Annotated in this window: 65 protein-coding genes and 2 pseudogenes (1 of these 67 only partly in view); 18 read left to right on the top strand and 49 right to left on the bottom strand. The window is 37.0% G+C overall.

Annotated elements, in window-relative coordinates; translation table 11 throughout:
* A protein-coding gene (gene acsA / locus COE49_RS02695; RefSeq protein WP_088232232.1) for an acetate--CoA ligase crosses the window boundary here: on the bottom strand, positions 1-1,436 show its 5' portion. The gene continues 283 nt to the left of window position 1, outside the view; the window shows 1,436 of its 1,719 coding nt (coding positions 1-1,436); it begins with the start codon at positions 1,434-1,436; the stop codon falls past the left edge of the window.
* A 176-nt stretch (positions 1,437-1,612) separates the two neighbouring features.
* Here acsA and acuA point away from each other — a divergent pair, with 176 nt between their 5' ends.
* From acuA to COE49_RS02675, 4 genes are all read left to right on the top strand, one after another.
* Complete coding sequence (gene acuA / locus COE49_RS02690) at positions 1,613-2,245, top strand: acetoin utilization protein acetyltransferase AcuA (RefSeq protein ID WP_016130338.1); 633 nt, start codon at positions 1,613-1,615, stop codon at positions 2,243-2,245.
* A 17-nt stretch (positions 2,246-2,262) separates the two neighbouring features.
* Positions 2,263-2,907 carry an acetoin utilization AcuB family protein gene (locus COE49_RS02685; protein WP_002123078.1) on the top strand — a complete coding sequence of 215 codons (645 nt, stop codon included), beginning with the start codon at positions 2,263-2,265 and terminating at the stop codon, positions 2,905-2,907.
* Positions 2,904-4,070: an acetoin utilization protein AcuC gene (gene acuC, locus COE49_RS02680; RefSeq protein WP_088232233.1), complete on the top strand. Its 1,167-nt coding sequence runs from the start codon at positions 2,904-2,906 to the stop codon at positions 4,068-4,070. Before COE49_RS02685 ends, acuC begins: the two co-directional genes overlap by 4 nt.
* A gap of 143 nt (positions 4,071-4,213) precedes the next feature.
* Positions 4,214-5,053, top strand: coding sequence for an alpha/beta fold hydrolase (locus tag COE49_RS02675; protein WP_098945693.1), 840 nt, complete (start codon positions 4,214-4,216; stop codon positions 5,051-5,053).
* Between the two features lie 66 nt (positions 5,054-5,119).
* On the opposite strand, the gene COE49_RS02670 is transcribed toward COE49_RS02675, so the two are convergent.
* The 3 genes from COE49_RS02670 to COE49_RS02660 form a co-directional block, all read right to left on the bottom strand.
* Entirely contained in the window at positions 5,120-5,347 is a 228-nt protein-coding gene (locus COE49_RS02670) for a hypothetical protein (RefSeq protein ID WP_240522874.1), read from the bottom strand.
* A 167-nt stretch (positions 5,348-5,514) separates the two neighbouring features.
* Positions 5,515-6,204 (bottom strand): response regulator transcription factor, encoded by a 690-nt coding sequence (locus COE49_RS02665; RefSeq protein WP_000821764.1) that lies wholly within the window; start codon positions 6,202-6,204, stop codon positions 5,515-5,517.
* Between the two features lies 1 nt (position 6,205).
* Positions 6,206-7,660, bottom strand: coding sequence for a sensor histidine kinase (locus COE49_RS02660; protein ID WP_088232236.1), 1,455 nt, complete (start codon positions 7,658-7,660; stop codon positions 6,206-6,208).
* Positions 7,661-7,809: 149 nt separating this feature from the next.
* Here COE49_RS02660 and COE49_RS02655 point away from each other — a divergent pair, with 149 nt between their 5' ends.
* From COE49_RS02655 to mscL, 3 genes are all read left to right on the top strand, one after another.
* The gene (locus COE49_RS02655) at positions 7,810-8,490 is read left to right on the top strand and encodes an ankyrin repeat domain-containing protein (RefSeq protein WP_088232237.1); all 681 of its coding nucleotides are present in this window, start codon (positions 7,810-7,812) and stop codon (positions 8,488-8,490) included.
* Positions 8,491-8,567: 77 nt separating this feature from the next.
* On the top strand, positions 8,568-9,494 hold the full coding sequence (locus tag COE49_RS02650) for a Gfo/Idh/MocA family protein (RefSeq protein ID WP_088232238.1): 927 nt from the start codon (positions 8,568-8,570) through the stop codon (positions 9,492-9,494).
* 128 nt (positions 9,495-9,622) lie between these two features.
* Positions 9,623-10,021, top strand: coding sequence for a large-conductance mechanosensitive channel protein MscL (gene mscL, locus COE49_RS02645; RefSeq protein WP_088232239.1), 399 nt, complete (start codon positions 9,623-9,625; stop codon positions 10,019-10,021).
* Between the two features lie 49 nt (positions 10,022-10,070).
* On the opposite strand, the gene COE49_RS02640 is transcribed toward mscL, so the two are convergent.
* The 7 genes and pseudogenes from COE49_RS02640 to COE49_RS02605 form a co-directional block, all read right to left on the bottom strand.
* Positions 10,071-10,343: a DUF3917 domain-containing protein gene (locus tag COE49_RS02640; RefSeq protein ID WP_088232240.1), complete on the bottom strand. Its 273-nt coding sequence runs from the start codon at positions 10,341-10,343 to the stop codon at positions 10,071-10,073.
* 232 nt (positions 10,344-10,575) lie between these two features.
* Positions 10,576-11,574, bottom strand: a complete 999-nt coding sequence (gene ccpA / locus COE49_RS02635; protein ID WP_088232241.1) for a catabolite control protein A — start codon at positions 11,572-11,574, stop codon at positions 10,576-10,578.
* Between the two features lie 556 nt (positions 11,575-12,130).
* Positions 12,131-12,344, bottom strand: a pseudogene (locus tag COE49_RS02625) (bifunctional 3-deoxy-7-phosphoheptulonate synthase/chorismate mutase); the annotation flags it as partial.
* Positions 12,345-12,408: 64 nt separating this feature from the next.
* Positions 12,409-12,891, bottom strand: coding sequence for a DUF2247 family protein (locus COE49_RS02620; protein WP_098356952.1), 483 nt, complete (start codon positions 12,889-12,891; stop codon positions 12,409-12,411).
* A gap of 200 nt (positions 12,892-13,091) precedes the next feature.
* Complete coding sequence (locus tag COE49_RS02615; protein WP_088232244.1) at positions 13,092-14,108, bottom strand: CamS family sex pheromone protein; 1,017 nt, start codon at positions 14,106-14,108, stop codon at positions 13,092-13,094.
* Between the two features lie 118 nt (positions 14,109-14,226).
* Entirely contained in the window at positions 14,227-14,553 is a 327-nt protein-coding gene (gene ytxJ / locus COE49_RS02610; protein WP_001057467.1) for a bacillithiol system redox-active protein YtxJ, read from the bottom strand.
* Entirely contained in the window at positions 14,553-15,065 is a 513-nt protein-coding gene (locus COE49_RS02605; RefSeq protein WP_001197718.1) for a DUF948 domain-containing protein, read from the bottom strand. The genes ytxJ and COE49_RS02605 overlap by 1 nt, the downstream gene beginning before the upstream one ends.
* A gap of 186 nt (positions 15,066-15,251) precedes the next feature.
* Between COE49_RS02605 and COE49_RS02600 the strand changes: the two genes are divergently transcribed.
* A complete protein-coding gene (locus COE49_RS02600) occupies positions 15,252-16,367 on the top strand; it encodes an aminopeptidase (protein ID WP_000654724.1) in 1,116 nt (371 codons plus the stop codon).
* 39 nt (positions 16,368-16,406) lie between these two features.
* On the opposite strand, the gene COE49_RS02595 is transcribed toward COE49_RS02600, so the two are convergent.
* From COE49_RS02595 to COE49_RS02525, 15 genes are all read right to left on the bottom strand, one after another.
* Positions 16,407-16,841 (bottom strand): hypothetical protein, encoded by a 435-nt coding sequence (locus tag COE49_RS02595; protein ID WP_098253201.1) that lies wholly within the window; start codon positions 16,839-16,841, stop codon positions 16,407-16,409.
* The gene (locus tag COE49_RS02590; protein WP_088232246.1) at positions 16,838-17,242 is read right to left on the bottom strand and encodes a PH domain-containing protein; all 405 of its coding nucleotides are present in this window, start codon (positions 17,240-17,242) and stop codon (positions 16,838-16,840) included. The genes COE49_RS02595 and COE49_RS02590 overlap by 4 nt, the downstream gene beginning before the upstream one ends.
* A gap of 101 nt (positions 17,243-17,343) precedes the next feature.
* Positions 17,344-17,898 carry a GNAT family N-acetyltransferase gene (locus tag COE49_RS02585; RefSeq protein ID WP_088232247.1) on the bottom strand — a complete coding sequence of 185 codons (555 nt, stop codon included), beginning with the start codon at positions 17,896-17,898 and terminating at the stop codon, positions 17,344-17,346.
* A gap of 55 nt (positions 17,899-17,953) precedes the next feature.
* Positions 17,954-18,859: a DMT family transporter gene (locus COE49_RS02580; protein ID WP_098945692.1), complete on the bottom strand. Its 906-nt coding sequence runs from the start codon at positions 18,857-18,859 to the stop codon at positions 17,954-17,956.
* The gene (locus tag COE49_RS02575) at positions 18,849-19,262 is read right to left on the bottom strand and encodes a MerR family transcriptional regulator (RefSeq protein WP_088232249.1); all 414 of its coding nucleotides are present in this window, start codon (positions 19,260-19,262) and stop codon (positions 18,849-18,851) included. The genes COE49_RS02580 and COE49_RS02575 overlap by 11 nt, the downstream gene beginning before the upstream one ends.
* Positions 19,263-19,382: 120 nt before the next feature.
* Complete coding sequence (gene murC, locus COE49_RS02570; protein WP_088232250.1) at positions 19,383-20,693, bottom strand: UDP-N-acetylmuramate--L-alanine ligase; 1,311 nt, start codon at positions 20,691-20,693, stop codon at positions 19,383-19,385.
* Between the two features lie 251 nt (positions 20,694-20,944).
* On the bottom strand, positions 20,945-22,063 hold the full coding sequence (locus COE49_RS02565) for a nicotinate phosphoribosyltransferase (RefSeq protein ID WP_088232251.1): 1,119 nt from the start codon (positions 22,061-22,063) through the stop codon (positions 20,945-20,947).
* Between the two features lie 61 nt (positions 22,064-22,124).
* A complete protein-coding gene (locus tag COE49_RS02560) occupies positions 22,125-25,865 on the bottom strand; it encodes a DNA translocase FtsK (protein WP_098945691.1) in 3,741 nt (1,246 codons plus the stop codon).
* A gap of 154 nt (positions 25,866-26,019) precedes the next feature.
* Positions 26,020-26,976: an N-acetylmuramoyl-L-alanine amidase gene (locus tag COE49_RS02555; protein ID WP_098841461.1), complete on the bottom strand. Its 957-nt coding sequence runs from the start codon at positions 26,974-26,976 to the stop codon at positions 26,020-26,022.
* Positions 26,977-27,016: 40 nt separating this feature from the next.
* Positions 27,017-27,361 (bottom strand): thiamine transporter, encoded by a 345-nt coding sequence (locus COE49_RS02550; protein ID WP_088232253.1) that lies wholly within the window; start codon positions 27,359-27,361, stop codon positions 27,017-27,019.
* A gap of 143 nt (positions 27,362-27,504) precedes the next feature.
* Positions 27,505-28,119: a YtpR family tRNA-binding protein gene (gene ytpR, locus COE49_RS02545; RefSeq protein WP_098252742.1), complete on the bottom strand. Its 615-nt coding sequence runs from the start codon at positions 28,117-28,119 to the stop codon at positions 27,505-27,507.
* A complete protein-coding gene (locus COE49_RS02540; RefSeq protein ID WP_098945690.1) occupies positions 28,116-28,928 on the bottom strand; it encodes a DUF1444 domain-containing protein in 813 nt (270 codons plus the stop codon). Before COE49_RS02540 ends, ytpR begins: the two co-directional genes overlap by 4 nt.
* 78 nt (positions 28,929-29,006) lie before the next feature.
* Positions 29,007-29,321: a thioredoxin family protein gene (locus COE49_RS02535; RefSeq protein WP_000838193.1), complete on the bottom strand. Its 315-nt coding sequence runs from the start codon at positions 29,319-29,321 to the stop codon at positions 29,007-29,009.
* 83 nt (positions 29,322-29,404) lie between these two features.
* Complete coding sequence (locus COE49_RS02530; protein WP_098945689.1) at positions 29,405-29,914, bottom strand: DUF84 family protein; 510 nt, start codon at positions 29,912-29,914, stop codon at positions 29,405-29,407.
* A 282-nt stretch (positions 29,915-30,196) separates the two neighbouring features.
* A complete protein-coding gene (locus COE49_RS02525) occupies positions 30,197-31,270 on the bottom strand; it encodes a M42 family metallopeptidase (RefSeq protein WP_098945688.1) in 1,074 nt (357 codons plus the stop codon).
* A 148-nt stretch (positions 31,271-31,418) separates the two neighbouring features.
* On the opposite strand from COE49_RS02525, the gene COE49_RS02520 reads away from it, so the two are divergent.
* A complete protein-coding gene (locus tag COE49_RS02520; RefSeq protein WP_000118537.1) occupies positions 31,419-31,730 on the top strand; it encodes a PepSY domain-containing protein in 312 nt (103 codons plus the stop codon).
* A gap of 238 nt (positions 31,731-31,968) precedes the next feature.
* Here the strand turns inward: COE49_RS02520 and COE49_RS02515 are convergent, their stop codons facing one another.
* Both COE49_RS02515 and trmB read right to left on the bottom strand, forming a co-directional pair.
* Positions 31,969-32,823: a YtnP family quorum-quenching lactonase gene (locus tag COE49_RS02515; protein ID WP_098252744.1), complete on the bottom strand. Its 855-nt coding sequence runs from the start codon at positions 32,821-32,823 to the stop codon at positions 31,969-31,971.
* 69 nt (positions 32,824-32,892) lie between these two features.
* The gene (gene trmB, locus COE49_RS02510) at positions 32,893-33,546 is read right to left on the bottom strand and encodes a tRNA (guanosine(46)-N7)-methyltransferase TrmB (protein WP_088232257.1); all 654 of its coding nucleotides are present in this window, start codon (positions 33,544-33,546) and stop codon (positions 32,893-32,895) included.
* A 232-nt stretch (positions 33,547-33,778) separates the two neighbouring features.
* On the opposite strand from trmB, the gene COE49_RS02505 reads away from it, so the two are divergent.
* Entirely contained in the window at positions 33,779-34,057 is a 279-nt protein-coding gene (locus COE49_RS02505) for a YtzH-like family protein (RefSeq protein WP_001122235.1), read from the top strand.
* Positions 34,058-34,060: 3 nt separating this feature from the next.
* Here COE49_RS02505 and COE49_RS02500 read toward each other — a convergent pair whose 3' ends face one another.
* From COE49_RS02500 to pepV, 4 genes are all read right to left on the bottom strand, one after another.
* Positions 34,061-34,858 (bottom strand): phosphotransferase family protein, encoded by a 798-nt coding sequence (locus COE49_RS02500; protein WP_088232258.1) that lies wholly within the window; start codon positions 34,856-34,858, stop codon positions 34,061-34,063.
* A 229-nt stretch (positions 34,859-35,087) separates the two neighbouring features.
* A complete protein-coding gene (pulA, locus tag COE49_RS02495) occupies positions 35,088-37,229 on the bottom strand; it encodes a type I pullulanase (RefSeq protein WP_088232259.1) in 2,142 nt (713 codons plus the stop codon).
* A gap of 226 nt (positions 37,230-37,455) precedes the next feature.
* Positions 37,456-38,001 (bottom strand): RNA 2',3'-cyclic phosphodiesterase, encoded by a 546-nt coding sequence (gene thpR, locus COE49_RS02490; protein WP_098945687.1) that lies wholly within the window; start codon positions 37,999-38,001, stop codon positions 37,456-37,458.
* A gap of 103 nt (positions 38,002-38,104) precedes the next feature.
* Positions 38,105-39,511 (bottom strand): dipeptidase PepV, encoded by a 1,407-nt coding sequence (gene pepV, locus COE49_RS02485; protein WP_098945686.1) that lies wholly within the window; start codon positions 39,509-39,511, stop codon positions 38,105-38,107.
* Between the two features lie 357 nt (positions 39,512-39,868).
* Here pepV and COE49_RS02480 point away from each other — a divergent pair, with 357 nt between their 5' ends.
* The gene (locus COE49_RS02480; protein WP_000805512.1) at positions 39,869-40,090 is read left to right on the top strand and encodes a DeoR family transcriptional regulator; all 222 of its coding nucleotides are present in this window, start codon (positions 39,869-39,871) and stop codon (positions 40,088-40,090) included.
* An 82-nt stretch (positions 40,091-40,172) separates the two neighbouring features.
* Here the strand turns inward: COE49_RS02480 and COE49_RS02475 are convergent, their stop codons facing one another.
* Complete coding sequence (locus COE49_RS02475) at positions 40,173-40,901, bottom strand: pseudouridine synthase (RefSeq protein WP_063537725.1); 729 nt, start codon at positions 40,899-40,901, stop codon at positions 40,173-40,175.
* A 41-nt stretch (positions 40,902-40,942) separates the two neighbouring features.
* Positions 40,943-42,595 (bottom strand): putative polysaccharide biosynthesis protein, encoded by a 1,653-nt coding sequence (locus COE49_RS02470; RefSeq protein WP_088232262.1) that lies wholly within the window; start codon positions 42,593-42,595, stop codon positions 40,943-40,945.
* 296 nt (positions 42,596-42,891) lie between these two features.
* Here COE49_RS02470 and COE49_RS02465 point away from each other — a divergent pair, with 296 nt between their 5' ends.
* Both COE49_RS02465 and COE49_RS02455 read left to right on the top strand, forming a co-directional pair.
* Positions 42,892-44,163, top strand: a complete 1,272-nt coding sequence (locus COE49_RS02465; RefSeq protein WP_098945685.1) for a BaiN/RdsA family NAD(P)/FAD-dependent oxidoreductase — start codon at positions 42,892-42,894, stop codon at positions 44,161-44,163.
* A 197-nt stretch (positions 44,164-44,360) separates the two neighbouring features.
* Positions 44,361-45,800, top strand: coding sequence for an MDR family MFS transporter (locus COE49_RS02455; protein ID WP_088232264.1), 1,440 nt, complete (start codon positions 44,361-44,363; stop codon positions 45,798-45,800).
* A gap of 43 nt (positions 45,801-45,843) precedes the next feature.
* Here COE49_RS02455 and COE49_RS02450 read toward each other — a convergent pair whose 3' ends face one another.
* Both COE49_RS02450 and COE49_RS02445 read right to left on the bottom strand, forming a co-directional pair.
* Positions 45,844-46,167 carry an ArsR/SmtB family transcription factor gene (locus COE49_RS02450; protein ID WP_088232265.1) on the bottom strand — a complete coding sequence of 108 codons (324 nt, stop codon included), beginning with the start codon at positions 46,165-46,167 and terminating at the stop codon, positions 45,844-45,846.
* Positions 46,168-46,599 (bottom strand): SRPBCC family protein, encoded by a 432-nt coding sequence (locus COE49_RS02445; RefSeq protein ID WP_088232266.1) that lies wholly within the window; start codon positions 46,597-46,599, stop codon positions 46,168-46,170.
* A 423-nt stretch (positions 46,600-47,022) separates the two neighbouring features.
* On the opposite strand from COE49_RS02445, the gene COE49_RS02435 reads away from it, so the two are divergent.
* Positions 47,023-47,250, top strand: coding sequence for a DUF3973 domain-containing protein (locus COE49_RS02435; RefSeq protein WP_098882969.1), 228 nt, complete (start codon positions 47,023-47,025; stop codon positions 47,248-47,250).
* Between the two features lie 27 nt (positions 47,251-47,277).
* Here the strand turns inward: COE49_RS02435 and COE49_RS02430 are convergent, their stop codons facing one another.
* Positions 47,278-47,460 carry a sporulation protein Cse60 gene (locus tag COE49_RS02430; RefSeq protein ID WP_000621751.1) on the bottom strand — a complete coding sequence of 61 codons (183 nt, stop codon included), beginning with the start codon at positions 47,458-47,460 and terminating at the stop codon, positions 47,278-47,280.
* 1 nt (position 47,461) lies between these two features.
* A complete protein-coding gene (locus COE49_RS02425; protein ID WP_088232268.1) occupies positions 47,462-47,698 on the bottom strand; it encodes a DUF2553 family protein in 237 nt (78 codons plus the stop codon).
* Positions 47,699-47,952: 254 nt separating this feature from the next.
* Here COE49_RS02425 and COE49_RS02420 point away from each other — a divergent pair, with 254 nt between their 5' ends.
* Positions 47,953-48,447: a CarD family transcriptional regulator gene (locus tag COE49_RS02420; RefSeq protein WP_098252746.1), complete on the top strand. Its 495-nt coding sequence runs from the start codon at positions 47,953-47,955 to the stop codon at positions 48,445-48,447.
* 101 nt (positions 48,448-48,548) lie between these two features.
* On the opposite strand, the gene COE49_RS02415 is transcribed toward COE49_RS02420, so the two are convergent.
* The 5 genes from COE49_RS02415 to COE49_RS02395 all read right to left on the bottom strand — a co-directional run bounded on the left by COE49_RS02415 (position 48,549) and on the right by COE49_RS02395 (position 51,536).
* Positions 48,549-48,971 carry a DUF3888 domain-containing protein gene (locus COE49_RS02415; protein ID WP_088232270.1) on the bottom strand — a complete coding sequence of 141 codons (423 nt, stop codon included), beginning with the start codon at positions 48,969-48,971 and terminating at the stop codon, positions 48,549-48,551.
* 93 nt (positions 48,972-49,064) lie between these two features.
* Positions 49,065-49,298: a molybdopterin converting factor subunit 1 gene (gene moaD / locus COE49_RS02410; protein WP_088232271.1), complete on the bottom strand. Its 234-nt coding sequence runs from the start codon at positions 49,296-49,298 to the stop codon at positions 49,065-49,067.
* A 2-nt stretch (positions 49,299-49,300) separates the two neighbouring features.
* On the bottom strand, positions 49,301-49,765 hold the full coding sequence (moaE, locus tag COE49_RS02405; protein WP_088232272.1) for a molybdopterin synthase catalytic subunit MoaE: 465 nt from the start codon (positions 49,763-49,765) through the stop codon (positions 49,301-49,303).
* Positions 49,762-50,283 (bottom strand): molybdopterin-guanine dinucleotide biosynthesis protein B, encoded by a 522-nt coding sequence (gene mobB, locus COE49_RS02400; protein WP_140417462.1) that lies wholly within the window; start codon positions 50,281-50,283, stop codon positions 49,762-49,764. The genes moaE and mobB overlap by 4 nt, the downstream gene beginning before the upstream one ends.
* Complete coding sequence (locus tag COE49_RS02395; protein ID WP_098357116.1) at positions 50,247-51,536, bottom strand: molybdopterin molybdotransferase MoeA; 1,290 nt, start codon at positions 51,534-51,536, stop codon at positions 50,247-50,249. The genes mobB and COE49_RS02395 overlap by 37 nt, the downstream gene beginning before the upstream one ends.
* 83 nt (positions 51,537-51,619) lie before the next feature.
* On the opposite strand from COE49_RS02395, the gene moaC reads away from it, so the two are divergent.
* Positions 51,620-52,105: a cyclic pyranopterin monophosphate synthase MoaC gene (gene moaC / locus COE49_RS02390; RefSeq protein WP_088232275.1), complete on the top strand. Its 486-nt coding sequence runs from the start codon at positions 51,620-51,622 to the stop codon at positions 52,103-52,105.
* Positions 52,106-52,142: 37 nt separating this feature from the next.
* Here the strand turns inward: moaC and COE49_RS02385 are convergent, their stop codons facing one another.
* From COE49_RS02385 to COE49_RS02360, 5 genes are all read right to left on the bottom strand, one after another.
* A complete protein-coding gene (locus COE49_RS02385) occupies positions 52,143-53,156 on the bottom strand; it encodes a molybdopterin-synthase adenylyltransferase MoeB (RefSeq protein WP_088232276.1) in 1,014 nt (337 codons plus the stop codon).
* A gap of 16 nt (positions 53,157-53,172) precedes the next feature.
* Positions 53,173-54,186 carry a GTP 3',8-cyclase MoaA gene (gene moaA, locus COE49_RS02380; RefSeq protein ID WP_088232277.1) on the bottom strand — a complete coding sequence of 338 codons (1,014 nt, stop codon included), beginning with the start codon at positions 54,184-54,186 and terminating at the stop codon, positions 53,173-53,175.
* A gap of 229 nt (positions 54,187-54,415) precedes the next feature.
* Positions 54,416-54,739: a hypothetical protein gene (locus COE49_RS02370; RefSeq protein WP_088232278.1), complete on the bottom strand. Its 324-nt coding sequence runs from the start codon at positions 54,737-54,739 to the stop codon at positions 54,416-54,418.
* A gap of 20 nt (positions 54,740-54,759) precedes the next feature.
* Complete coding sequence (locus COE49_RS02365) at positions 54,760-54,984, bottom strand: spore germination protein (RefSeq protein WP_000512461.1); 225 nt, start codon at positions 54,982-54,984, stop codon at positions 54,760-54,762.
* Positions 54,985-55,062: 78 nt separating this feature from the next.
* Positions 55,063-55,368 (bottom strand): rhodanese-like domain-containing protein, encoded by a 306-nt coding sequence (locus COE49_RS02360; RefSeq protein ID WP_000141255.1) that lies wholly within the window; start codon positions 55,366-55,368, stop codon positions 55,063-55,065.
* A 200-nt stretch (positions 55,369-55,568) separates the two neighbouring features.
* On the opposite strand from COE49_RS02360, the gene COE49_RS02355 reads away from it, so the two are divergent.
* Positions 55,569-55,751, top strand: coding sequence for a hypothetical protein (locus COE49_RS02355; protein ID WP_088232279.1), 183 nt, complete (start codon positions 55,569-55,571; stop codon positions 55,749-55,751).
* A gap of 49 nt (positions 55,752-55,800) precedes the next feature.
* Here COE49_RS02355 and COE49_RS02350 read toward each other — a convergent pair whose 3' ends face one another.
* Positions 55,801-56,925 (bottom strand): homoserine O-acetyltransferase family protein, encoded by a 1,125-nt coding sequence (locus COE49_RS02350; RefSeq protein ID WP_088232280.1) that lies wholly within the window; start codon positions 56,923-56,925, stop codon positions 55,801-55,803.
* A gap of 152 nt (positions 56,926-57,077) precedes the next feature.
* Here COE49_RS02350 and COE49_RS02345 point away from each other — a divergent pair.
* Positions 57,078-57,351, top strand: a pseudogene (locus COE49_RS02345) (spore germination protein); the annotation flags it as partial.

The following is a 57,351-nucleotide window of genomic DNA, read 5'->3' as shown; positions in this document are numbered from 1 at the left end:
TGCTCGATTAATTTGCTTTCTACTTCAAACGGACCAACGCGCTCACCTGACGTCATAATTACATCATCAATGCGCCCTTGGAACCAGAAGTATCCGTCTTCATCCATATAGGCAGAGTCACCTGATACGTACCAATCTCCCGGCATGAAGTAAGATTCATATTTTTGCTGGTTATTCCAGATTGCACGCATCATAGCTGGCCAACCTTTCGCAATCGCTAAGTTCCCCATTGTGTATGGAGGCACTTCATTTCCATCATTATCAACAATCGCTGCTTTCACACCTGGAATTGGTTTACCCATTGAACCTGGACGGATTTCCATACAAGGGTAGTTACAAATAACTTGTCCACCTGTTTCTGTCATCCACCACGTATCATGAATACGAAGTCCAAATGCGTTCATACCCCAGCGAATTACTTCTGGATTTAATGGCTCACCAACGCTTAATACGTGGCGTACTTGTGATAGATCATATTTTTTAATTGCATCTTGTCCAGCACCCATTAACATACGGAACGCTGTTGGTGCACTATACCAAACTGTTACACCGTAATCTTGCAGTGCTTCATACCACGCTTCTGGACTAAAGCGTCCACCTAAAACAACATTCGATGCTCCAACTAACCACGGTGCGAAAATACCGTAAGCCGTTCCAGTTACCCAGCCTGGATCAGCTGTGCACCAATATACATCGTCTTCTTTTAAATCTAATACCCACTTCGCCGTTTGATAGTGCTGCACCATTGCGTTTTGCGCATGAAGCACACCTTTTGGCTTACCAGTAGAACCAGACGTATAGTGAAGAATTAAACCGTCTTCACGGCCTAACCATTCGATATGTAATTCTTTTGAAGCTTGTTCAAATAAAGGATTGAACGCTACCGTTTTACCGCCTTCTTCTACATTATCTCCAACAAGGAAGACTGTTTTTAAAGCAGGTAAATCATTTAATGGTACGCGCTCTAGCAATTCAGGCGTTGTAATTAACACCTTTGCTTCGCTATCTTCTAAACGATCGCGAACTGCGCCTTCCATAAATGCTTCAAATAGTGGCCCAACAATTGCCCCTAATTTCACCGCACCTAAAAGTGCAAAATATAATTCTGGAGAACGCGGCATAAAAATAAAAACGCGATCGCCTTTTTCAACATCGCCATAATTTTTCAGGACGTTTCCTGCTTTATTAGAAAAATCCTTCATTTCCTTAAATGTATATTTCTCTTTTCGCGATCCATCTTGATAATAAAGGGCTACTTTATTTTTACGATCGGATTTCGCATGCTTATCAATTGCTTCATACGCCATATTTACTCGGCCTGTCTCATTCCAAGTAAAATTTTTATTAACCTCTTCCCAGTTAAAATTCGCGTATGCCTCTTCATAATTCGGCAAATTATTTTTCCCTTTAATGACTGGAAGCGTTTCTACTTTCATACTTTACATCCCCCTCCTATGTATTCTATTATCTATTATAATGACATTATTTAAAATTTTCAGTATATTTGTTGATTTTTAGACAAATTTTTAATGACAAAATTCGATTCACATCGCATATATTATAAAGTACGATATTAATAGATTCTCAAAACCTCAAGGTGGTGAGCAATACATTGATCCATAAAAAAATATATAATGCTAGAAATTTAAAAACAGCGAAAGGCACTTTAATTATTGAAGGTCCTGTCTCTACACATAACTTAGAAATGTATGAATTTCATCCAGATTTAGTTGCGTTCCGTCCTGCCGAGCAGCAATATAAAGCAATTGTCGAAATTTCTAAATTACCAGAAGCTCGTCTCATTATTGCTAGACATGACCAAATGATTGTTGGATATGTTACATACTTGTATCCTGATCCACTCGAGCGATGGTCAGAAGGAAAAATAGAAAACTTAATTGAGCTCGGGGCGATTGAAGTTGTCCCAGCCTTCCGCGGTTGTGCTGTTGGAAAAAACTTATTAGAAGTTTCAATGATGGACGATCATATGGAAGATTATATTATATTGACGACTGAATATTATTGGCACTGGGATTTAAAACAGACAGGCTTAAATGTTTGGGAATACCGAAAAGTAATGGAGAAGATGATGAATGCTGGTGGTTTACAATGGATGGCTACAGATGATCCTGAAATTTGTTCCCACCCTGCCAACTGTTTAATGGTCCGCATCGGTAAACGTGTTGATACGGATTCTATTCAAGCATTTGATCGTCTACGTTTTCACAATCGTTTTATGTATTAATAAAGGGGGCAACTGGAATGATTGTAGAAGAAATCATGAATCAAAATGTAGTGACACTACATCCAAACGATACAATCGAAACCGCAATCCGAACAATACGTACAAAAGGAATTCGGCACATTCCAATTGTCGATCAAAATAATCATGTCGTAGGCATTATTTCTGATCGGGATGTAAGAGATGCAAGTCCGTCTATTTTAGATGAACAAGTTTCACTCGATATGCTGAAGCAACCGCTTGAACTTATTATGAAACACCCTGTCATGACTTGTCATCCTCTCGATTTCGTTGAGGAAATTGCTACTTTATTTTTTGAAAATAAAATTGGCTGCCTTCCTGTGACAAAGGCCGGAAAGTTAGTTGGAATCATTTCTGAATCTACTGTATTGCATACGTTAGTGAAATTAACTGGAGCGCATCAACCAAGTTCACAAATTGAAATTCAAGTAAAAAATGAACCTGGTATTCTCGGAAAAGTTGTTGCTATTTTTAGCGATTTGCAAATAAATATCGTGAGCGTTCTCGTCTATCCAGCAAAAGATGAGAATGATAAAGTACTCGTTTTCCGCATTCAAACGATGAATCCTCTAAAAGTGATTGATGCACTTGAAGCAGAGGGGTACCGCGTATTATGGCCAAACATCATGGGGATGCAAGCATGAGTAGCGCGTTTATTTATTCGGATGACTTTCGGGGCTATTCGTTTAGCCCTGATCATCCTTTTAACCAACTGCGCGTCACTCTTACGTACGATTTATTACAAAAGGGCGGTTTTATCTCTCCCTCTCAAGTCATCTCCCCGCGAATGGCTACTGATGAAGAGATTGCCTACGTTCATACAGAGGAATACATAAATGCGGTAAAACTTGCTGGAGAAGGAAAGTTAGAAAAATCAATTGCAATGACATACGGACTCGGAACAGAAGATACACCGATGTTTCCAAATATGCACGAAGCAAGTGCATTACTCGTTGGCGGAACATTAACAGCTGTCGATGCTGTTCTTTCCGGGAAAGTAAAACATGCACTTAATTTAGGCGGAGGCTTACATCACGGCTTTCGCGGCAAAGCATCTGGCTTTTGCATTTACAACGATAGCTCCATTGCAATGAAATATATACAGAAAAAATACGGTTTACGTGTTTTATATATTGATACAGACGCTCATCACGGTGATGGTGTACAGTGGTCTTTTTATGACGATCCTAACGTATGTACCATTTCGTTACATGAAACTGGACGTTATTTATTCCCTGGAACTGGTGCTGTGAATGAACGTGGGCAAGGTAATGGGTATAGTTATTCTTTTAACGTTCCACTGGATGCTTTTACAGAAGATGAATCATTTTTAAATTCCTATCGAACTGTTGTAAAAGAAGTTGCCGCATACTTTAAACCGGATATTATTTTAACGCAAAACGGCGCTGATGCACATTATTACGACCCACTTACACACCTTTGTTCAACGATGAATATTTACCGTGAAATACCGAAGCTCGCTCGCGAAATCGCTAATGAATATTGCGACGGTCGCTGGATTGCTGTCGGCGGCGGTGGCTATGACCACTGGCGCGTCGTCCCGAGGGCTTGGGCACTTATTTGGCTCGAAATGAACAACATCCAAAACATCTCAGGTTATCTCCCTCCAGAATGGATTGACGCTTGGAAAGGACAAGCCGAAACAGAACTTCCCCTCACATGGGAAGATCCAGACAACATGTATAAACCTATCCCACGCAAACCAGAAATTGAAGAAAAGAATGCATTAACTGTAGCGAAATCCCTTGAAATAATTCGGAATAATATGACAAAATCTTTGTACTAAACGAAAAGGAGGCTCGTTTTTGAATAGCCTCCTTTTATTTATTGCCGGTTTCTGTCGGTAAGTCGATATATTTTGATAATCGCTGATATATTTTTATGCACTAATGGACTTGCCCAACTTTTACGAGAAAAGGTCGTGATATTATGTGGAAACAACAAATGATCCACACGAAACGTGGTACATTCGAACTCTTTACAAAAGGAACTGGCGAACCCCTTTGCATTACACATCACTATTCGCAATTTAATGAAACTGGCGATTACTTTGCGGATGTTTTCACTGCTACGCATCGTGTATTCCTCATTAATTTACGAGACGCTGGTAACTCAGCAAAAGCCAATTCAAAAAAAGAATTACGTATGATTGAAACGGCTCACGACTTAGAAGCAATACGAGATGCTTTACAACTCCCAACATGGCATTTCGCTGGCCACTCAACAGGCGGTATGCTTGGACTTTTATATGCGATTACATATCCAAATTCCTTACAATCTTTAGTCGTGGCTGGAGCTGCAGCAAGTAACTATACCGAAACACCATTTTGCATTTATAACCGAGAACATCCACAGTTTCATTATATGCAACAGCTCATCGAAAACTTAAAAAACCCTTATCTTACTAATGAAGAACGAAAGGAACTCTCTACTAAGAGGACAAGATTATCTTTGTATAAACCTGAAAACTACAACTCTTATTTTTGTAAACCAATCAAAAAAACAATGTCTGCTAGCCGGATGAACGTTTTTAATAAAGAGTATTCTTCATTTGATTTAAGAGACCATTTACCTTCCATCCAAACAAAGACACTTATTATATGCGGAAGACATGATGTACAGTGCCCGATTCAATATTCTATCGAGATACATAAGGGTATACGTAATTCTATCTTTGTGACATTTGAGGACAGTAACCATTATCCTTTTTTAGAAGAGGCTACTCTGTTTAGTTCTACTACTCAAACATTTTATAAATCGTTACACTAGTACCGTTACTATTAAGGAAAGCTCACAGTCTCTATAAGACTATGAGCTTTTTTCAAAAGAAATATTTCAACTAGTAACAATTAAAAGAAGTACACATAAAATCACTAAACCTAAATCAATAAATACTGCCTTTTTATCTCCTTCTTTTAAATTTATTATAAAACTAGAAATTATTTTAATTCCAAAAAAGACCATCATAAATAACCCACCGAAATGATCATTCTTAGGGTCTTCATCATAAAACATTTGTATTGCACCGATAATTAATAAAATAAGTACGATATTCGTTCCAATCTTTACAGCCTTGTTTGATTTATTATCTTTTCATGTATCCCCCAAAATGTAGCACGCCCTCTCATACTCCCCTATGTTTTACCTCTCTACATTTTAACATAAATTACCTATTCCCCCTTTTAGTCCAGATAACAATAAAAAAACCTGCCAATTACTCGGCAGGTACATTACACGTTAAAGCGATAACCAGCTCCCCATACTGTTTCAATATATTGCGGGTGGGCGGGATCTCTTTCAATTTTTTCACGTAGCTTTCTAATGTGAACAACGACAGTGGCTAAATCGCCAGCTGAGTCTAGTCCCCAAATACGTTCAAATAACTGTTCTTTATTTAATACTTGGTTTGGATGCGTTACAAAGAATGTTAATAAATCAAATTCCTTCGTTGTGAACGCGATTTCTTCATTGTTTATAAAAACTTTTCTCGCTCGCTGATCAATAGAAATTCCGTGAATGTATAACGTATCGCGTTGCTTACTCACATTTCCTGATAATCTTTCATAACGAGAAATATGCGCCTTTACCCTTGCGACTAATTCACTTGGGCTAAACGGTTTCGTTATATAATCATCCGCCCCTAAACCGAGTCCGCGAATTTTATCTATATCTTCCTTCTTTGCTGAAACAAGTAAAATCGGAATGTCTTTTATAGCACGTATTTGTTTACAAATTTCAAAACCATTCATTTTCGGAAGCATAATATCTAAAATAATTAGATCATAATCTTCCTGAAGAGCCATTTGTAAACCTATTTCTCCGGAATGTTCTACATCCACTTGAAAATCACTAATTTCTAAATAATCTCGCTGTAATTCTGCAATACTTATTTCATCTTCTACTAGTAAAATTCTCTTCATTCTACTCACCACATTCCTGTACTTTTTTCAATGAGAAGAAAATACTTGTACCTTCCCCAAGTTTACTTTCCGCCCAAATTTCTCCGCCATGCTCTTCAACAATTTGCTTTGCTATCGCTAAGCCAAGTCCACTTCCACCTGTACTAGAGTTTCGTGATTGCTCTGCACGATAAAAACGTTCAAAAATATAAGGAAGTGTATCAGATTCTATACCTGATCCATTGTCCATTACTTTCACAATCACTTTATTGTTATCACTTGATACCGTTACAGTAATTTTCTTTTCTTCTTTATCCATGTATTTCACACTATTATGAATTAAATTTGATATCACTCTATTTATCTTTTCGCAATCAGCCGTTACATATAGTGGTGATGCATGTAATTGTAAGTTAATTTCTATACCTTCTTTACTTAAATCCATCTGCATCTCTTCTATTAATTCTTGCATAAACATATTTAATTCAACCGTTTCAAACTGAAATGGAACTCGATTCAAATCGAGCTTCGAAAATAAAAATAGTTCGTCAATGAGTGTATCCATATGCCTTGCTTTCGTATGGATAGTCGTTAAGTACTTATCCATTTTTTCAGGTGTATTTGCTACCCCATCTTTTATTCCTTCTACATATCCGATAATAGATGTAATCGGTGTTTTTAAATCGTGAGAGATGTTTGAAATGAGTTCTTTTCGATTTTCTTCATACTGCGTTTGTACTTCAATCGATTCTTTTAACTTCTTCCTCATTTCCTCAAACCCTTGATTTAATTGTCCTATTTCATCGTGTGATGTAACTGGTATTTGAAAATCTAAATTTCCTTCCTTAATTTTCTCAGTCGCATCTTTCAATACAAAGATTGGTTTTATCACACTTCTGGAGACGAGGTAACTTAATAATCCAATAAGCAAAATGGCTAAAAGTAAGAGCGATATGAACAAAATCGGAAATAATTTCTGTGTGAGGTCTACAAATGAACTTTGCTTTTTTAATACAAATATACTACCTTCTTCTTTCTGCGGAAAATAAAAATCAAATTTTACATATCGATAAAATGTATCGCCTAGTTCCGTTGTACCACGACTATTAATATTTGCTGATTCAAATTTCGGAAGGGCTTCTGTTAAGGTTGAACTTTCAAATTCTTTCGAAGCATATGAAATGGAATCTCCCTTTCTTACAGCTATTTTCACACCTTCTTTTTCAATTGATGAAACGAACGATTCATCTAATAGTTGTGATTGATGTTGCTTTGCCGCTAATTTCAATTCAAGATACGCATTCTCTTCTTCTTGCGTAAGCGGCTTTTGAATATAGGAACTTTTATAAAAATTTTTCACTGACTCCAAGTCCCCTGTTATTGAAAAAACAATTAAAAACCCCGCGACTAATATGAGCGTAATAGAAACGAGAATAACGGCAATATAAGAAAATAAAAACCTTGTTTTAATAGACATATGTTAAATCCTCACTTTATTAAACCTTATTACTCATAAGCATAAAAATATATGTTCAAATACTCAAGCGATTTTATAGTAATTTTAGCGTCAGTTTATAAAAATTTAATGTTCTTATTTTAGAGTTGAAATTAGGAGGTTGAAATTCCATGTTCAAAAAAACATTAAGCATGATATGTTGCGTAATTTTTTTACAAGGTTGCTCGCAAGAACAAGAAGTTAAAAAGGAGATGACAAACATGGAGACAGCACTACTAACAGCTACTGAAAAGCAGGAAACGAATACTGTTATATCATTGCTCAAAAAAGGGGCCGACATAAATATAACGGACAATAAAGGACGTACCCCTCTTATGATTGCCACATACAAAAATGATGTAAAAACCGCCAAAGCTCTTATCAACGCTGGGGCTGACGTAAATGTTCAAGATGATATGAAAAATAACCCATTTCTATACGCCGGTGCAGAAGGTTATTTGGATATTTTAAAACTAACGATTGACGCTGGCGCCGATCCATCTCTTACGAATCGGTATGGCGGAACAGCTCTTATCCCAGCCTCGGAACATGGCTATATTGATGTTATAAAAGAACTCCTCACGCGAACAAATATTGATGTAAACCATGTAAATAATCTCGGGTGGACCGCCTTAATGGAAGCTATCATACTAAGTGACGGAGATGAAACGCAACAACAAGTCATTCGCCTTCTAATTAAACATGGTGCTGATGTAAATATTCCAGACAACGATGGTGTTACCCCGCTAGAGCACGCTCGGGCTCATAATTTTGAAGAGATAGAGAAGATTTTAATAGAAGGACAGAAGTAATCCTACTTTTTGCCTTCCTCCCCCGCCCTATGCTACATTTAACCCGTTATATCAATATTGATAAGGTGGGAATAAACATGAACAAACCTAAAATCGGGATGATTGGTCTTGGAAGTATTGCACAAAAAGCTTACCTCCCAACACTTACAAATGAAACAACTTGGAATTTTGTAGGGGCATTTACACCTAATGCAGAGAAAAGAAAACAAATTTGCCAGCAATATCGTATTCAAGATTTTCATTCTATGGAAACGTTAGCTTCAGAATGTGATGCAATCTTCGTTCATAGTTCAACTGCTACGCATTATGAAATCGTTTCTACACTTCTTGAAAAAGGAATCGATGTTTATGTAGATAAACCGTTAGCTGCCACTGTGGAACAATCTGAAAAACTAGTCGAAATGAGTGAAAAGTATAATCGAAAGTTAATGGTTGGATTTAATCGCCGTTTCGTTCCTATGTACGTCACTGCCAAAGAACAAGCTAATGATATTTCATGGATTCGAATTGAAAAGCACCGCACAAATAAAGTAGGGCCAAATACGTACGATTTTACTATGCTAGATGATTACTTACATATTGTAGATACTGCCCGCTGGTTAGCTAATGATAACCTTAACGTCGTTCATAATATGATGCAAATAAACGAAAAAAATGAACTCCTTTATGGACATCATACATACACAACCGCAAACGGGCTCTTACTCTCTACAGCCATGCATCGTCATGCAGGTACAAACTTAGAACAAATTGAACTGGTAACAACAGGAAAAATCATTCGTGTAAAAAATATGAATACATTTGAAATTGAGGCAGAAAACTCTGTTTCACAAAGCGGTTCTCCGTCATGGGAAACGACATTAAAGCAGCGCGGTTTTGAAGATGCTGTTCATCATTTTATTGAATGTGTACACGGAGATACAAAACCTGTTGTAGATGGATTAGAAGCATTAAAAACGCAGCAAATGCTACAATCTTTATTAAACGATGTAAACAAAAATTAAAACGGATACATTTTTCAGAATTTACTTTCATTCCCATTTCCTCTTTATTTCTCTCACAAATTTCTATAGAATATGTTGATAGGAATTATAAATTTTATAATAAATCGTGGAAAGGGTGGGATTAACACATGTGGAACGAGTTTAAAAAATTCGCGTTCAAAGGGAATGTAATCGATTTAGCTGTCGGGGTTGTAATCGGTGCTGCATTCGGTAAAATCGTTAGTTCTTTAGTAAAAGACATTATTACACCATTACTTGGTATGATATTAGGTGGCGTTGACTTTACAGATTTAAAAATTACATTCGGTAAATCATCTATTATGTATGGTAACTTCATCCAAACTATTTTTGATTTCTTAATTATTGCAGCTGCTATCTTTATGTTTGTTAAAGTTTTCAACAAACTAACATCTAGAAGAGAAGAAGAAAAAGAAGAAAAAATTCCAGAACCAACAAAAGAAGAAGTTCTTCTTGGCGAAATTCGCGACTTATTAAAACAACAAAACTCTTCTAAAGATAGAGCATAATTGAACGGACAAAAGGCATGCCCCTCTCGGGTCATGCCTTTTCTATATGTTATAACGTTTCCGAATTCATATGAATAAATAAAATAATACCAGCAACCATAAGCACCATAATACTACCTGCAAATAGTGTGATACCGATAAACATTAAGCTTGTGCTCATATCCACCGATACATTTTCAACAAAAATAGAGATTACATACGTGATAAGGGCAATTCCTGCAAGAATACTTCCTGGAACAAATCGCTTTAAGCCATTTTGTTTTAACGTCATATATGCAAAAATAGCAGTCATACAAAGCGTAATTATCCAAAGAACGATCATCTTTTCTCCCTCCTCACAAGCCTTTTCTTTCTATTATACATGACATTGCCCTATAATAGTTGAATTTGCATTTATGTGACATATAACAAGGAATACCCCCATCTATAGCGAATGTCTTATGAAGAGTTCCAAATACATTATCATTATCAAAGTCGCATATTTATAAATTTAAACATTCAGCACAAGGAAATACGAATAAAAGCTCACAGCAATCGCTGTGAGCTTTTTATACTTACTTCGTTGAATCTCTAAATTGGATACGGTGAGGTAAAATAACAGTGTGATCTTCCACTTTTTCTTTGTTCATATACTTTGTTAATAGACGCATTGCTACTGCACCGATATCATACATTGGTTGTACAACTGTTGAAAGCTGAGGACGTACCATTAATGCAAGGCGTGTATTATCGAAACCAAGTACTTCTACATCAGTTGGTACGTTTAATCCAGCGTCTTGTGCTGCGTGAATTACACCTAGTGCCATTTCGTCAGAAGATACGAAGATTGCTGTTGGTTTTTCATCAAGACTCCAAAGCTTTTCGAATGCTTCGATACCTGAATCATATGTGTAATCTCCATCGATTATAAGATTTTCATCATATGAAATACCTGCTTCTTCTAAAGCTTTTTTATAACCTTGTAATTTCTTTGCGCTTGCCGCTTTATCAATGAAAGGACCAGAGACGAAACCGATACGCGTATGGCCTTGCTCAATAAAGTGCTTCATTGCATCGTATGCTGCTTGTGTATAATCAATATTTACTGATGGTGTTTCATTTTGCTCATCAAATGACGCTGCTAATACAATTGGTACTGGAGACTTTTTAAATTCTTCAATGTGAATGTCTGTAATATCTTCACCCATGAAAACAATTCCGTCCACTTGTTTTCCAAGCATCGTATTTAATAAATGGAACTCTTTCTCTTTGTTTTGGTCAGAGTTACTTAAGATGATGTTATACTTGTACATTGTTGCGATATCTTCAATTCCACGCGCAAGTTCTGCATAAAACGTATTTGAGATATCAGGAATAATAACACCTACTGTAGTTGTCTTCTTACTTGCTAGTCCACGTGCTACCGCATTCGGGCGGTATCCTAAACGATCAATTGCTTCTAATACTTTCTTTCTTGTTGTAGGCTTTACATTTGGGTTACCGTTCACAACACGTGATACGGTAGCCATTGAAACGTTCGCTTCGCGCGCTACATCATAGATTGTTACGTTCATCTCATCGCACACTCCTTCTATTTTTGTTATCTATTTTTATGTATCGGTTACTTGAATGAAAAAAAGACATCAACTCTATTTGCAGATGCCACCAATCGTCCCGAGTTCTTCCTTTTACTAATGATACGATAAAAACGCAGGCTCATACAATATTTTCCCGCAAAAGTTTCGAAAAAATTCGCTTCTTTTCTCGTATTTTCGTATTTTTCATGAAAAAAAGGGCATTTTTTGTAAAAAATAGATATCTCATGAGCAGAAACCTTATTTTAAGCAGTACGATAGTAAATGAAATTTATATCAGCGATTTTTCGAATATATCGACCGTAACTCGAAATATATCAGCGATTTTTNNTATATCGGCGATTCGACATAGGATATCGATTTACCAACAAAAAACGACATGGATAGTCATTTGATGCGCTGGATCTGGAAGTACTTCACAACTGACAATAGAAGATCACGGCGTCCTGTAGAATGCCTTATATCGACAACGACAGGGGGAAATAGATTTCTTTCTTTAAAATTGGTACAACGGAAATATGAAGCGTATTATGCGACGCTCTTTCATTGCTTCAGCAACTTGATGTACTTGTTCATAACTTTTCACTGCGTATGGTCCCCTCGATAAAATAATGATTTCCATCACCATTCATTTCAACAATCCTGTCTTCTTGTAACTCTAAACCATATTGGAAAATTTGTTTAAAAATATGTTGTAACGTCTATGTTTTAAATGGCCCATTATTATTCTCTGCGATTAAATCCAGCATAACTCAACTTCCCGTTTCAGAAACTAATTGTAAGTCACTACCTATTGGTAGTGACTATATATATTTAATATTTAACTCTCTCTTCCTCTAATTTTAAAAATTTTTCAAACCTATTTACCAAAGCTTCTTTCGTAGTTGGAACTTCTTGAGGCATATAATTAACAAAACTCACCATATCTTCTGGGTATTGGTGATTTCCATAAAACTCTGCAATTTCATTTAATAACTCATTATCTTCTTTACATCTTTCTTTTATTTCAGATAAACAAATAAATCTTAATTTTCTTTTCTCCTCTACTAACACTGGGCTTTCTTCATCTAATTGAGGAAAATAATTAGTTTTTATTTCTAACATCACCTTACCTAAATTTTCATTAGAGACTCCCCATGTAAGTTCACTAACAAACCCGCTTTCATCACCAATTCCCATCAATTCTACCGCATAATCAGAAATAACGTCTTTACTAAAATAACTTCCTTGGACGCCTACAAAAATAGTTTTCCAATCATACTTAATATGTTTACTTTTTAAATCTTTTAAGTTCATATTATTTACCTCTTACTTTTTTGAATTTGATTTGGCTTACCCGTCATAACACCATTTCCAATGACTTCTTCTTAATCTTGAATCATCTTCCATGGCACCAAAATACGATATTCATACGAAATATAACAATAAATCACTACAAAAAAACTTCGTACATTCTCACTTGCAATAAAAAAAAGACAGTGTTTAAACTGTCTTTTTTATAAGAAGGAAACAAACGGTTTATCGCTGTTTTTCTCTTTTATAATAACGGCCTCGATTTTATTATCGGACTTTATCTGCAATTGTACTTTCGCATCTTTAGGTAATTTCTCTAACATACTTTGAGCAGCCATTTGAGTAAGAGCCATTAATTCTGTTTTACCGTTATATTTAATAACAATATCCATATTTAATGTATCCATTTTCTTTTGTTTATACAAAACTTTAGCATTGACTGGGATAAAATCTCCAGGAGAAAACTTTTTTATTGAATCAGCAAATTCATTTATTTTTGCATTATCTTCTCCATGTTCTTGTTTAAATTCATCAGAAGGATATGAATAAGCTTGTTCATCAATCATACTCCAGTTTCCCATATTCGTATCATTCTTTTGAACAGTAGCACTAGCAATGTACGTACCATTTTTTAAAGAAGTTGTATTTTCTTGTTTAAAGATAGCAAACGTAATTGGCGATTTGTTATATTTATCATTTTTGTTTATAGCTTCTATAAGTTGTTTAGCAACTTCAGTACCTTTAGAAATGGCTTCTTCATTAGATACGCTTGAAGACATAGCTAAACCAATCATAACACCAGATAAACTTAATTCGTTTGAATTCTGCTTTCCGAAATAGTCTTGTTCGATGATGTTCGTCAAAACTGGTGCTTCTACTTTCGCGACTAGTTCATCAATCACATTCTCCGGAATGTATTGATTTAATTGCAGCACATGATTTTCTGTATCAAATTGCCCTTTTGCAATATTCATTAAACCATTTTCATATTCTGCTAAATCTAATTTAGAATTTGTTTTTATATTAGCTGTATTAATGACTTTTTGTTCTTTTAAAGGAATAACAGTTCTATAATAATCTTTAGAAACAGCCGTTCTCGGAATCATACTTTTTTCTTTCGTATCTTTTTGTATAACTTCATCCTTCTTACTAATCGTATCATTACTACAAGCTCCCAGTAATAAACTTACGACCGCGAAGGATAATGCCATTTTCTTCATTACATAAAACCTACTTTCAACAATCTAGTTATTTAGTTTGAACTATTAACAGTTTACCATTAAATATATTTCAACAAAAACAAAAAAAAAGAAGCAAGCACCTTTAGCTTGCTTCTTTTTACTTAATATTCTCTTCTAAAGCGTCTTTTTTAATATTCCAATGAGACGTATTCCACACTACCATCCCATCTTTTATGTATAATACTTGTGGAGATTCATGTCTAATACTGTACTGTTCTGCGACACGATTCGAAACATCTCTCGCATCTTGTACGTATAAATAGTAAGCTGGTACTGCTCTTTCTTCACTGCAATACGCTTGAAACTCTGTGTATGCACCGTGACTAATTGGGCACGTCGTACTATGTTTAAAAAGCACATAAGGCTCGTTCTTTTCCACTAGTACTTCAAGCTCTTCAATTGTTTCCAGTTTTGTCATATTCATCACGATTCACCTCTCATACGAAGTCTAGAGCGCTTCTCTTTCTTTTCCGCTTTTTTCTCAAGTCTTTCTAATTTACGCTCTTCTTTTTCAACCTTTTTCTCTTGTCTTGTCGCACGATAATGATTGTATACTTCAATTGCTGCGCTGCTCCATTGTACAACTTGCGCTACTTTATCTGCATTATTTTCAATTTCGTCCGTAACAGACTCTGATACATTACGAAGTTTCGTATTTAAAGAATGGATTGTCGTTCCAATTCCATCTACACCTGCTACTACTTTATTTAATGACTGCGACTTCTGTTGAATATCATCAGCTAACGCATTTGTCTTATGTAATAATTGCTCTGTCTCTACGCTAATCCCTTGCATTTGTTTCTCTAGACCTTCTAACGTGCTTGCAACGTTTTCTAACGTCTTTTGAACCGATAACAACGTTCTGCATACGTACACTACTAATACAGCGAAAGCAACCGCGATAATAGCCGCACTTACATATAAAAGAACTTGCATTTCATCACTTCCTTTATCTTTTTCATACTTTCCCCTATTATACAATCATTTACCGTTTCATTCTAACCCCTATATTCCATTAGAATTTTCATACTTATTCGTTAACTTTAACATAAATGATTCAACAAATTCCACTAAGTAGGTTACAATAGGAGAGGATACATAATTAGTAGGGAGGCTTTACATATGAAAGATCCACGCATTGAAAAGTTAGCATACAATTTAATCAACTACTCTATTCGCTTACAAAAAGGCGAAAAAGTGTTAATTGAAAACTTTGGCTTACAAAAAGAACTTGTAACTGCACTTGTGAAAGAAGCATATGCAGCTGGTGGTTTCCCATTCGTTTCTTTAAAAGATCATCAAGTAGATCGCTCTTTATTAATGGGTGCTACTGAAGAACATTTCGAACAAATCGCTGCATATGAAGCAAGCGTAATGAAAGATATGGATGCGTATATCGGTCTTCGCTCTGGCGATAACATTAACGAACAAGCTGACGTTCCAAGTGAGCGAATGAAAGTTCACGGCCAAACAGTTGGTAAGAAAGTTCATAGAGACATCCGCGTTCCGAAAACGCGCTGGGTTGTTCTTCGTTACCCAAATGCTTCTATGGCACAGCTTGCTAAAATGAGCACAGAAGCTTTCGAAGACTTCTACTTTGAAGTTTGTAACTTAGACTACGGTAAAATGGATAAGGCAATGGATAGCCTTGTTGCATTAATGAATAAAACAGATAAAGTTCGCTTAACTGGTCCTGGAACTGATTTAACATTCTCTATTAAAGACATTCCAGCTATTAAATGCTCAGGTCATTTAAACATTCCAGACGGTGAAGTATACTCTGCACCAGTCCGTGATTCTGTTAACGGTACAGTTTCTTACAACACACCATCTCCTTACAACGGTTATACATTTGAAAATGTACAACTTAAGTTTGAGAACGGTCAAATTGTTGAAGCAACTGCAAACGATTCAGAGCGCATTAACAAAATCTTCGATACAGACGAAGGCGCACGCTACGTTGGTGAGTTCGCAATCGGCGTAAACCCATACATCTTACATCCAATGGGCGACATCCTATTCGATGAAAAAATCGATGGTAGCTTCCACTTCACACCTGGACAAGCTTACGAAGATGCATGGAACGGCAACAACTCGAACATTCATTGGGATTTAGTATGCATCCAACGCCCTGAATACGGCGGCGGCGAAATTTACTTCGACGACGTACTAATCCGTAAAGACGGACGTTTCGTTGTATCTGAATTAGAAGCTTTAAATCCTGAGAACTTAAAATAATAATAAAAACGCTCGGGGTTTTTCCCCAGCGTTTTTTTATTAATACTTTAACAACTCTTTCGCCACATCTTCTGGCACTTTAAAACTCATTTTCTTATTTTTCATTTCAACTTCAACATAAGGGACATCTTTATATACTGTCATCGTACCAATTTCATGTAACTCTGTTTTATCTTTACTCGACTCCAATAATTTCGGCGTATCCTCTTGATACATTTTAAATGTTTTCCCTTGCGGCGTATCTAACGGAGCCGATTGCATTTCCCACTTATCCATTTTCATGACTTCAAACAGTTTTTCAATTTCTTTCTTATCGGTAATTGTTTTTTTATCACTCGAATCAGTCAATGACTCAATTTCAATTTTTTGTGCTTTTTCTAAGCTAACATCAGACTTCTCTTTCTTTGCACTACACCCTATTAAAAGAATGGATGCCGTTAATAAAAGTACAAACAACGTACAGATTCTTTTCATTTCTTACCCACCATTTCTATTTTCACATGTGGATTCTCTTTTTCTACAAGCGATAAAAACCGCTCCATATGTTGCGGCATCGCGACCATATGTACTTTATACGTATTCGTGGTAATTTCAAGTGATTTCCCAACTTGACGAATGATTCTTATCTCTTTCAATACAATATCGTCATTTAAAACACCGTACTTTAATATACCATTTTCTACTTTATGCTTTTTAATAAATACTTCCCAAACGAGTGGTACATTTACAATAAAGCATAAACCCATTCCAATTAACGCTGACATCCATTGCTCTTTATTGGTGAAAAGCATGACAATTGGATACACAAACATAAAAGCTAACGTGAGACTCACGAAAATCACTGCTGATTTACTTCTTTGAATTGGAAAGTTCATACCTTCACCCCCACAACCAAATTATACCACTATTTCCATTTTAATTCATAAAAAAAGACCATTTGCAAATGGCCTTTTTAAATAATCTGTCATAAGATTCCTTACTTACCTTGAATATCCTTCCATTCTGAAGCCAGTAAACTATACACAGCAATATCTTGAAAATGATCATATATCCATTGTTCATCTCTTAAAATACCATCTAATTTAAACTCTAAACGCTCTGGAATCGCGCGGCTTTTCGCATTTTCAACACCGCATCTGATTTCAATTTTATTCAATTTTAAATTCTCAAATGCATAGTGAAGTACAGCCTTCACGCTACGCGTCATAATACCTTTCCCACCAGCATCTTCCGCAAGATAATACCCAAGACTCGTCGCTTTATTCCCCCAGCTCACTGGATGAATGCCTACCATCCCAACGAGCTTTCCTTTATAGCGTATACCACTTTCAAAACCGTCTCCCTCTGCAAATTTCTTTAACCACATCGGGAAAATTTCATCATAAGCATCCGCAGATTTCGTCCCATCTATCCAAGGAAGCCATCTTCGTAAATGATTACGGTTTTGATTTATTAATTGATACAATTCCTCTTTATGATGTTTTTCTAATAGTTGTAGTTCGATTTCGTCGTCTACTCGGAGTGTGAACATGGTTTTTAGCCCCTTTTAGTTTTCTTATTATTCTAACATCTACAAATAGAAAATGTTAAATATTCACACTTTTTTTCGATTTTATTTGTATAAAACCTGAAGAACACAATACTCCCGTAATAACTAATATCATTCCTACAGATTGTGCGGATGTTATATTTACTCCTTCTGTAAAAGAAATAATTATTGTAACAACAGGCACTAGATTAAAAAATAAAGATGTTCTCGCTGCACCAATTTGGGCAATTCCATTATTCCACCATAAGTAACCGAGCACACTCATTCCAATTGCCATAAAGAGAATCGCCCCCCAAGCTAATAGAGGAATTTCCAAAACTGGTACTATACTTTTTTGCGTAAAAGATATCATAATAAAGGCAAGGGCACCAATAGTCATTGTATATGTCGTAGTTTGTATTGAGCTACCAGTTTTAATAAACCTTCTGCTTAATACACCGTATAACGCCCAGCAAATATTCCCTAATAAAATATAAAAATCTCCTTTTGAAAATGATAAATTTTGTAGTGCGGTAAACGAGCCTTGTGTAAGCACAAAAACAACACCAAATAGTGCAAGTAACATTCCAATTACTTGGCGCTTCACTATCTTCTCTCGTAAAATGACACTTGCTAATAACGTCGTAATAAGTGGATTTGTCGCCATAATAAGCGCCCCATTAATAGCTTCTGTATGTTTCATTCCTAAAAAGAAAAAGTAGTTAAAACCGAATACACCAACTATACCAAGCAAAAGGTAATAGACCTTATTCTGCCTCCATATCTCAACCTCAAAACCTTTTCTTAGTTTTAAAAGACATAACATCACAAGTGCAGCAATTCCAAAGCGCCATGCCGCTATATGAATCGCTTCGAAATACTGCACCGCATATTTCGAAGCATTAAATGTCCCACCAGTAAATATTGCAAACCCTAATAACTGCGCATATACTTTATTTTTCATTGCCGGCCTCCAAGTCTTTTCCTTCTAGAAAACCGTAATAAATTTCTAGCTTCTCTTCTGTTATCTGGACAACTTTTTGCAATTGTTCTTGCTGTTCTTTTAACCTTTCTAAGTGAGTTGTTAAAATTGAAATTCTCTTCTTTACTTTCGCTGGCACTTCCTTTCTCTTCTGCCTAATTTCCTCTATAATGCATCCATCACTTGCAAACTCAGCCATCTCTTCTAATGACATTCCAGTTTGTTTTAACGAATATAAAAATTTTAATAGGCGCACATCACCTTCTGTATATTGGCGAATCCCGCTATTTCGCGTTGGTGGTGGTAATAATCCTAATTTCTCATAGTAACGCAAAGTATGAATACTCATCCCCGTTAATTCTGCCACTTCACCTATTTTATACATGTTTTCTCCCCCTTGTTTTTACATTTTCATCTTACAACCTAGAGTTAGCTCTAGGTCAATACGTAAATAAAAATCGAGCACAACAAAAAAGACGCACAGCCCAGCTATGCGTCTTTTCTATTACTTCTCTGCAACTTGAACTTCTTTTACGTAAGCTGCTTCGAATTTTTGGATGTCTCCTGCGCCCATGAAAATAAGAACGCCATTTTTATGTTTCTTTAATACATCTGTTGTTGTATCTGTAATTAGTTCTGCACCGTCAATACGCTTCTGCAGATCTTCGATTGTTAATTCACCTTTGTTTTCGCGCGCTGATCCGAAAATATCACATAAGTATACTTGGTCAGCTTTGCTTAGGCTTTCTGCGAACTCATCTAAGAACTTTTCTGTACGTGAGAATGTGTGTGGCTGGAATACAGCGACAATTTCACGCTCTGGATGTTTTTGACGAGCTGCTTCAATTGTTGCGTTAATTTCTGTCGGATGGTGTGCATAGTCATCGATAATAACTTGCTCTCCCATTGGCTTTTCATTAAAGCGACGTTTTACGCCTTCAAAAGTTGTTAATTGATGTTTAACTGCTTCTACATCAACATTTTCATAATGGCAAAGCGCGATTACTGCTAATGCATTTAATACGCTGTGATTGCCGTATCCAGTAATTTTGAACGTATCATAGTACGTATTACGAACGAATACATCGAATATTGTACCATCTGTTCTCTTTTGAATGTTACGTGCTTGGAAATCATTATCTTCTCCAAATCCATAGAAAATAACAGGTACTTTCGCTTGAATTTTTTGAAGTTCTTCATCATCACCACATGCAATAATGCCTTTTTTCACTTGCAATGCCATCTCTTGGAATGCACTGAAGACATCATTGATGTCTGAGAAATAATCTGGGTGATCGAAATCAATGTTTGTCATAATCGCATAGTCTGGATAGTAAGACAAGAAATGACGACGATACTCACAAGCTTCAAATACAAAATACTTACTATTTTCTACCCCATGCCCAGTTCCATCTCCAATAAGGTAAGATGTTGGGTGTGCGCCTTGCATTACATGTGCTAACAAACCTGTAGTTGATGTTTTTCCATGCGCACCAGTTACAGCAACACTTGTGTACTGATTCATAAGGTCACCTAAAAAGTGATGATAACGATGTACTGGGATATTTAATTCTTTTGCTGCTACGATTTCTTCATGCGTATCAGGAAACGCGTTTCCTGCGATAATCACTTGTCCTTCTTTAATATTATTTTTATCAAAAGGAAGGATGGAAATACCACGCTTTTCCAATGCTGTTTGTGTAAAGAAACGCTTTTCATAATCAGACCCTTGAACAGTATGCTTCATGTCATGAAGAATTTGTGCTAATGAACTCATTCCTGTTCCTTTAATTCCTACAAAATGGTAAACTGTCATCTTAAAGAACCTCCAACATTTCGAACTAATACAACGGCCTATCTATAAGACAGTATATGAATCTTTTCTTATTTTGGTAATCATCATACATTTCTGATAAAGCGAAGTTCTCTTTTATCTTCACTTATCAGGATAAACACGTACGTACTTCTTTTATGTCCATAACAAACTTATTATAGCAAAAAACCAGCTGTTATACTATGATAACAGAAAAACTGATAGGGTCAATCACCTATCAGTTTTTCTCTTTTTTACATATCTTCTCTTGTTTCCAATTGAACACGCTCTAGACGTGGATTAGGGCGGTATTTACGACCAGCCTTAGCTTCTGGTTTTCCATTTAATTCTACATTGTCGCCAGTGAAGCCAATATTCATTTTTAATAAGCTACTTCCTACGCCGTATATATCGACAGGAACATTTTGCGCTTCAAATTCACGAATACGCTTCTCGTCAAATCCACCAGTTACAACGATGTCTACATGTTGGAATCCTTCTTCATCAAGTGCCTTACGAAGTGCGAATACAAGCGATGGATTTACACCACGTGGATCGAATGTTCCAAGTACTTCTGGGTGACGAATGAAGTATTGGTCAATCATTGTACGAGACGTATCGACACGTACACCTTTTAATGTTGATCCAAATTCACGCGCTACGCGAAGTGCATCTGTAATGACATCATTGTTGTAATCAATTAATACAACTAATTCATCTTCTGGGAATTTCTTATGATATGCTTTTGCTGCTTCCACAACATCACCATTAAACATTTGAATTAATGCGTGAGGCATTGTCCCCATACCACTCTTGCCCCACCACTCATTCATTGCATGCGTCGCTTGTGCGCTCATACCTCCGATGTATGCTGCATAACCATCACCAGCTTGTTGCGTATAATGATCATCACGGTCTCCCATGAAAATAACTGGTTTTTCTTTATCTACACTACGTGCAGCTTGGACAACGTTATATACGTTTGTCGCAACCGATGTACGACGAGCTAAAATCCCATCGATGACACCTTCTAAAAATCCGAAGTTTTCATAAGGACCATGAATTGTTAAAACTGTTTCAAACGGACTAATGTTATCGCCATCCTTTAAAGAATGAATTTCTAATTCCTCAGGATTTTTGGCAAATGTTTGTAGCAATGCGATTACTTCATCTGCTCCGCAAAGTACTGCATTCTCTTTTTGGAAAAACTGCATCGTTACAACACTTTTCGGGCGAAATTCTTCAATGATTTCTCTAGTTTTTAAAAAGTAAACGGCAGAGAACCAACCTTCTCCAACACGCTCATCAAATTTAAATGTTTTATTCGTTAGTCGATTTATTTCACCTTTTAATTTTAATTCAATTTCTTTCATGTCGCTTTACTCCCTACTTTACTATCCAACATTTTCTATTAGTATACAGCAAAACCGTGTACTATACATTTGTTTCCTGCATAGCAGCAAATTCATCCTCAGAAATAAGAACATCTCTCGGCTTTGTTCCTCTTGCTTCAGAAATAATCCCTTGCGATTCCATCTCTTCAATGAGACGGGCCGCGCGATTATAACCGATGCGGAATTTTCTCTGTACAGAAGATGTGGACGCTCCCCCTTGTTCTACAACAAATTGACATGCTTCAAAGAACAATTCATCTTCCGACTCGGCCTGTTCTGTTTTCGCTAATAAATCCTCTTGCTTAAATAAGTAATTCGGCTTCATTTGCTTTTTCACATGATCAACTGTCTTTTCAATCTCATCATCCGATACATATACACCTTGTACACGAACTGGCTTAGATGTACCGTTCCCTAAAAATAGCATATCACCACGGCCAAGTAATTTCTCCGCGCCACCAATATCGATAATCGTACGCGAATCAACTTGAGATGATACAGTAAACGCAATACGCGTTGGAATGTTTGACTTAATTAAACCTGTAATAACATCTACAGATGGACGCTGCGTCGCAACTAATAAATGTATACCACAAGCACGTGCTTTTTGCGCAATACGACAAATCGCTTCCTCTACATCACCAGGTGCTACCATCATTAAGTCGGCTAACTCGTCAATGACAATAACGATATAAGGCAATGTCTCTCCCGGAATTTCTCGCTCACTTACAATTGTATTATAGCGGGTTAAATCACGAGCACCAGCGTGCGCAAATAATTCATAACGACGCTCCATTTCTTCAACTGCCCATTTTAATGCAGCTGTGGCTGCTTTTACATCCGTAATAACAGGTGCTACGAGATGCGGAACAGAATTGTATGGTGCAAGCTCAACCATCTTCGGATCGATTAACATTAACTTCACTTCATGTGGCTTCGCTTTATATAAAATACTCGTTAAAATCGCATTAATACACACACTTTTTCCTGAACCAGTTGCGCCAGCAATAAGTCCATGTGGCATTTTTCGAATATCCGTTACAATTGGATCACCTGAAATATCAAGTCCAAGCGCAACTGTAAGCGGTGATTCGCTCTTTGTAAACACAGGACTTCTTAAAATTTCACGAAGAAATACTGGCTTACTTTCTTTATTTGGAACTTCGATTCCAATCGCACTTTTCCCTGGAATCGGTGCTTCAATACGAATATCTTTCGCCGCTAAACTTAACTTAATATCATCACTTAAGTTTGTAATTTTATTTACTTTCACACCTGGGTCTGGCTGCACTTCAAAACGAGTTACCGCTGGACCTTGCGATACATTAATAACATGTGCTCCAACATGGAAATTATTAAACGTTGTATCTAACAATTCTTTCTGTTCATCCAACCATTCCGTATTATCTAACGCTGCTTGCTGTGGAATTGCCAACAATGTTAATGGCGGAATAGCGTATGTCGGTGGTGTTTGCAGTACATTTCGCATATCGTTCTCTCTTTGATTTACAACATACGCTTTCTCTTGTACTTCCGTACTTGAAATTGGCTCTTGTACTTGCTCTACAACTACTTGCTCTACAACTACTTGCTGCACTCGGCTTTCTTCCACTTGTGGTTCTACTACCACTTGTTGCACTGGCTTTTCTTCCACTCGTGGTTCTACTGCTACTTGCTGCACTCGGTGTTCTTCCACTTGTGCTTCTACTGCTACTTGTTGCACTCGGTGTTCTTCCACTCGTGGTTCTACTACCACTTGTTGCACTGGCTTTTCTTCCACTTGTGCTTCTACTGCCACTTGTTGCACTCGGTGTTCTTCCACTCGTGGTTCTACTACCACTTGTTGCACTGGCTTTTCTTCCACTTGTGATTCTACTGCCACTTGTTGCATTGGTTTCTCTTCCACTTGTTGTACATGCTTATTCTCTACTCGTTCATTCATAGAAGATTGCATTGTATTCGTTCTAGCCGCATGCCTTTCCATTAATCGCGCTCTGTCTTGTTTCAACATAACAACATTAAATGGTACATGACGCTTTTTCTCACGTTTCGGCTCTTCTTTTTGTACAACTGGTTGTTCTTCGGTAATTTGTGCCTCTTCTTCAACTGGTTGCGCTTCGGCGATTGGCGCTTCTTCCACAACTAGTTTGCTTTCCTCTGTTTCTGTAATTAAAACATTCGCAAAGCTTTGGACATCTTTCTTCGTTTGTTCATCAGCCTCAGCAACATGTATGAATTCGCTCTTTTGTTCCATTGCTTCATCTAACACCAGTTCTTGCTGAGATTCCTCAAGTTCTACAAATGCTTCTGTTTCTGCAATTGCTTCCACTTCTTCTGTTGCTTCTGTTTCCGCAATTACTTCTACTTCTTCTAGCTCTTCTGTTTCCGCAATTGCTTCCACTTCTTCTGTTGCTTCCGCTTCTGCAATTACTTCTACTTCTTCTAGCTCTTCTGCTTCTGCAATTACTTCTACTTCTTCTAGCTCTTCTGTTTCTGCAATTACTTCTACTTCTTCTTCTGGCTCTTCTGTTTCTACAATTACTTCTACTTCTTCTGCCTCTTCAGATTCTTCTGCCTCTACAATTACTTCCACTTCTTCAAACTCTTCTGTTTCCGTAATTACTTCTATCTCTTCAGATTCCTCTGTTTCCATAACTACTTCTACTTCTACTTCTACAAGCTGTTCCGTTTCTGCAATTACTTCTACTTTTGGCACTTCTGCAACTTCTTCTGGTATTTCCACTATGATTGTTTCTTCGAGTTTTTCTTCTGCTTTGACAATCACTGCTTCTTCTGGAGTTTTCTGTTCTACTTCAATAGTAGCTTCTTCTATTTCTGTATTACGCTTAATTTCTTCTGATAGTATTGTATCCTCGTGCTCTACTTTAGAATCTACTAATTTCTCTTGTAAAATATTTTCGTTTAGCACCACTACATCTTTTTCTTGCTTTGCATCTTCCATGCGCTCAGCTACCGTATTATGAAGTAATTCATCCGCTGAAACTTCCTGCGGTACACTAATTTCTTGAACCTCTTCTTTTTCTTCTACTAAAGGTACTTGGCGCTCAATTTCATAACCGTTTTTCTCTAACCATTGATCGACAACTGATTTTTCTTCCTTTTTACTCTGTTGCTCTTGCTGATTAACGCCTTCATGACTAGAAGAAATCTTTGCTTGTCCTTCTGAGAAATCAGATAATGTGTATCCCTTTTTCTCTAACCATGCATCAACAACTGCTTTGCCCTCTACAGATATTTCAAGATCTTCTCTTTCCTTTTCTTCCTCCTGCTTTTCTACCTTTTTCTCTACAGAAGGACGATTATATCCGTAAATTGGCGAAATCATTTCTGTTGGACGAAATGGTCTACGGTTACTTTCTTGCGATGGTACAGATGCTTTTTTTACGATAGGCTCTTGCACCGGTTCATATTGCACTTCCGGCTCTTCATATGTAGGAACTACCTTCTCCACATACGGTCGTCTGCTTCTTTCCACTTTGATTCCTCTTTGAATAGGCTGATTTTCATATATTACAGCTTGAACAGGTTGTTCTTTAAAATGCCCTGTTTCTATAACATCGTCTTCATCAAACCCATTATCTGGTACTAATGGAAAACGGCATTTACCTACATTCCTACTTGCCATTTGTGCTTCTCTTGCTTCAGTGTAGTGGTTTACACGAGGAATTTTCGGCTGACTTTCAGCTTGCTTTGGTACTTCTTTATTCATCGCTGTTTGTTCTTCCTCTTTGTTAAACAGCTTTTTCATCCAATCTAACATGCTTACCACTCTTTCTACTAAATAGTAACATCCTTTATTGTATCAGCATTCGGAAAAAAGTGCAGGTAAAATTAAGCATGTCATATTTATCCATAATATTCTAATTCATGAGTGTTTTCATATGAAAAAAAGCAACCTCGACGCGAGACTGCTTTTAAGCTTTACTCTTCCGATATTCATCTACACTATCCGTTACACTTTGCAATAAAGAATTTACATACTGCGGGTCAGATAATTTTTTATCTTCTTCATGGTTTGACATAAACCCAAGTTCTAATAGTACACCAGGTACTTTGGACCAATTAAATCCAGAAAGATCATCCCTGAACTTAATTCCATTTACTTTCACTTGCTGGTTCTCTCTCATTTTATTTACTATCGTTTGAGAGATTTGAAAACTTTCCGCATAGATTTCTTTCGTATACGGACTTCCTTCTGCAGGCGTCAATACAGCGAATCCACTTTGATTCGGATTTTCAGAACCATCTGCATGAAGACGTAAAAATAAATTCGCCTTATGATCATTCGCAAATGTCGCACGTTCTTTATTACTTATATCAACATCTTGTGACGTTCTCGTCATTAATACTTGCATTCCCTTTGCTTCAAGCTTTTCTTTTAATATAAAAGCCATCTCTAACACAAGGACAGACTCTCTCTTTTTTGTTGCAACACCTGTTGTTCCATCTGTCACTTTATATTTCTGAGTAGTTGCGCCTGGACCAATCGGCTCTAAATTTAAATTTGCTTTTTGTTGATGCCCTGGATCAATGACAACGAGAAATTTTTCTTGTTTTTCCTTACTCTCTATTTTTTGTTCATTATTTTGTACTGGTTGCTCAGGTGGCTGCACCGGCGTAGTTTCCTCTTTCTTTTTCTCGGCTGGTACTTCCTCCTGCTTAATTTCTACTTGCTCATTCGTTTGAACTTCTTGCGGTTCTTCTTTCTTTTCTTGTTCCTCTTGCTGCTTTTCTACCGGTGCGTCTTCCTTTTTCTCTTTACTTATTTCTTGTATAGAAGATGCTGTTTCTTGTTTCGGCTGTTCTTGTGAGCAACCTCCCATATATATGCCAATGCATGCAATCATGCCCATTGTTTTTATATACTTCATGCCTCTCTCCCATCACTTTGCACCGGACTCAAAGTTTTTCTTATAATTGTTTTATAACCTCATCCATATTTCCAATACAAATTGGCTGCCACGTTTCTGTACCACGCTCTGCCGTATACACTGGATACGCGTCGTCATCGGTATTCACGAAAACTGGGTCGCCCATATCCGTTTCATATCCAATAACAATCCATCCTTCTTGCCATCTTCCATTCTCTTCACTTATTAATGAACTTTTATGTTTATCATATCGGTAACCGATTTGTCCTTTTTCTAATTCATTTTCACTAAACACATATATTTCATAGGTACCTAATTCGATATCTTGCTGTTTTGAAGTTTCAATTCGTTTCAGAAGTTCTGCGATTTTTGGTTGTTGTTTCATACCTCTATCCCCTTCTTTTTTCTAAATTTTACCTAATTAATTTTTAAAATACAATATAGATTTTGATGAGAAACGTTACAATCTTAGGAATTCCGCATAAAAAAATAGCCCCATATATGCGAGGCTACTTTTTCTTACATCAATTAAAATTTAAACTCTTGTCCAACTTCAAAGCTATCTTCTAATACAAGAATACCTTTTTCTTGCGGAGCGTCTGGAAGCTCTAATTCACGTGCAGAGCAAATCATTCCAGAAGAAGGAACACCGCGAAGCTCAGCTGGCTTAATTAACATACCGCTTGGCATTACAGCGCCGATTTTTGCAACGACAACTTTTTGTCCTGCATCAACGTTTGGTGCACCACATACGATTTGTAATGTTTCTGTACCGATTTCTACTTTACAAATGTTTAACTTATCAGCATTTGGATGCTTCTCTTTTTCAGCTACATAACCTACAACGAATTTCGGAGAAAGATCTGCTTCTACTTTTTCTTCAAAGCCGTTCTTCGCTAAAATTCCGTTGATTTTCTCAACAAGTTCTTTCGTTAATGTAAGGTTACCTGTTTCTGTTACCTCTAAATAAGAAGATGCATTAAAGATGTTGAATCCTCCTGTTACGTTGCTTTCACGATCATAAACGCGAGCAACATCTCCTTTGCGATCAAAAGTACGGTTCTCCAAAGTAATATCTTGTAAGGCAACAATTAAAGTGTCACCAATTCCTTCAAGGTTGTAAAAAACGTTCACTTCGTTCATCCTTTCTCTTTTCCATCTGTCTTCTTCCGATTCTTCGCTAAAATAAAGATTGGCTCGAATTCTCCATCTTCATATACGAATGAAAGTGATGTAATCGGAACATGCCCTTCGGCAAAAAATTTCATTGTCATTTGTGCAATAATATCATAACCGATTTCGTTGACGATATCAGCAATAATTAATACATCTTGGTGAGGAACAGCAACAACCATGTCACCAGCAATCTTTTCACGCATCGATTGTAGTAACGATTCGTTTAAAATACGAGTCGCGTCATACCCATCATTTGTGTTTAAAAAGTAGAATGTATTCCCTGCTACTGTGTCCTGCTTAAATTCATAAACTAATGAGCGAGCATTGAATAATGCCATTTCACGTACTTGTTGTTCTGTAAGCTCTAACTTTTGTAATAAACGCTCATCAATGAGTCGATACGTTTTATTAGAATCTAGCGCGTAGTAAATACGTGTTTCTGCCGTATGATCCGTCATAATAAACGGATTTCCTTCTTCTGCTTGTTTCGGGAAAGAAGTAGAACGAATAACAGGTAAAATTTTCGCTCCGCTATTTTCTTCTTTATGCATCGCAATTAACGCTTCTTGTACGTAATATGCGACTTCGTCAATCGCTTTTTCTTTATTCACTTCCCATTTTGCCACAACTCCTGGAAGTGATACGTTAATGCCTTTTTTCGAGTCTTTCTGTTCAATACGCAGAACTTCTTTCTCACTATCATAATGAAAGTCCCATTCTGGGCGAGATAATTTCTTTATTAACTCATCTTTCATCTTTTTACTTGTCATCTTCATCTCTTTATCCTCCCTTCCAAAAAAATAACCTCCCCCGCGAAGGTAGAGGTTGTTTTACAATTCAATTGGCAAATTGCCTTATTTTAAACCTTCAATAAACTCTTCGATTTGTTCTTGTGTTTTACGATCTTTGTTTACATAGCGACCTGTTTCTTCACCTTTATTGTACGCTACAAAGCTCGGAATGCCAAATACGTCTAATTTCACGCATAGATCAATAAACTCATCACGATCTACATAGTAAAATGAGAAATCACTATATTTCTCTTCTACTTCTGGCATAAATGGGTCTACAAAGCGGCAGTCTGGGCACCATTCTGCTGAGAACATAAAGACTACATTCTCTTCATTTTTTAATTGTTGGAATTGCTCCATGCTTTCTAATGATTTCATCTATATTTCCTCCTCTAACGAGTGCTTTTTTTCATGTTATAATCTTTCCTTTATACTACCATACATCGTGCACGGTGCAAGGTTTATGCTTGCTTTTCGTCATACTTATATTGTCCAACTAACAACTTAACAACGTGTACAAATAATTCCGTGCGATTGACATAATCATCTGTAAAGATACCGATCGCACCTTCGTGGCTACGAATGTCTTTTCGTTGTACAAATTCTTCCATCACTTCGCTTAACTCTTTTCCTTCTTCAAGTGGCGTTAAAAAGTCATCTGGTAATTTAATACGAGCGCCTCCTGCAACAAATGTTTTACCATCACTTGTTGCTAGCGCACCCCAGTTACACATAAATAAACCGTGCGCCGTTTTCATTACACCGCCTTCCAGCCCAATACCAATTTGAGCTTCTCCTTCCTGGAGCGCTCGTTTCGCTCTATTTATCGCTCCTTGCATCGTCTCTTCATCTGAAAACGGCTGTGCTGCTACTCCTGAAGGAACAGAAAGGGCTGTAATTGTAGCCTCTCCCCAAACCTTCTCTACTGCTCCAACCTTCGTTTTATTCTTCGATCCAACTACTACTTTCATTTCATTCACCTCTATATAAATTCATCATTTTATTCTAATATCCGCTTCGAGTACGAATTAGGCACCAACCACTACCACATATCACCGTGTCATCTATTCAGCCTAAAAAAGAAGGTTTTTTCTAACAACATTACCGTCTTCGAAAGCAAAAACAGCCTTCCTCTCACTTCCTACCCGCGCTCTTAATACACCATTCGAGCACCCATTAAGCACTGACCGCTCCCATTCATGAATGGGTCATCTATTCAACCTAAAAAAAGAAGGGTTTTTCGCCCTTCCTCCTTACGCGTTATTCTTAATTGTTTCTAACGTCGTTTTGTCCGTCGCTCTTACAAGCTTCGTAATTAACTCTTTCGCTGCTGCATAATCATCAACATGTAAAATAGAAGCATGTGTATGAATGTAACGTGCGCAAACACCGATTACTGCTGACGGGATACCAGAATTACTTGTATGTACACGGCCCGCATCTGTACCACCTTGTGAAATAAAGTATTGGTACGGAATGTTGTGTGTTTCTGCTGTATCTAAAATGAATTCACGCATTCCTCTATGTGTTACCATTGTGCGGTCATAAATACGAAGAAGAGCACCTTTTCCTAATTGACCGAACTGCGTTTTATCACCAGATGCATCATTCGCTGGACTTGCATCAAGCGCATAGAAGATGTCTGGTTGAATCATATTTGCAGCAGTTTGTGCACCGCGAAGACCAACTTCTTCTTGTACAGTCGCGCCAGAGTATAATGTGTTTGGTAATGTTTCGTCTTTTAATTCTTTTAGTAATTCAATTGCAAGGCCACATCCGTAACGGTTGTCCCAAGCTTTCGCCATAATTTTCTTTTCGTTTGCCATCGGCGTAAACGGGCAGATTGGCACGATTTGTTGTCCTGGTTTTATACCAATTTCAATCGCATCTTCATAGCTATCTGCACCTATATCAATTAACATGTTTTTTATATCCATCGGTTTTGCACGTTGCGCGTCACTTAATAAATGAGGAGGGATAGAACCAACAACCCCAATAACAGGACCATTCTTCGTTATCACTTGTACGCGCTGCGCTAATAGAACTTGGCTCCACCAGCCGCCTAACGGTTGAAAACGAAGCATTCCGTTTTTCGTAATTTGCGTAATCATGAAACCTACTTCATCCATATGACCTGCTACAAGAACACGTGGGCCAGTTTCGTCCCCTTTTTTCAGACCAAATACGCTACCTAAACCGTCTTGTACAATTTCATCAGCATATTTGCTTAATTCTTGCTTCATAAAACGGCGTACATCATGTTCAAAACCTGACGCACCTTGTAATTCTGTTAACGTACGAAATAATTGTAATGTCTCTTTATTCACGAAGTCCCCTTCTTTCAAACCTTAGTAGAATACCTCTTTTATTGTAACGAAATTTTCGAAATGTTTCTAGTTTCTTCTTTTTTAGCTGTATTTGCTTTATAATTATTATTGGTACACTATTTTTATTTTATAGAATTGAGGTGAATATATGAGCTGGAAAGGTTTAGTAGCAGGTCTTGGCGTTGGATTCGCAGCTGGTTATTTCGTTGCAAACAAAGTACAAGAACAATCCCATATTTCTTCAGAAAAAGCATTGAAAATGGTGAAACAAGCATTAAGTCATAAAGGTGAAATTACTGGCTCTTGGGTACATATGGTTCCAGAGACATTTGAAAAATATGATGTCGCATACGAAGTTTATCGTGGCGGCCTTACAACGATGTTAGATGATATACAAGAACGATTTGAATTTTTAGTTGATGCTAAAACAGGTACTGTTTTAGAGGTTATAGCAGCATAAAAAGAGGTTTCCCATTTGGTGAACCTCTTTTTTTGGCAATTGTGGGTATTGATTAAAATTATATCAGCGATTTTTTGAATATATCGACTGCAACTCCAAATATATCGGCGATTTTTTTAAATATATCGACCGTAACTCAAATTATATCGGCGATTTTTTAAATATATCGACTTACCGACAAAAAACGACAATAATAAAGAGGCTGCTCCAGCAAATATTCTGGGACAACCTCCTCTTTTTAAGCCTCTATACTCGTTTTTCGCTCTATTTTTTCTACTATATGCCCTTCCTCATTCCACTTTACTGCACGATAATATGCGTCATGATAAAACGTAAACCACGCCTCTTTTTCAGCGCCATACTTCATCCACTTTTGCTTATTTTCAATCGATGTCATCGGATAATCATCATAAGCCATTACCCATAATACATTTTGATGTGCATGCGTCGGCAATAGGTCTGCTAAATGAAGCATTGTTTCCCCTTGGCTTTCTAAAGCAATAACGGCATGTCCATCACTATGACCACCTGTATGCGCCATTTTTATTTCATCTGTAATTTCTATTTCTTGCTGGAACGTAACGACTTGCTCTACAATTGGCTCCCAATTTTCTTTCCAATATGTATTACGTGATCTAATATTCGGGTTCCTCATTTCATTCCATTCTGTTTCACTCACATAAATTTTCGCATTCGGAAATGCAGGTATAAGTTGATCGCCTTCCCATTTTGTTAAGCCGGATGCATGATCAAAATGCATGTGCGTCATTAAAACATAGTGAATATCTTCAGGCTTCAATCCTAGTTTTTCTAATGATTCATAAACCGATGACTCTTCTGTTACACCTTGATTTCGCTTCATCTTCTCATTCAATTTACCATTGCCTATTCCAGAATCAATAAGCATATTACCGTCTTTCGTTTGCAAAAGTAACGGATCTGTTCGTAAATAAATATGATTTGTATCATTATGTTTATATTTGCGTGACCAAAGTACTTTCGGCACAACGCCAAACATTGCTCCCCCATCTAAATGTGTGTTCCCACCTTTTAGCCACGTCACTTTTATATCTCCAATTTGTAGTTGTTCCATTACATATCCCCCTTTTCGTTAATTTTAACATAAAATTCTGATTATTTTAGCCATAAAAAAACCTATGCATTACTGCATAGGCTCCGTACGATATTTTGCTTCTACACGGTAAATACGATGACCTTTACTAGAGAATTTCTCTTCGTACTCAGTCATAATGTTACCTTCAAAATCGCTATTATGAAGATCTAAGCTTAAGTACGTTAGTAACATGCCATACTCAGCCATACTCATAAGAGAATATTCAAATAAACCTTGGTTATCTGTTTTGAAATGAATCTCTCCGCCCTCTACTAACACTTCTTCATAATTGCGTAAAAATGTTTTATACGTTAAACGACGCTTCGTATGACGTTTCTTTGGCCATGGATCTGAGAAGTTTAAATAAACGCGATCAATTTCACCTTTTGCAAAGAAAACTGTTAAATCTTCAGCATCTTTATTAATTAACTTTAAGTTCGGTACTTCTTCTTCAATTAATTTATCAAGTGCATCTACAACAACACTTGTGAATTTTTCAATTCCAATATAATTAATATGAGGATTCGCTTTTGCCATATCATACATAAAGCGGCCACGACCTGTACCTACTTCAATATGAATTGGTTGGTCATTTCCAAATACTTCTTTCCAGCTACCAGCACGTTCCTCTGGGTTCCCAATTACGATATGTGAATATTCATTAATTCGATCCATTGCATACGGTTTATGTCTTAAACGCATAGATGTCTCCCTCTCTTTACAAAACTATTTTAAAGGAATAATTCCTTTTTTCTGTTTTAATCAATCTATCAAACAAAAAACCAAGTACGTACGAGCACTCGGTCCGTTTCTTTCAAGTATAAGATGTACCATTTTGATAAAAACTACATACAGCATTAAACATTCCATGACGAAGCAGCTTTTTCTCTTACATTTCTAGGAAGAGAAAAACAATCGAAAGGATGATCCGTTCATGCCAATTAATCAACAACATCAATTAGAAGTGTTAAAAGATATTTTGGTCAATCACCAAAGTGATTGCTGCGGGACAGTTTCTGAATGCGAGCAATTAGAGCGTCTCATTCAATCATTACTCGCAAATGATAATATAAGTAGTGACGCTAAAACAATGCTAAACGATGTATATTCTTATAGTCAATCGGGTAAATCTTCCTCTAATTTGGACAACCATATTTCCAATAATCAAGAACAACTTACTCAGTGGATTGCTGGAATGGACAATTTTTCTTAAATACTATTCTGAAGCAAGTAGTTGCTGTAAATATTGATGCCAATATTCAGCTTCTGCTTGCTGTTTTTTTGTTGTGTGCCATTGAATAGATAAAATCGTTTGGGCTATTACATACCATCTCATACGCCTAAGTAGCGATTCATCCATTTCAATATCATAATACCCGAGCCATTCACTCCATTCCTGGCGCGGAATGTACCAATACAATAACATACCAAGGTCTAAAGCTGGGTCAGCAATTACAGCTCCATCCCAATCAATTAAAAACAACTCATCTTCATCCGACAATAGCCAATTGTTATGATTTACATCACAATGGCATACAACGAATTCATTGTATTCAATATCTTTTAATGACGCCGTTAAATATTGAAGACCTTGCTGAATTGTTTCATCAACCCTTATATCTCCTCTTAAAACAAGTTGCAGTTGTTGTAATAACTCTTGTGCGTGAAGCGGCTGTTTCCCAAGCCTTTGAATCATCTGCACAAGTGCTTTAGAGGAGTGTATTTTTTTCAAAAGTTTCGCAACACGCTCTAGTTTCATATCCTCTGGCTCTAACTTCTGTCCCGGAAGCCATTTTTGAGCAGAAATTACATCACCGTTCGTTACCCTTCTTGTCCAAAGTAATTTTGGAACAATTCCTTCTGCTGACAATACCGCTAAAAAGGGCGATGTATTCCGCTTTAAAAATAACTTCTGTTGTCCATTTTGCGCAATATATGCATCGCCCGTTACTCCACCAGCCGGTATAAGACTCCACTCTTTTCCTAATAATTGTTCCAACCATTCCATATTCATTACCCGTTAACAAATCCTTATCTTTTATAGTTATGAAAAGAAAAACCGCAACATTTCTACACATGTTGTGGATTCATATATATTTTACTGTAAATGAAAAGAAATCTTGGCATATGCCAAAAACTCTCTATTTTATTTTACAAAACCAGTCATAGGATAACAACTTATCAAAATCGTCACCTTTGTCAATTCTACATTTATTACATTCGCATCGTCAAGTAGCGATTTGTCACATTATCGTCAATATATACGCGCTAATTGGAGCCAGCCTAAGTTCCTTTCCTCTAAATGAAGAAATTGGCTCTATTTTCGCTTGCTTTTCGTTCACTAACACATGCCACGTTTCTTCTTTTGGAAGTTGCACCGTGTTCACTTCCAAACCGCTATTGAATATAACTACAATCTCTTTCCAAGGTCCAAATGATTCTACATGCTGCAGGTGGTATGCAAGTACTTCTGTAGATGTTTGCAAAAAAGTCATGTGCTTTTTTATAAGGTTTGCGTTTTGTAAGCGAAATGCTCCATGCTCTTTCCGAATCGCAATTAATCCTTTTATATACGTAACGGTCTCCATCTCTTTCTCTTTTTGATCCCAATCTAATTGATTAATTTCATCATTTGCATTATAACTATTTTCATTTCCTTTCTTCGTACGATAAAACTCTTGCCCCGCATGTAAAAAAGGAATACCTTGTGAAAGAATAACCATGGCGCTTGCAAGAAGGTGACGCTTTTTCAAAACCTCTTCCGATTCTTCATTGCTGCGCAATAGTTTATCCCACATCGTCATATTGTCGTGACATTCTACATAGTTAATACTTTGCACCGGCTCTAGAAACAATCCTGTTTCTTTCATACTTAAAAGGCTACCAGACGCTATATACTGCAAATGATGACAGTCTACATGCCCACCAAATGCAAAGCCACGTTTATTTATATTGAACGTACTTCCTTTTATTCCATCACGAAATTGATCATTAAACTGCGCGATATGTGGCATTTCCCTTGCATTATTTAACGTTGCTTTTTCCTCAAGAGATAGTGGTGTTTGCAAATCCCAGCCTTCTCCTAATAAGAGTGCATCACGCTTTATGTTTCGCACTTCTTTTTCTACCTTGTTCATTGTCTCAACATCTAAAATTCCCATTAAATCAAATCGAAATCCGTCAACATTGTATTCAGTAAGCCAATATAAAATAGATTCTACAATGAATTTCCTCATCATTTTCCGCTCAGATGCTATATCATTTCCAACTCCCGTCCCATTAGAAGGCATACCATCTTCACCATGACGAAAGTAATATCCTGGGACAAGCTTTTCAAATGATGATAGCTCTCTTTCATAAACATGATTATATACAACATCTACAATCACCCTAATGCCGTTCTCATGAAATGTTTCAATCAGTTGTTTACACTCTACAATTCTGTTATATGGGTCCGAAGGGTTTGTCGCATAAAATCCCGTTGGCGTATTGTAATATAGTGGATTATAACCCCAATTATATGCGGCGGAAGCATTCGCCTCATTTACACCACCGAAACAATGTAAAGGCAATAGTTCAACATGTGTAACACCTAAATCTTTTATATGAGATAATCCCGTTAACGTCCCATTTCGTCCCGTTGTTCCCTCTTCCATCAGCCCTTTATATGTTCCTTTTTGACTCACTCCACTGTTCGGATGAATAGTTGCATCACGAATATGCAGTTCATACAATACGGCATCTGTCATGGAATGTAATAGCGGTAGTCCTTCTCGCTTTGTTACATGCGTTTTTTCCAAATCGATCACGACGCCGTATTTCCCATTTACAGTCACCGACTTTGCGTAAGGATCCACCGCTTCATTCCATATTAAATTAATACAAACAAGGAATGTATAGTGCGCTCCGCCTAAATCCCCTTGCAGTGCATGAGTCCAAACTCCGTTTTCTCCTCTGTGCATTTCATGATCGGTATACTCTTTATCACTTTTATAAATTCTTACTTTCGCAAGCCTTGCAGTTGGAGCCCATACTTTAAATGTTGTTACTTCTTTTTGATATACAGCACCTAGATCTGTACCTTCGTAATAATACTTTTCATCGAAAATCGCTGTTCGAATCACAGCGCCTATTTGTAAATCCGTTTCTTCGTTCCGTTCATCTCGTACTGTATAATATTTCCCCACATCTAGCGGCTCTTCTATAAAGCACTCATACTTCGTTGCATCTGGAAGCGCAATCGTATGAGCAATCGGTAAATCTTCCACATTGGTTCCTTCTTGCAAACGAAATGTCCGACTTGTTCCGTACGCATGTGGGAGCAAAATTGTAATTTTATTCATTTCATCTAAATAGGCATCAAATGGACGTTTTACTTTCAACATAAAAAAATCACCATCATTCTCAAAGTTAAAATAAAGTGAAACGTTAATCAGTGGGGGCTCTTCATCCCACACTGATTATTAGCCTCCACCAATCGGGCTTTTACGGACAGTTGCGGGATAAAACGAGCTGTAAACGATAAGGCTTTTCTTATCAGCAAAACTCTACACAGTAACTCCATTCTTCTCTATAGTATATTCACCTGCATAAAAAACGTTTTCATACATTCTATTTTTGTAGTTTTATTTCAGCAATTGATTTATACTTCGGCGTTTCTTTCACGTGAGATTCGTATAAAGTAATCGTATCCGCTTGAAATGATATTTCAGGCACTTCCTTTATATGTTCTAAATGAAACGTTTCTTCTCCTACCCATTTACGGGCAACAGTAATATGCGGACGATAGGGGCGTGTTTCTAACGAAAATCCATTTTCTTCACAAATAGCATGTACTCGCTTTTGTAACTGAAACAAATCTTGATTCTCACTTACCTTCATCCAAAAAATACGTGGTCTATCTTCCATGCCAAACGTTGAAAATCCTTGTAACGTGAACGATAGTTCTTTCATTTCTGTAAGTGCTTGTAAACCATTCTTTACCCCTGCTAACTGTTCCTCTGTCGCACTTCCTAAAAAGGAAAGGGTAATATGATAATCTTCCTTATGTACCCACGAGCGAAATGGTAATTCCTCTTTCCTTTCCTCTTTATAGTTAGATAGCACTTCTTTTATATGATTTGGTAAAGTGATTGCGACAAAATAATGCAGATCCATATACATCGTCTCCTTCCTTTTATTGTTGCTTTTCTTTCTTATCTCATTCAGATAAAAAGAAGCCGCCCTCTAAAGTAGAGAGCGGTCATTATTTACATATCCATTATTTCGCTAATTCATGAATTGCTTGAGCGTAAATTGCTGTTGCTTTTAATAAGTCTTCAATTTCAATGTACTCATCTTTTTGATGCGCAAGTTCTTCTTTTCCCGGGAACAACGGACCAAATGCAACACCCGCTTTCAATGAACGAGCGTAAGTACCGCCGCCGATTGCTAATAGTTCTGCTTTTTCACCTGTTTGTTCTTCATATACACGTTGCAGCGTACGAATTAATTCGTGGTCTTTATCAACGTGATGTGGGCGAGAGTTAGAATAATCATCTACTTCAAACCCATAAGTAGCAACATATTCTTTTAACTTCACAATTGTTTCTTCGAAGTTAGTCGTAACCGGGTAACGTACGTTTAACCCTAAATTACCACCATTTTCTTTCGTATACGAAAGGCGACCGACATTCACTGTTAACGGACCGCTAATTTCATCTTTATAAGCAATAGTAGCTTTTTCACCAAAAATATCACCAGTAAACGTTTCTGTTGCAAATGTAGCAAATGAATTTGCTTTTCCATCAAGAGAAACTGTAGTTAAAAAGTTTGCTAATAATAAACCTGCATTCTCTCCCTTTTCAGGAGTAGATCCGTGCGCTGAAATACCTTCTATTTGCAACGTCACTGTATTTCCTTCTATAGTTGATTTCCCTATTTTTTTAGCAGTTTGTAAATACTCTTCATATGCTACTGTAAGTGCATTTACATCTTCTCCTGTAACAATCGCTTCTGCAAAATCAGGAACCATATTTAAACGACGACCTGATTCAAATGAAACGAGCTCATATGCACCTTTTTTCTCTTCGCTACCATTTTGCACAACTTGTATATCAGAGATTCCTTTTTCCGCATTAATAATCGGAAAGTCTGCGTCTGGCGCAAAGCCAATTGTTGGCATTTCTTCATTTTTAAAGTAGTGATCTACACATTTCCAATTGCTTTCCTCATCTGTTCCTAAAATCATACGAACACGTTTTGAAAGCGGCAAATCTAATTCTTTCACAATCTTCATTGCATAATAAGCTGCCATCGTTGGGCCTTTATCATCAATTGCACCGCGTGCAAAAATCTTTCCGTCGCGAATATCCGCACTATATGCTGGAGTCGTCCATCCGTCTCCTTCTGGTACAACGTCAACGTGACAAAGAATACCTACTAATTCTTCTCCTTGCCCCATTTCCAAATGACCAGCATACCCTTCTAAATTTTTAGAAGCAAAACCTTCTGCTTCTCCTTTATGTAACATGAAAGATAGAGCTTTTTCTACACCTTCACCGAATGGTGCGCCCTCTTTCGCCGATTCTTCTTCCCATACACTTTTAATTTGCAAAAATTGTTGTGTATCACGAATTAAATCTTCTTTTCGTTTCATAACTTCTTCTGTCCAATTAATCGCTGACATCACGCATCCATCCTTCACTATATTATCTCTTTCATCATAGCAAACCGAAATCCCTTATGCCAGACACGAATATTTAATACCGAACAATTGTAATATTTCAGATATTTCTCATTAGTTTTTCTTTTATTTTCTTAAAAAAATTTGCAGGAATTTGGCGTTTTACGTAGAATTTTATGATTTAGTTGACTGACCATATATACAATGTCAACTACCAATATTTTTCTATATGAATATTTGTTAAACTTTTGTAAAATTTAAGTAGATTAAAGCATGAATTTTATCATGTAGAGTACAATGGTAGTAACGACCTTCTTTCCTGAATGGGGTCAAAAAAACTAGTAGAGGAGTGGTTTTCTCTTGAAACCTACAACTACTCGTATGCTAACACGCATTAAATCGATTTATATGTACATCAATGAAAACGGAACGGTAACGACGAAAGACCTTGTAGATGAGTTCGGGATCACACCACGAACGATACAACGTGATCTAAATGTGTTGCAGTTTAATGAACTCGTGTATAGCCCTTGCCGCGGTAAGTGGACAACAACAGGAAAGAAAGTGAGAATGACCTCATAATGAAAAAATAATTGTATGTAAATAAATACATACCCCTTTCTAACACATTAGAAAGGGGTCTTTTCTGCGCCTTAAAACGGCACTACTTTTCAGTATCTACTTGATATGTTTTTAACATTTCTACTTCTTCGTCAGTTAACTCTCGGTATTGTCCAAGTTCTAGTTCTTCATCTAATACTAACGGTCCCATTTCTGTTCTCTTTAAATAAACAACTTTTTTCCCTACCGCTTCAAACATACGCTTCACTTGATGGAACTTTCCTTCTGTAATGACAAGCTCGATTTCAGAAATATCATCGCTTTTTAATATTGTAAGTTCACCTGGCTTCGTTTCATAACCATCGTCTAAAATAACACCTTTAGCAAACTCTTTTACATCCTCTTCTGTTACTACACCAGCAACGTGTGCATAATATTTTTTTGGCACATGCTTTTTCGGAGATAATAATTGATGCGATAACTTCCCGTCATTTGTAATCAATAAGAAACCTTCTGTATCGATATCAAGTCGTCCAACTGGGAACGGATCAAAGATCGCATCTTCTAATTCTAATAAATCTATTACTGTTTCATGATTATCATCTTCCGTCGCTGAAATAACGCCTTGTGGTTTATGCATCATTAAATAAACAAACTCTTTATATTCCACAACTTCACCGTGAATCATAACTTCTTGCTCTTCTACATTTACATGAACTTTCGCATCTTTCACTGGCGTTCCATCAATTTTCACAACGCCGTCTTTCAATAATTTCTTTACTTCTTTTCTACTTCCATATCCCATATTCGCTAATAATTTATCTAATCTCACGTTTTCCACCTTCTTTATTTATCATAGAAAAGGGGACGTATTTACGCCCCTTTTGATTTCAACTTTATTTTGAATCGACTACCAAGTTTACGTTGAATTTTATCTAACGCTTCCCCACCAAATACTCTTTCAAGTACTCCTGTGCGAATTGCTAATAAAATGTAAACAAAACCACCAATACTTGCACAAATTGCAACTGTAATTAAAGCACCCATACGGCCATCAGGCGAAATCACGAAGGATAGAAGCCATTGTGATAGTTTTACCGCCACGACCATTACAAGTGTTAATACTGCAATTTGGAATGTTCTTTTGTATACAACACCGAATGAGTAGTTTGCATGTTTTTTAATTTGGTGATTTGTGTACCAAACTGAAGCGATGAAACCAACTGCTGTTGCAAGAATTGCTCCTATTGTACCGAAATAACGAATAAAGATTACATTACATACAAATTTCAAAATAATACCCATTACAAGCGCAATAATCGCATGCTTCTGTTGATTAATACCTTGCATAATTGCCGCTGTTACTGTGAATAAAGCAAATAACAACGCAACTGGCGCATACCACATTAATACTTGTCCACCTAGTGGATCTGAATCGTAAAACGCAGTATAAATTGGGTATGCAAGTGTAGAAATACCGATAACTGCTGGCAATGTTAAAAACATATTTGCCTGGAATGTTTGTGTAATTTGTAATTTTAAATAACGATATTGTTTTTCAGTAAACGATTTTGTAATCGCTGGCACAAGCGTTAAACTAAACGCTGTTGCAAGTGATACAGGAATCATAATTAATTTATGCGTCCACATTGTGAAAATACCGAGTGCTCGCTCTGCGATATCACCTTGACCAATCGCCTGCATAATTGAGTTAAATGTTAACGTATCAATTTGTTGATATAAAGGAATTGTTAACCCAATTACAACGTAAGGAATCGCATATGCAAATAATTCTTTAAACAATTGAACCGTACTCACTGTCGATTCTGGTACAGTTTGTTCAATTAAATATTGATCCAAATGTTTTTTACGTTTTAACCAGTACCAGATGAGTACACCGAGCGCTCCAACCGCTGAAACGAACGCAGCAAATGTTGCTACCCCAACTGCTGTTGCAACTGTACCGCCAAGTACTTTAATAACGATAAAACTACCTGCTAATAAAAAGACGATACGAATAATTTGTTCAATAATTTGTGAAACAGTAGTTGGTCCCATCGACTGGTGACCTTGGAAATAACCACGAATTAAACTCGCTGCTGGCACAACAATAAGCGCAAAGCTTACGAGGCGAATAATCGTCGTAACTTCGTCTATCTTACTTTGTAAACTTTGTTTACCAAGCATTGCTTCTGCAAACAATGGCGCCGTCATATATAGTACTAAGAACGATAGAATTCCTGTTACTATCATCATAACCATTCCCGAGCGGAACATTCTCCGGCTCGTTTTATAATCGCCAAGCGCATTATATTTGGAAACGAATTTTGAAACAGCAAGCGGCACACCTGCCGTTGCGATACTTAAAAATATCGTATATGGAATGTATCCATATGTATAGAGCGTTCCGCCTTCTGTACCTACTAACGCATGAAACGGAAAGACGTAAATCATGCCTAAGAACTTTACTAAAAATGTCCCTAGCGTAACGATAAGCGTTCCGCGCAAAAATTTCGAATCGGACATACAAAAATCCTCCTACATCTACATAAAGTGAAACTTTAATCAGTGGGGTTTTGTTCCTCCCTACTAATTATTAGCCCTCACTATTCGAGCATTTATGGGTTACCAGACTCCCTCTTTATTTCTCCTAAATCTTAAAGTTTTAGTCTTATTGCCACAAATAGCTGGATAGTGCTGAACTCTAACTTTTGTATTGTACCACAATTCTCCCCTTAAACAGTACTTCACTCTATTTTTCTTTTAAGAGAAAACATGCTATTCTTTTAGGCAGGAAATGTAGAAAATGAGGTCGATATATTATGCATTATGATGTTATTGTCATCGGCGGTGGGCCTTCTGGGCTAATGGCTGCAATTGGTGCTGCCGAAGAAGGCGCAACTGTCTTACTTCTTGATAAAGGAAATAAACTCGGGCGCAAACTTGCGATTTCTGGTGGCGGTCGCTGTAACGTAACAAACCGTCTACCACTTGATGAAATCGTTAAACATATACCAGGAAACGGGCGCTTCTTATACAGTGCTTTTTCTATTTTTAATAATGAAGATATTATTACATTCTTCGAAAATCTTGGTGTTAAATTAAAAGAAGAGGACCATGGTCGCATGTTCCCTGTATCAAATAAAGCGCAATCTGTTGTAGATGCACTTTTAACACGATTAAAAGACTTAGGTGTAAAAATACGTACGAATACACCAGTTGAAACGATTGAGTATGAAAATGGTCAAACGAAAGCAGTTGTACTGCAAACAGGTGAAGTACTAGAAACGAATCACGTCGTTATCGCTGTTGGCGGAAAATCAGTTCCTCAAACTGGTTCTACTGGAGACGGATACGCTTGGGCTGAAAAAGCTGGTCATACAATTACAGAGCTTTTCCCAACAGAAGTACCAATCCTTTCAAACGAACCATTTATTCGTGACCGCTCATTACAAGGTCTCGCTTTGCGCGATGTAAATTTAAGTGTATTAAACCCGAAAGGAAAAGCTATTATTTCTCACAAAATGGACATGCTCTTCACTCATTTCGGCTTATCTGGCCCTGCTGCCCTTCGCTGTAGTCAATTCGTTGTAAAAGCACTGAAAAAATTTAAGACGAATACCGTTCAAATGAGTATCGATGCATTGCCAGAAGAAAATAGTGAACAACTATTCCAGCGCATGTTGAAACAAATGAAAGAAGATCCGAAAAAAGGAATTAAAAACGTGTTAAAAGGTTATGTTCCTGAACGTTACTTCCTATTTTTATTAGAAAAAAATGAAATTGACGGCAGCGAGCAAGCTGGACAAATTTCTCATGAGAAGATTCGTGCACTTGTGAAGGACTTTAAAGAATTTACTGTGAATGTAAATGGTACGCAGTCAATTGAAAAAGCATTCGTTACTGGCGGCGGTGTATCCGTTAAAGAAATTAACCCGAAAGAAATGTCGTCTAAATTCACGAACGGCTTATATTTCTGCGGAGAAGTTCTTGATATTCATGGTTATACTGGTGGTTATAACATTACATCTGCCCTTGTTACTGGTAGAATTGCCGGAACGACAGCTGGAGAAAACGCAAAATTGCAATATTAGAGAAGAAACAGGGCTTCCCTGTTTCTTTTTTGTAGGTACATGCAATTATATCGGCGATTCTGCAAGTTATATCAACTTACAAAAAAGAAAGACAAATCCCCTCCCCCTAACTTCCTGTGCTTTTTTATTGCTTTATACACCTTAGTACCTTTATATTTTATATTGTTGAATATTTAAAAAGGGTAAGGGGAAAACAAATGAGAAAAAAAGTCATGATGTCTTTAATGCTAATGACGTTTCTTTCTGCGGTAGAAGGAACGATTGTTAGTACAGCAATCCCTCGTATAACGAGTGACTTGTCAGGCGTCGAACTTGTTAGTTGGGTATATGCAATTTATATGCTTGCAACAGCTGTTTCGACTCCAATATATGGAAAGCTAGCTGATTTATTCGGCCGCAAAAAAGTTCTACTCATCGGAGCAACTATCTTCTTAATCGGTTCTGCACTTTGCGGAGTCGTTACATCAATGGAACAATTAATCTTCTTCCGTGCTCTTCAAGGTATAGGCGCTGGCGCTGTTATGCCAATTACTATGACAATTATTGGAGACTTATATAGCGAAGCAAAAGACCGCGCGAAAGCACAAGGCTGGATGAGTGCCGTTTGGGGTGTATCTGGTGTCATTGGGCCGTTAGTAGGCGGATTTTTAGTCGATTCTCTTTCTTGGCGTTATATCTTCTTCTTGAACGTTCCATTTGGCATTATCGCTTGCTTAATGATTGCCATTTATTATAAGGAATCTATTAAGTCATCTAAGCAACATATCGATTACCTTGGTGCAACAGTCTTTTCATTAAGTACAATTGCTCTACTATACGCATTATTAACAGGTAGCAGTAAGCAAAACTGGGGAGATATTTCAATTATCGGCCTATTAATCTTTGCCGCTATTTCATTCATTATTTTCTTATACATCGAGAAAAGGTCTCCGGAACCATTAATTCCGCTAGCACTTTTCTCTAATCGTACATTATCTACAATAAACATACTAACGCTTATTGCTGGTGCAATGATTATTAGTATTACAGTGTATCTTCCAATATGGAGCCAAGGTGTTTTAGGAAAAAATGCGACAGAAGCCGGACTCATTTTAATGCCGATTCCTGTTATGTGGACATTCGGTGCTATGTTCTCAGGTAACTTAGTTGGCAAAATAACAACGAAACAGATTATTTTACTTGGAGCTAGCATTTTATCAGTTGCTACTTTCTTATTATTTACATTGTCAACAGACTCACCGTCATTCCTTATTTATGTAGCAGTCGGATTATTCGGCTTAGGAATGGGGCTTGTCACACCGATCTACATGGTCACAATTCAAGCAGCTGTACCAGCTCATACGCGCGGAACAGCCGTTGGTTTAAACACATTTATTAATACATTTAGTCAAACGCTAGGCGCTGCCATTTTCGGCACAGTCTTCAATACGATGATTCATGCACGTGGCATTAAAAATCTCGATCTTGTATCTTCTAGCGGACACGGGGGAGCTACAGCAAACGTAGCTACTGAATCCCAAAACGCATTAGCTGCAAGTATACACGTCATTTATATGAGTACTTTCGTATTAGCAGTATTAACTTTAATTATCGCTTGGTTCTTATTAAAACCAGCTAAACAAACAAGTGAGCAGTAAGAAAAAAAGGATGACCATTTCGGTTATCCTTTTTTCTTACAATCTACTCTTCATTCTCCACAATATATTTCAGCATGGACAATTTATTATCCCAAAATCGTTCATAATACGAGAGCCACTGCTGTAATTCCTCTAACGGCTCCGGTTGCAAACGATATATCTTCTCTCTTCCGCTTTTTCTTCCACTTACTAAATTCGCTTCTGAAAGAATATGAAGATGCTTCACAACAGCGGTGCGACTCATCGGAAAATGATCTGTTATTTTGGAAATCGGTAACTCTTTATCACTTAATAACCGTAATACTTCTCGGCGAGTTGGATCAGCAATTGCTTGAAATACATCATATTTCGCTGCTGACGAAGACATTTAACCTTCAACAACCTTTTTCAGTTTTTCATTTACAATCGCTACCCATCCGCCATTCATTCTATCGCGAATAATAGAGCTCTTCGCATTCGCTTTCGGAAGGATTTCATCCGGATGTTTCCAGCCGCCGTGAATTAACGTAAATTCTGTTTTGTTATCGCCTAAGTCGTTCAAATGAAATGAAACGACCCAACCGTCTGTATCCCATGAGAAAGATAAATGGTTTGGCTCATCAATTTCTAACACTTTACATGGGGATGGTCCAAATGGTGATTGCACATGAAATTCATGTCCTACTTCTAATTTGAAATCGTTCGGCATAAACCATGACGAAATTCCCTCTGCAGTTGATACTACATTCCATACTTTTTGAATAGGTGCGTTAAAAACGATTGTTTGTTTAATATCATTTAATGTATTTTGTTGATTCATTTTATATCTCCTTTATTCGGCATTAAAACATAACACCTTTTGGTTGTATTTAGATAATATAACACCTTTTCGTTTCATGTCAACGCTAATTCTGTTTACCGTTGAGAAATTCTCAACATTTTTTCAACAGGACAAACACCCTCTCAGCATTTCTTCATAATATACTCACAAAGGCAATCAAAAATAAAAACTTCTCTCAACATGACACTCCATCATTCATATTGAAAGATGCGCCTTACTTATATCATGCGTAATTCGTCTCTCCTCCTTCCCTCAGAGGCAATACGCAAAATATAAAAAATTAGAAGGAATATGCCCACCATTTGAGTAGGTAGTTATTTCTCTTCTCCTTAACATTTCCTTAGGAGCGAAATGACTACCCACTCACTTTTTCAAACAAAAATAAAAAGGAGATGAAAGGCTATGTTCTATTGCATTAACTGTTCTGACATTCACCGTGAGAAACATCCGAATGATAAAGTATTCAAAAACGGTTTTTATATTGATCCATTTTTAGGTGATCGTTATCACCTCGGCATGTGTAAAGATGCTCAAAAGCATGAAGCAGAAGAACTGCTTTTAACGTCAAAGAAATTAGGCACAACCCAATCTATTATGAACGTATTACCAACACATGTTGTCCCAACATAAAGCATAAAAAAGAGCTNNAGCTCTTTTTTATGCTTTATAAACGATCATTGCTGAAAAACAATAAATTTGGTTTTCGTCATCGTTAATGGAAACACCAACTTGGTACTTAATATCTACAAAGTTACTATCATCAATCTTTTTCAAAAACACATTTACAGCATCTTCCAAGTCTTTTTCGTGACTTTCATCAAACACTTTCACACGAATCATTTTAACACCATCCTAGATCGCAGCCCTCCGCCGCTTGATTATTGCCACGGTGCGTATCTATGATGCGATAAAACTTTCCATTCTCATATATATATCCGTCTTCTAACACATATTGTTTATCTTCAGTATAGACATAAAACTTACCTATCATAAATTTACTCGTATATAATTCCAAATAATCTGGTCTAAATTTAGCTACAACTTTATTTGTAATATCAATTTTTATTGTGCGCCCCACCTTCTCTCCCTCCTTTGCAAAGAACGGATTTAGGTATATTGTATTAGCGATTTTACATTTTATGCTTAAAAATAAGCGGATATGCCTTCCGTCCTCACCTGTACTATTTTTCTAAAAAAGTCATCCATAAATAAGAGCAAAAAAATATATAAAAAAAGAGTTTTCACTTATTGACTCAAACACAAATATTATGGTATTATATAAAATTTGACATTTTTAAATCCGTGTGTTATCATTAGTAGAGGTTACCACATATGGAGGTGGATGATTTGTTTCAAATTGGCGATAAAATTGTTTATCCAATGAACGGTGCAGGAATCATCGAAGCCATTGAAGAGAAAGAAATATTAGGTACTACGCGTCAATATTGTGTGATACGTATCATTAATAAAGATATGCAAGTTATGCTTCCGATGGATCAATTACAAAAATCAGGTATTCGTTATATCGTTGATAAAGGTACGTTAAATGATATACTCCTTGCATTTCAAAATGGGGAATCTGACCCATCACTCTCATGGAAACAAAGATACACAATGAATATGGAAAAAATGAAAAACGGCAATCTGCAAGATAGCGCAGAAGTTGTTCGTGATTTACTCCGCCGTAATAAAGAAAGAGCGTTAAATGCGAGCGAAAAACAAATGCTAGATAATGCACGTAAAATGATGATTAGCGAAGTTGCACTCGTACAAAACGTTTCTGAACATCAAGCGACAGAATTTCTTCAAGAGACAATTAATCATTAATTTTTAAAATAGCTGGCCGCTATTTTTTTTTGCAAAAAAAGGACAAAGAGATAAATCTCTTTGTCCTTTTCTATTAATCGCACCAACTTTTCCGTCATCAGTTACCGCTCTACACCATTAGAATGTGCTTTCATTTTTTCCTTCTCTCGTGCGCACACCTTTTCTGCAATCTCACTAGAAACATTTTTTTCTCGTTCCACCTTCTTTATCTTTATGTGATCTAAATTATCTTCTAAAGTAAGTGTAACTTTGTCATTTGGCGGATTGTGTGCACCTTGAAAAGTAAGAAATTGTAGCATCACTTCAAATCTAGGAACGAACTCATCTTTCTTGCCTAAACGCTTTATATTTATAACTGAGTCACATTCATATTGATCTTCTGTCGCTTGTCTTATAACAGAATAATACCTATTCAATAACGCACTCTCTAACAGCTGCTCTTTCGATTCTTTTGCCCATGAATAGCTTGGAGAAAAGAAAAAGATAGAACATACCATTGTCATCATTACACATAGTTTTTTCATAACGCCCTCCTTGTTCTATAAATTAGTGTTCTCAAAAATGCCATAAAAAAACGACTTCCCCTATTCAGGAAAGTCGTTTTAATGAATCCAATATTAACCACCGCTCACTGGTGGTATGAGCGCAACAACATCACCAGATTGAATTGTGTCCTCTTCATTTGCATATTCTTCATTAATCGCAACCATAATTGGTGCTGAAACTGGTACATTATATTCATTCGCAACAATCTCTTTTAACTGCGTGACCGTAATATTTTCTTTCTCTATTTGTAATTCACTTGTCCCTGCTTCCTCTTGCAAGTGCGCAAATAACAATACTCGAATCATACTTATAGCTCCTTCCCAGGCTCTCCCGCTGGATATGGTGTTTTTTCTAATTGATCCCCAATCCACGAGTCACCATCTTCCCAAAACTCTTTTTTCCAGATTGGAACAATTTGTTTTATGCGTTCCATAATATATTCATTCGCTTCATAAGCCGCTTTACGGTGCGGTGTTGAAACAGCAACAACAACTGCTATATCAGAAATTTGTAGTGTACCGATGCGATGGGTAATTGCAACGTGTGTACCTGGCCACTTCTCTTTCACTTCAGAGCCGATTTTCTGTAGCATCTTTTCTGCCATCGTTTTATAAGCGGCATACTCTAAGTACAATGTACGGCGCCCTTTCGTAAACTCTCTAACCGTTCCGATAAATGTTGTAACAGCACCGCATTCACGGCGAATTACCTTCTTTGCTACCTCTTCAATCGAGATTTCTGTATCAATTACTTCATAATACGTATTTGTCATTTTATACTCCTAACCGTTTGTAAAAACCAGTCTATATACAACTCTTCTTCTGTTATATGAAATACTTTATATTCTTCTCTTAATTTTACCGGTGCATCATGCCACGTAATGACCGCCACCACATTTTTTACTTTATGTAAAAGTTCAGCATCTTCCGCAGAACGAAGTAACACTATTTTCGGATAGTTCTCTTTTTTATAACCCTCTATTAAAATTGTACCCACTTCAAAAAACTCATATAAGCGAATAATTTCCTTCAAGGACCATTCCTCTCTTAGCGAAGAAAGTGAAAGTAATCCAGCACCTTCTACACTACTTACGACAGCACCAGCTTTACGGTGTCTTTCACTATCTTTTTGCGCTACTTCTGGAAAACCTCCGTGCCCGTGATGTTTAATTGTAGCAACTTTCATTTCTTTTTGAGCCAATGCATGCACGATTTTCTCTACAAGTGTTGTTTTTCCACTATTTTGATACCCTACTATTTGTAAGATTGAAGGGGCTTTTCCCACGGCCAATCACATCCCTCGGCGTGCTCTAACAATAATACCGCTACTTTCATTCCAGCTTCAAATCCTCTTGTCCCTCCAGGCAACACGATAAAAGCATTTGCATCCGCAAGTGAAGAGACCGCACTCGACTTATCTAATCCCACTGGCATCGCTTGTAATGCCCCATCCGCGATTGTCACGTTTGCTCTTACAAAACGAGTAAACGGATTTGGCTTCGGAAAATCTTTTTGCAAAATAGCATCCGCTCTATATATGTGAGGTTCCTTCGCATACAAATGCGTTTTTATAATTGGATGTACAAATAATTCAAAGCCTACATAACATGCTGACGGATTCCCTGATAAACCGAAAAGTAACTTCCCATCAACTTCAGCTACTGTCGTTACACTTCCTGGTCTCATCGCTATTTTATTAAAGAGTACATGTGCCTGTAATCTTTCATAAATAGCCGGTAAGTAGTCATAATCTCCTACCGACACGCCGCCTGTTGTAATTAAAATATCAACCTCTTCCATCGCCGATTGAACAGCTGCAAAACATGCATCTAACTCATCGGCAAGCTGGCCATAATACCGAACTTTTCCGCCAGCTTTCATAATTTGAGCAGCAATCATATAAGAGTTACTATTTCTAATTTTCCCTGGCTCTAACGGCTCGTGTACTTCTAGTAATTCACTTCCTGTCGTTACAATACCGACAACAGGCTGTTTTACAACTTTCACCGTACTATATCCAAATGTCGCTAATAGGGCGGCAACACCAGGATTAATTGCAGCACCTTTCTTAACGAGAACTTGATTTTGTTTTATATCTTCTCCTTTAAATGACACGTTGTCACCACTATTGAAAGGACGCTTTAACTTCATATACGTACTTCCGTTCTGCTCGAATCCTTCCGTCAATTCTAGCATGACGACTGCATTACAGTCTGCTGGAATAGCTGCTCCTGTCATAATACGAACCGCCTGAAAAACTCCTACTTCTTCTCCAAAAACAGCCCCCGCTCCAATTTCTCCTATTACTTCAAATTCAATTGGATTCTCCTGACTTGCTTCTTTCGTATCTTCCGCTCGAATAGCAAAACCATCGTAAGGGGAACGGTCAAAATGAGGAACATCATGATCTGAGACAACGTCTTCTCCAAGAATTCTCCCGTAACTTTCCGTAATAGAAACTGATTCTACTTCACCATGTTTCGCATATTTCATTACCCGTTCCACTGCCTCAGCAACTGGAATGGGAATTCTTCTTTCTACCATCATTCCTCACCTCATATTTGCAATTTTTTTTATCTCGATTAAACTTTATGTATTAAATAGAAATTACTTCAAGGAGGAATTCCATGTCTTCATTCACACATTTCAACGACCAGGGCCGCGCGAAAATGGTTGATATAAGCGAGAAAAAGGCAACCGTTCGAACAGCAATTGCGTGCTCTAGCATCGTCGTTACGAAAGAAATTTACGATAAAATCTCTCACAATGAAATTGGGAAAGGTGACGTATTAGCGGTTGCACAAATCGCAGGCATTATGGCTGCAAAACGCACTTCTGATATTATCCCAATGTGCCACCCTTTATTATTAAAAGGTGTTGATGTTTCTTTCGATTGGAAACAATTAGAGGAACAATATCGATTACTCATTGAAGTAAAAGTTAAAACAGAAGGTAGTACCGGTGTTGAAATGGAAGCTTTAACAGCTGCTTCTGCTACCGCTCTTACCGTATATGATATGTGTAAAGCTGTTGATAAAGGTATGATTATTGGCGAAACATACTTACTTGAAAAAACAGGTGGAAAAAGTGGAGATTACACGAGAAATTTGTAATCCGCTCTCCGTTGAACCTAAAGGGTGCCCTTTAGGTTCAACCTATATATCTTGCATATAAGCTTTTCGCTACATTCATATCATTTGTTCCATGAATAAACGCCCTACCATCTGTGAAAAGAACGAAGCGATATTCTTCTACCGGAAATGATAATAAATAAGGTGTTGCCTTTACCTCTACACTTCTTTGTAAGCGCTTTTTAATTTCTTCTAAATTAAATTCATTTCGCATACCTGGGCGAATTTGTACTGTATTTCGTCCACATAACACTTCTGTTTTCGTTTGTGCCTCAAATGTTAAACTCGGGTACGTACGCAATCTTCCGCAAGATAAACACGTATCTTTTTTCTGCCTATTCACTTTAAATGCCATCTGTTGATTATTCCAAAGATCAAACGATAACATCGTTTCACGAAGCGAGTCAAAGTCTTCTACTAATATTTTCAACGCTTCTGTTATTTGATGCGCCACTACTAATTGCACCGCTGGTTGTATAATACCGGCTGTATCACATGTTGCTCCACTCGCTGGATGTTCCATTAAACAGCGGAAACACGGTGTTTTTCCCGGTAAAATTGTATACGTTACCCCGTAACTTCCGACACAACCACCATATATCCACGGAATATTATACTTTTGTGAAATATCATTAATAAGAAGACGTGTTTCAAAATTGTCGGTCGCATCTAATATTAAATCTACATCATTCACTAATTCTTCCATTTCTTGCACCGTCACATCTGTTACAACCGGATTTATTTCCACCTCAGAATTAATCGCTTTTAAATGTTCTGCTGCCGCTATCGCCTTCGGTTTATACTGCATTGCATCTTCTTCTGTATATAATTGTTGCCTTTGTAAATTGCTCCATTCTACATAATCACGATCCGCAATCGTTACTTTTCCAACACCTGCTCTAACAATTGCTTCTCCATTCGCCGCACCAAGAGCACCAGCGCCGATAATAAGCACATGCTTCTCTCTTATTTTTCGCTGCCCTTCTTCTCCCACACCAGGAAATAATATTTGTCTTGAATATCGCTCCTGCATACGATAGCCCCCTTTCTTATCCTCCTATATAAGACATTTCAATTTTCGGACGATTTCTCGCACTTTCTTCTGTCCGTTCATCTGAATATCTATCTTTTCTATTCATCCATACATCTTGTATAGCATGTAATAACTCTTCATCCGAAAATTTATTTCTAAGAAGTTCTCTTATATCCAATCCTTCTGCCGCAAACAAGCAAGTATAAAACTTTCCATCAGCCGAAATTCTCGCTCTCGTACAAGACGAACAAAACGACTCAGAAACAGAGGTAATAAAACCGACCTCTACATTTGTTCCAACATACCGATATCGTTTCGCAACTTCACCAAAATAATGCGCTTCAGCCGGCTCAAGCGGATACACCCTATGAATCATCTCAATTAATTCCCGCTTTGTAACTACTTGATCAAAATTCCACCCATTCGTACTACCAACATCCATAAACTCAATAAATCTAAGTGTGATTCCTTGTTCTTTAAAATACGCAGCCATCGGAAGTACTTGGTGATCATTCATCCCTTTTTTCACAACCATATTTACCTTTACTTCGAGCCCTGCCTCTTTTGCAGCCATAATTCCTTTCATAACAGGTTTCGTATTAACATTCCGCCCATTAATGCTCCTAAATATATCATCATCTATTGCATCTAAACTAACATTTACTCTGTGTAATCCAGCTTCTTTCAATGCCTTCGCTTGTTTCGTTAAATGAATGGCATTTGTCGTTAATCCTATATCTGTTAACCCATCAATTTTCACGAGATGCGCAATAAGCTTTGTTACATCTTTACGAAGCAGTGGCTCGCCACCAGTAAGCCTAATTTTTCGTACACCGATGCTAACAAATAGTTTTGCCAAACGCTCAATTTCATCAAACGTCAGTAAAAACTCTTCTTTCAAAAAAGCATAATCGGGCCCAAACACTTCTGCTGGCATACAATATGTACATCTAAAATTGCAACGATCAATGACAGATATGCGTAAATCTTGAAGTGGGCGTCCAAAACGATCTTTAACCTTCTCCTGCATCGCCACCCTCCCTTTCTGCCAAATTTTTCTCTTTTCATTCTATTATAATATATTTTCGAACCACGATGTTTTTGCTCACGTGAATAAAATGAAACTTTAATCAGTAGGGGGGGGCTATCACCTACACACCCTCTTTTTTCACATGAAACAAATCTCTTCTTAATATGTATTTACAAAAATAAACTCCGAGACTATTTTTATTTTGAATAATAAAAACCCCCTTAATTTCTTAAGGGAGTCCCGCAATTGAATCCATATTATCTGTATTAGGGACAGCTTGCGCTATACCCGATACATTTGTACCTTGCCCTGCATTTGTTCCTGTTACAGTACCAGCAGGAGTACCTCGTGTATATGTTGTCGTCACAGAATCACCTGGCTGTAAACAAAGCTTCGTCTCTGTTCCTATTACTGTAACAACGTCAATCCAAGTACACCCCATTGCACCACTATACGATTTCGAAGCAGTAAATGACGTATCACTCAAATTATCACCTGTAAATATATTCCCGGTATTATTAACAATAATAAATTCTTTTATATGCGCAGGCATAATTACACTCTACCTTTCTTTTAGGACCCTAATGTACGTGTACTCGTTGCTAATGGTGGAAGAAATACAGATGTTCTAATTACCGCTTCTGGCTGGCGTTTCCCATTTAAAAAAATAGCAGCACTGGAGCCTCCAGCACCCGCATATATTTTCGCCACCGCTAAAGGTGAAATATCATAACAGTCGCCAACATTGACAGCTCCTGTATTATTAATAATTTTTACTTTGCGCAAATTAATCCCCATTTACCCCTCCCCCTTTTGTATACTGTATGCAAAAGAAAAAAACTTGAAACAGACTCGTTTCAAGTTTTTAACTATTAACTATTTCGTTTCACCTTCATATTGAAGCATACCGCCAACCATGTTCACTGTTTTAAATCCTTGTTCATTTAAATAATGGCATACATTCTCACTGCGCATGCCCGAGCGACAAATAAAGATATATTCATTCTCTTTATCAAAGAAATCTACTTTATTTGGGATATCGCCCATTTTAATATGTACAGCTTCTGGAATCTTTCCTGCAGCTACTTCTTCATCTTCCCTTACATCTACTAAAAATAACGTTTCTCCATTTTCTAAACGCTCTTGCACTTCTTCTGTAGTAATTGTATTAACTTCTGTCATATGTCATTCCTCCTTATATACAATAAAACCTTTACGTCTCTTCTTTGAACAACTATTTCTAATTAATTTTAGCATGTGAAAGAAGGAACGCAAAGAATGGAAATTTTATTTCTCAATTTTCTCGCAAAACTTATTCTTTACAAACATAACACGTGCATTGTATCCTCAATATACTTGTTTTATGAAAGGAGCCAGTTAAAATGACACTTTTTCTTTTCATTATGGGCATCATTCTATTAATCGCTGCTATTATTACACTTAGTATGAAAAATAATAAAAAGATAAAATCGCCACAAGAAATGTCATTCTTATTTCTATTACTTAGTATAGCGTTTTTCGGTATAGCAATCGCTACCTATATTTTCCGTCTGCAAATCATGTAAAAAAAGGTGCCTACTACAAACATTGCACCTTTTCCTCAGCATTTATTATCTACACAAAACTAGAGACTTTCCGATTTAAAAATTCGTAAATTTTCCTTTCAAATAAATGAATATCAAATGCTCCCGCCATATGTCCATTTATGCTTTCTATCTCATACACTTCCGCATACTTCCCTTGTTTTTGCAAAATATCTACCATCTTATAATTGTAACGAGATGGCTGAAGTAAATCTTGTTTACATGGAATCATGAGTACATTCGCTTCTATTCGAGAAAGAGCCTCCGCCAAAGAAGAAAATCCGTGCGCAATATCATGTAATAAAACTGCCTTCGCAGTGTACATCCATGAATTTGCATCTACTAACTCTATACTTCTATATGTCACTTTATTTATCTCTTTCTCAAATGATGTTAACGCGGAAAACTCTTGATAAAGCGCCATTTCTATACTATTACGTGAAAATGTCGTTTCATAAAAATGTGCATCAAACGCATTCATAAACATCATTCTATTTGCTAAATGAAGCCCCTTCATTGGCTGTACTTCTCCATATTTCCCGCCCTTCCAATTAGGATCCATTTGTATTGCTTCAATCGCATTTTGCGCTACATTTACAGACGTTATAATTGGATTTTGCGGGTTCGTAATAACACCAATCATTCGTTCTACCATATGAGGATATTGAACAGCCCATTGCTGTGCAATCATTCCACCTGCCGATGGCCCCATGACAGCATGTAATCTTGAAATTCCCATATCTTTTATTAATCCATATTGCATACGAGCTACATCAAGAAATGTAAACACAGGGAAATCCATGGCATATTCATCCCCCGTTTCTGGATTAATCGACTTCGGCCCCGTAGTAATCACGTATGGGTTCTTCACCTGTACATTACAAAGATTATCAGTACATATAACAAAATACTTATTTGTATCAATTGCTTTTCCAGGTCCAATTAGCCCATCCCACCAACCAGACTCCTCATCATTCTCTGTATATTTTCCCGCAGCGTGACTTGTTGCACTAAAATAATGACAAACCAAAATTGCATTTGATCTTTCTCTATTTAAAGTACCATACGTCTCATACCCCATTTGAACAGGCATTGTCCTACCATTTTCAAACGTAAACTCTTTTAAAATAAACTTCTCCTTTTTTACAATTTGCACAGACTCGCCTTCTTCCCGCTATAGTATGAACTGCTTACTAAAGGATTTTTTCTATGCAAACCAATCTCCTTCTTCTTTTCATAAATAAATGAATAATATACAAAATTAGCCACAAAATAGCACTATATTACAAAATCAAAGAGGGCATACATATGATTTGGAATTGGTTACGTAAGAAAAAAAAATCAACTACAACAGAAACAAACGAAACAGATAACCAGGAGCAGCAACCTAACAAGCAAGAGGATACTAACAAAGAACAGACTAGAAGTATGAAACATAATAAAAATAACAATGAAGAGCAAAAACAAGAAGAACAAAAGGATTCGTCGCAAAACAAACAACAAAATTCCAAGCAAGATAACTCGTCTCAGAATAAGCAACAAAACTCGAAGCAAGATGACTCGTCTCAAAATAAACAACAAA

Source organism: Bacillus sp. AFS029637 (assembly GCF_002584985.1).
Lineage (GTDB): Bacteria > Bacillota > Bacilli > Bacillales > Bacillaceae_G > Bacillus_A.
Note: the sequence above shows the minus strand (reverse complement) of the source record. Positions and strands in the feature narration are given on the sequence as shown.

Coding starts and splice junctions, on each gene's coding strand:
- COE49_RS02685 (WP_002123078.1), top strand. CDS start 2,263: ATGATTGTAGAAGAAATCATGAATCAAAATGTAGTGACACTACATCCA.
- acuC (WP_088232233.1), top strand. CDS start 2,904: ATGAGTAGCGCGTTTATTTATTCGGATGACTTTCGGGGCTATTCGTTT.
- COE49_RS02675 (WP_098945693.1), top strand. CDS start 4,214: ATGTGGAAACAACAAATGATCCACACGAAACGTGGTACATTCGAACTC.
- COE49_RS02665 (WP_000821764.1), bottom strand. CDS start 6,204: ATGAAGAGAATTTTACTAGTAGAAGATGAAATAAGTATTGCAGAATTA.
- COE49_RS02660 (WP_088232236.1), bottom strand. CDS start 7,660: ATGTCTATTAAAACAAGGTTTTTATTTTCTTATATTGCCGTTATTCTC.
- COE49_RS02655 (WP_088232237.1), top strand. CDS start 7,810: ATGTTCAAAAAAACATTAAGCATGATATGTTGCGTAATTTTTTTACAA.
- COE49_RS02650 (WP_088232238.1), top strand. CDS start 8,568: ATGAACAAACCTAAAATCGGGATGATTGGTCTTGGAAGTATTGCACAA.
- mscL (WP_088232239.1), top strand. CDS start 9,623: ATGTGGAACGAGTTTAAAAAATTCGCGTTCAAAGGGAATGTAATCGAT.
- COE49_RS02640 (WP_088232240.1), bottom strand. CDS start 10,343: ATGATCGTTCTTTGGATAATTACGCTTTGTATGACTGCTATTTTTGCA.
- ccpA (WP_088232241.1), bottom strand. CDS start 11,574: ATGAACGTAACAATCTATGATGTAGCGCGCGAAGCGAACGTTTCAATG.
- COE49_RS02620 (WP_098356952.1), bottom strand. CDS start 12,891: ATGAACTTAAAAGATTTAAAAAGTAAACATATTAAGTATGATTGGAAA.
- COE49_RS02615 (WP_088232244.1), bottom strand. CDS start 14,108: ATGAAGAAAATGGCATTATCCTTCGCGGTCGTAAGTTTATTACTGGGA.
- ytxJ (WP_001057467.1), bottom strand. CDS start 14,553: ATGAATATGACAAAACTGGAAACAATTGAAGAGCTTGAAGTACTAGTG.
- COE49_RS02605 (WP_001197718.1), bottom strand. CDS start 15,065: ATGCAAGTTCTTTTATATGTAAGTGCGGCTATTATCGCGGTTGCTTTC.
- COE49_RS02600 (WP_000654724.1), top strand. CDS start 15,252: ATGAAAGATCCACGCATTGAAAAGTTAGCATACAATTTAATCAACTAC.
- COE49_RS02595 (WP_098253201.1), bottom strand. CDS start 16,841: ATGAAAAGAATCTGTACGTTGTTTGTACTTTTATTAACGGCATCCATT.
- COE49_RS02590 (WP_088232246.1), bottom strand. CDS start 17,242: ATGAACTTTCCAATTCAAAGAAGTAAATCAGCAGTGATTTTCGTGAGT.
- COE49_RS02585 (WP_088232247.1), bottom strand. CDS start 17,898: ATGTTCACACTCCGAGTAGACGACGAAATCGAACTACAACTATTAGAA.
- COE49_RS02580 (WP_098945692.1), bottom strand. CDS start 18,859: ATGAAAAATAAAGTATATGCGCAGTTATTAGGGTTTGCAATATTTACT.
- COE49_RS02575 (WP_088232249.1), bottom strand. CDS start 19,262: ATGTATAAAATAGGTGAAGTGGCAGAATTAACGGGGATGAGTATTCAT.
- murC (WP_088232250.1), bottom strand. CDS start 20,693: ATGACAGTTTACCATTTTGTAGGAATTAAAGGAACAGGAATGAGTTCA.
- COE49_RS02565 (WP_088232251.1), bottom strand. CDS start 22,063: ATGAAAGAAATTGAATTAAAATTAAAAGGTGAAATAAATCGACTAACG.
- COE49_RS02560 (WP_098945691.1), bottom strand. CDS start 25,865: ATGTTAGATTGGATGAAAAAGCTGTTTAACAAAGAGGAAGAACAAACA.
- COE49_RS02555 (WP_098841461.1), bottom strand. CDS start 26,976: ATGAAGTATATAAAAACAATGGGCATGATTGCATGCATTGGCATATAT.
- COE49_RS02550 (WP_088232253.1), bottom strand. CDS start 27,361: ATGAAACAACAACCAAAAATCGCAGAACTTCTGAAACGAATTGAAACT.
- ytpR (WP_098252742.1), bottom strand. CDS start 28,119: ATGAACGAAGTGAACGTTTTTTACAACCTTGAAGGAATTGGTGACACT.
- COE49_RS02540 (WP_098945690.1), bottom strand. CDS start 28,928: ATGAAGATGACAAGTAAAAAGATGAAAGATGAGTTAATAAAGAAATTA.
- COE49_RS02535 (WP_000838193.1), bottom strand. CDS start 29,321: ATGAAATCATTAGAAAGCATGGAGCAATTCCAACAATTAAAAAATGAA.
- COE49_RS02530 (WP_098945689.1), bottom strand. CDS start 29,914: ATGAAAGTAGTAGTTGGATCGAAGAATAAAACGAAGGTTGGAGCAGTA.
- COE49_RS02520 (WP_000118537.1), top strand. CDS start 31,419: ATGAGCTGGAAAGGTTTAGTAGCAGGTCTTGGCGTTGGATTCGCAGCT.
- COE49_RS02515 (WP_098252744.1), bottom strand. CDS start 32,823: ATGGAACAACTACAAATTGGAGATATAAAAGTGACGTGGCTAAAAGGT.
- trmB (WP_088232257.1), bottom strand. CDS start 33,546: ATGCGTTTAAGACATAAACCGTATGCAATGGATCGAATTAATGAATAT.
- COE49_RS02505 (WP_001122235.1), top strand. CDS start 33,779: ATGCCAATTAATCAACAACATCAATTAGAAGTGTTAAAAGATATTTTG.
- COE49_RS02500 (WP_088232258.1), bottom strand. CDS start 34,858: ATGAATATGGAATGGTTGGAACAATTATTAGGAAAAGAGTGGAGTCTT.
- pulA (WP_088232259.1), bottom strand. CDS start 37,229: ATGTTGAAAGTAAAACGTCCATTTGATGCCTATTTAGATGAAATGAAT.
- thpR (WP_098945687.1), bottom strand. CDS start 38,001: ATGGATCTGCATTATTTTGTCGCAATCACTTTACCAAATCATATAAAA.
- pepV (WP_098945686.1), bottom strand. CDS start 39,511: ATGTCAGCGATTAATTGGACAGAAGAAGTTATGAAACGAAAAGAAGAT.
- COE49_RS02470 (WP_088232262.1), bottom strand. CDS start 42,595: ATGTCCGATTCGAAATTTTTGCGCGGAACGCTTATCGTTACGCTAGGG.
- COE49_RS02465 (WP_098945685.1), top strand. CDS start 42,892: ATGCATTATGATGTTATTGTCATCGGCGGTGGGCCTTCTGGGCTAATG.
- COE49_RS02455 (WP_088232264.1), top strand. CDS start 44,361: ATGAGAAAAAAAGTCATGATGTCTTTAATGCTAATGACGTTTCTTTCT.
- COE49_RS02450 (WP_088232265.1), bottom strand. CDS start 46,167: ATGTCTTCGTCAGCAGCGAAATATGATGTATTTCAAGCAATTGCTGAT.
- COE49_RS02445 (WP_088232266.1), bottom strand. CDS start 46,599: ATGAATCAACAAAATACATTAAATGATATTAAACAAACAATCGTTTTT.
- COE49_RS02435 (WP_098882969.1), top strand. CDS start 47,023: ATGTTCTATTGCATTAACTGTTCTGACATTCACCGTGAGAAACATCCG.
- COE49_RS02430 (WP_000621751.1), bottom strand. CDS start 47,460: ATGATTCGTGTGAAAGTGTTTGATGAAAGTCACGAAAAAGACTTGGAA.
- COE49_RS02420 (WP_098252746.1), top strand. CDS start 47,953: ATGGAGGTGGATGATTTGTTTCAAATTGGCGATAAAATTGTTTATCCA.
- COE49_RS02415 (WP_088232270.1), bottom strand. CDS start 48,971: ATGAAAAAACTATGTGTAATGATGACAATGGTATGTTCTATCTTTTTC.
- moaD (WP_088232271.1), bottom strand. CDS start 49,298: ATGATTCGAGTATTGTTATTTGCGCACTTGCAAGAGGAAGCAGGGACA.
- moaE (WP_088232272.1), bottom strand. CDS start 49,765: ATGACAAATACGTATTATGAAGTAATTGATACAGAAATCTCGATTGAA.
- COE49_RS02395 (WP_098357116.1), bottom strand. CDS start 51,536: ATGGTAGAAAGAAGAATTCCCATTCCAGTTGCTGAGGCAGTGGAACGG.
- moaC (WP_088232275.1), top strand. CDS start 51,620: ATGTCTTCATTCACACATTTCAACGACCAGGGCCGCGCGAAAATGGTT.
- COE49_RS02385 (WP_088232276.1), bottom strand. CDS start 53,156: ATGCAGGAGCGATATTCAAGACAAATATTATTTCCTGGTGTGGGAGAA.
- moaA (WP_088232277.1), bottom strand. CDS start 54,186: ATGCAGGAGAAGGTTAAAGATCGTTTTGGACGCCCACTTCAAGATTTA.
- COE49_RS02370 (WP_088232278.1), bottom strand. CDS start 54,739: ATGCCTGCGCATATAAAAGAATTTATTATTGTTAATAATACCGGGAAT.
- COE49_RS02365 (WP_000512461.1), bottom strand. CDS start 54,984: ATGGGGATTAATTTGCGCAAAGTAAAAATTATTAATAATACAGGAGCT.
- COE49_RS02360 (WP_000141255.1), bottom strand. CDS start 55,368: ATGACAGAAGTTAATACAATTACTACAGAAGAAGTGCAAGAGCGTTTA.
- COE49_RS02355 (WP_088232279.1), top strand. CDS start 55,569: ATGACACTTTTTCTTTTCATTATGGGCATCATTCTATTAATCGCTGCT.